The sequence below is a fragment of the Priestia sp. USM5 genome (genome assembly GCF_058323215.1).
On sequence record NZ_JBSGKN010000001.1, the window covers coordinates 4,045,001 to 4,102,671 of the forward strand.

Annotated in this window: 57 protein-coding genes and 1 rRNA gene (2 of these 58 running past the window's edge); 23 read left to right on the forward strand and 35 right to left on the reverse strand. The window is 38.0% G+C overall.

Annotation, left to right across the window (positions count from 1 at the left end; genetic code table 11):
- The 5 genes from ACWATA_RS21295 to ACWATA_RS21315 form a co-directional block, all read right to left on the reverse strand.
- Positions 1-590, reverse strand: a 16S ribosomal RNA gene (locus tag ACWATA_RS21295); it reaches 962 nt to the left of the window's first position.
- 411 nt (positions 591-1,001) lie between these two features.
- A complete protein-coding gene (locus tag ACWATA_RS21300; protein ID WP_028412535.1) occupies positions 1,002-1,778 on the reverse strand; it encodes an enoyl-CoA hydratase-related protein in 777 nt (258 codons plus the stop codon).
- 34 nt (positions 1,779-1,812) lie between these two features.
- Positions 1,813-3,345 carry a fatty acid--CoA ligase family protein gene (locus ACWATA_RS21305; RefSeq protein ID WP_028412536.1) on the reverse strand — a complete coding sequence of 511 codons (1,533 nt, stop codon included), beginning with the start codon at positions 3,343-3,345 and terminating at the stop codon, positions 1,813-1,815.
- 169 nt (positions 3,346-3,514) lie between these two features.
- Positions 3,515-4,504: a lipoate--protein ligase gene (gene lplA, locus ACWATA_RS21310; RefSeq protein ID WP_098112859.1), complete on the reverse strand. Its 990-nt coding sequence runs from the start codon at positions 4,502-4,504 to the stop codon at positions 3,515-3,517.
- 15 nt (positions 4,505-4,519) lie between these two features.
- Positions 4,520-5,251 carry an MBL fold metallo-hydrolase gene (locus tag ACWATA_RS21315; protein WP_028412538.1) on the reverse strand — a complete coding sequence of 244 codons (732 nt, stop codon included), beginning with the start codon at positions 5,249-5,251 and terminating at the stop codon, positions 4,520-4,522.
- Positions 5,252-5,478: 227 nt separating this feature from the next.
- Here ACWATA_RS21315 and yhfH point away from each other — a divergent pair, with 227 nt between their 5' ends.
- Positions 5,479-5,610 carry a protein YhfH gene (gene yhfH / locus ACWATA_RS21320; protein WP_013055337.1) on the forward strand — a complete coding sequence of 44 codons (132 nt, stop codon included), beginning with the start codon at positions 5,479-5,481 and terminating at the stop codon, positions 5,608-5,610.
- Between the two features lie 39 nt (positions 5,611-5,649).
- Here yhfH and ACWATA_RS21325 read toward each other — a convergent pair whose 3' ends face one another.
- The 3 genes from ACWATA_RS21325 to ACWATA_RS21335 form a co-directional block, all read right to left on the reverse strand.
- The gene (locus ACWATA_RS21325; RefSeq protein ID WP_098112858.1) at positions 5,650-7,233 is read right to left on the reverse strand and encodes a response regulator; all 1,584 of its coding nucleotides are present in this window, start codon (positions 7,231-7,233) and stop codon (positions 5,650-5,652) included.
- A complete protein-coding gene (locus tag ACWATA_RS21330; protein WP_098112857.1) occupies positions 7,211-9,031 on the reverse strand; it encodes a cache domain-containing sensor histidine kinase in 1,821 nt (606 codons plus the stop codon). The genes ACWATA_RS21325 and ACWATA_RS21330 overlap by 23 nt, the downstream gene beginning before the upstream one ends.
- Before the next feature lie 149 nt (positions 9,032-9,180).
- On the reverse strand, positions 9,181-10,470 hold the full coding sequence (locus ACWATA_RS21335; protein ID WP_013081692.1) for an ABC transporter substrate-binding protein: 1,290 nt from the start codon (positions 10,468-10,470) through the stop codon (positions 9,181-9,183).
- Positions 10,471-10,751: 281 nt separating this feature from the next.
- On the opposite strand from ACWATA_RS21335, the gene ACWATA_RS21340 reads away from it, so the two are divergent.
- Positions 10,752-12,929 carry a peptidoglycan D,D-transpeptidase FtsI family protein gene (locus ACWATA_RS21340; RefSeq protein WP_033580639.1) on the forward strand — a complete coding sequence of 726 codons (2,178 nt, stop codon included), beginning with the start codon at positions 10,752-10,754 and terminating at the stop codon, positions 12,927-12,929.
- Positions 12,930-12,981: 52 nt separating this feature from the next.
- Here ACWATA_RS21340 and ACWATA_RS21345 read toward each other — a convergent pair whose 3' ends face one another.
- The 5 genes from ACWATA_RS21345 to ACWATA_RS21365 all read right to left on the reverse strand — a co-directional run bounded on the left by ACWATA_RS21345 (position 12,982) and on the right by ACWATA_RS21365 (position 19,672).
- Complete coding sequence (locus ACWATA_RS21345; RefSeq protein WP_028412542.1) at positions 12,982-13,551, reverse strand: TetR/AcrR family transcriptional regulator; 570 nt, start codon at positions 13,549-13,551, stop codon at positions 12,982-12,984.
- A gap of 162 nt (positions 13,552-13,713) precedes the next feature.
- Entirely contained in the window at positions 13,714-15,135 is a 1,422-nt protein-coding gene (gene hemY, locus ACWATA_RS21350; protein ID WP_013055331.1) for a protoporphyrinogen oxidase, read from the reverse strand.
- Between the two features lie 137 nt (positions 15,136-15,272).
- Complete coding sequence (gene hemH / locus ACWATA_RS21355; RefSeq protein WP_028412544.1) at positions 15,273-16,205, reverse strand: ferrochelatase; 933 nt, start codon at positions 16,203-16,205, stop codon at positions 15,273-15,275.
- 97 nt (positions 16,206-16,302) lie between these two features.
- Positions 16,303-17,346: a uroporphyrinogen decarboxylase gene (gene hemE, locus ACWATA_RS21360; protein WP_098112856.1), complete on the reverse strand. Its 1,044-nt coding sequence runs from the start codon at positions 17,344-17,346 to the stop codon at positions 16,303-16,305.
- A gap of 196 nt (positions 17,347-17,542) precedes the next feature.
- Positions 17,543-19,672: a transglycosylase domain-containing protein gene (locus tag ACWATA_RS21365; protein WP_473050167.1), complete on the reverse strand. Its 2,130-nt coding sequence runs from the start codon at positions 19,670-19,672 to the stop codon at positions 17,543-17,545.
- 185 nt (positions 19,673-19,857) lie between these two features.
- On the opposite strand from ACWATA_RS21365, the gene ACWATA_RS21370 reads away from it, so the two are divergent.
- The gene (locus ACWATA_RS21370) at positions 19,858-20,364 is read left to right on the forward strand and encodes an antibiotic biosynthesis monooxygenase family protein (RefSeq protein WP_013055327.1); all 507 of its coding nucleotides are present in this window, start codon (positions 19,858-19,860) and stop codon (positions 20,362-20,364) included.
- 83 nt (positions 20,365-20,447) lie between these two features.
- The gene (locus ACWATA_RS21375; RefSeq protein ID WP_047751678.1) at positions 20,448-21,836 is read left to right on the forward strand and encodes a hypothetical protein; all 1,389 of its coding nucleotides are present in this window, start codon (positions 20,448-20,450) and stop codon (positions 21,834-21,836) included.
- 47 nt (positions 21,837-21,883) lie between these two features.
- Here the strand turns inward: ACWATA_RS21375 and ACWATA_RS21380 are convergent, their stop codons facing one another.
- Positions 21,884-22,549, reverse strand: a complete 666-nt coding sequence (locus ACWATA_RS21380; protein WP_028412547.1) for a phosphatase PAP2 family protein — start codon at positions 22,547-22,549, stop codon at positions 21,884-21,886.
- A 225-nt stretch (positions 22,550-22,774) separates the two neighbouring features.
- Here ACWATA_RS21380 and ACWATA_RS21385 point away from each other — a divergent pair, with 225 nt between their 5' ends.
- Together ACWATA_RS21385 and ACWATA_RS21390 are read left to right on the forward strand one after the other, a co-directional pair.
- Complete coding sequence (locus ACWATA_RS21385) at positions 22,775-23,983, forward strand: M20 family metallopeptidase (protein WP_028412548.1); 1,209 nt, start codon at positions 22,775-22,777, stop codon at positions 23,981-23,983.
- A 113-nt stretch (positions 23,984-24,096) separates the two neighbouring features.
- A complete protein-coding gene (locus ACWATA_RS21390; protein WP_165635908.1) occupies positions 24,097-24,816 on the forward strand; it encodes an EcsC family protein in 720 nt (239 codons plus the stop codon).
- A gap of 37 nt (positions 24,817-24,853) precedes the next feature.
- Here ACWATA_RS21390 and ACWATA_RS21395 read toward each other — a convergent pair whose 3' ends face one another.
- A complete protein-coding gene (locus ACWATA_RS21395; RefSeq protein ID WP_154992349.1) occupies positions 24,854-26,059 on the reverse strand; it encodes an ABC transporter permease in 1,206 nt (401 codons plus the stop codon).
- Entirely contained in the window at positions 26,052-26,795 is a 744-nt protein-coding gene (locus ACWATA_RS21400; RefSeq protein ID WP_034267986.1) for an ABC transporter ATP-binding protein, read from the reverse strand. The genes ACWATA_RS21395 and ACWATA_RS21400 overlap by 8 nt, the downstream gene beginning before the upstream one ends.
- A gap of 691 nt (positions 26,796-27,486) precedes the next feature.
- Between ACWATA_RS21400 and ACWATA_RS21405 the strand changes: the two genes are divergently transcribed.
- On the forward strand, positions 27,487-27,921 hold the full coding sequence (locus tag ACWATA_RS21405; RefSeq protein ID WP_014461670.1) for an HIT family protein: 435 nt from the start codon (positions 27,487-27,489) through the stop codon (positions 27,919-27,921).
- Between the two features lie 85 nt (positions 27,922-28,006).
- Here ACWATA_RS21405 and ACWATA_RS21410 read toward each other — a convergent pair whose 3' ends face one another.
- The 3 genes from ACWATA_RS21410 to ACWATA_RS21420 all read right to left on the reverse strand — a co-directional run bounded on the left by ACWATA_RS21410 (position 28,007) and on the right by ACWATA_RS21420 (position 31,220).
- Entirely contained in the window at positions 28,007-29,902 is a 1,896-nt protein-coding gene (locus ACWATA_RS21410; protein WP_049162858.1) for an acyltransferase family protein, read from the reverse strand.
- Positions 29,903-30,204: 302 nt separating this feature from the next.
- Positions 30,205-30,648, reverse strand: a complete 444-nt coding sequence (locus ACWATA_RS21415) for a GNAT family N-acetyltransferase (RefSeq protein ID WP_098999424.1) — start codon at positions 30,646-30,648, stop codon at positions 30,205-30,207.
- Between the two features lie 17 nt (positions 30,649-30,665).
- Positions 30,666-31,220: a PadR family transcriptional regulator gene (locus tag ACWATA_RS21420; protein WP_028412553.1), complete on the reverse strand. Its 555-nt coding sequence runs from the start codon at positions 31,218-31,220 to the stop codon at positions 30,666-30,668.
- Between the two features lie 253 nt (positions 31,221-31,473).
- Here ACWATA_RS21420 and serC point away from each other — a divergent pair, with 253 nt between their 5' ends.
- Both serC and ACWATA_RS21430 read left to right on the forward strand, forming a co-directional pair.
- Positions 31,474-32,571 (forward strand): 3-phosphoserine/phosphohydroxythreonine transaminase, encoded by a 1,098-nt coding sequence (serC, locus tag ACWATA_RS21425; protein ID WP_165635910.1) that lies wholly within the window; start codon positions 31,474-31,476, stop codon positions 32,569-32,571.
- A 124-nt stretch (positions 32,572-32,695) separates the two neighbouring features.
- Positions 32,696-33,226 (forward strand): tryptophan transporter, encoded by a 531-nt coding sequence (locus tag ACWATA_RS21430; protein ID WP_028412555.1) that lies wholly within the window; start codon positions 32,696-32,698, stop codon positions 33,224-33,226.
- 257 nt (positions 33,227-33,483) lie between these two features.
- On the opposite strand, the gene yhzF is transcribed toward ACWATA_RS21430, so the two are convergent.
- Positions 33,484-33,702: a membrane protein YhzF gene (gene yhzF / locus ACWATA_RS21435; RefSeq protein ID WP_465245805.1), complete on the reverse strand. Its 219-nt coding sequence runs from the start codon at positions 33,700-33,702 to the stop codon at positions 33,484-33,486.
- A gap of 73 nt (positions 33,703-33,775) precedes the next feature.
- On the opposite strand from yhzF, the gene ACWATA_RS21440 reads away from it, so the two are divergent.
- Together ACWATA_RS21440 and ACWATA_RS21445 are read left to right on the forward strand one after the other, a co-directional pair.
- Positions 33,776-34,171: a YtxH domain-containing protein gene (locus tag ACWATA_RS21440; protein ID WP_325077412.1), complete on the forward strand. Its 396-nt coding sequence runs from the start codon at positions 33,776-33,778 to the stop codon at positions 34,169-34,171.
- 113 nt (positions 34,172-34,284) lie between these two features.
- Positions 34,285-34,881, forward strand: a complete 597-nt coding sequence (locus ACWATA_RS21445; RefSeq protein WP_014461677.1) for an HTH-type transcriptional regulator Hpr — start codon at positions 34,285-34,287, stop codon at positions 34,879-34,881.
- A gap of 3 nt (positions 34,882-34,884) precedes the next feature.
- Here ACWATA_RS21445 and ACWATA_RS21450 read toward each other — a convergent pair whose 3' ends face one another.
- On the reverse strand, positions 34,885-35,229 hold the full coding sequence (locus ACWATA_RS21450) for a DUF1878 family protein (RefSeq protein WP_033580648.1): 345 nt from the start codon (positions 35,227-35,229) through the stop codon (positions 34,885-34,887).
- A gap of 476 nt (positions 35,230-35,705) precedes the next feature.
- Here ACWATA_RS21450 and ACWATA_RS21455 point away from each other — a divergent pair, with 476 nt between their 5' ends.
- Positions 35,706-35,885 (forward strand): hypothetical protein, encoded by a 180-nt coding sequence (locus tag ACWATA_RS21455; protein ID WP_013055312.1) that lies wholly within the window; start codon positions 35,706-35,708, stop codon positions 35,883-35,885.
- A gap of 35 nt (positions 35,886-35,920) precedes the next feature.
- On the opposite strand, the gene ACWATA_RS21460 is transcribed toward ACWATA_RS21455, so the two are convergent.
- The gene (locus ACWATA_RS21460) at positions 35,921-36,016 is read right to left on the reverse strand and encodes a YjcZ family sporulation protein (protein ID WP_016762974.1); all 96 of its coding nucleotides are present in this window, start codon (positions 36,014-36,016) and stop codon (positions 35,921-35,923) included.
- 36 nt (positions 36,017-36,052) lie between these two features.
- On the reverse strand, positions 36,053-36,142 hold the full coding sequence (locus tag ACWATA_RS21465; RefSeq protein WP_074682953.1) for a YjcZ family sporulation protein: 90 nt from the start codon (positions 36,140-36,142) through the stop codon (positions 36,053-36,055).
- A 307-nt stretch (positions 36,143-36,449) separates the two neighbouring features.
- Here ACWATA_RS21465 and ACWATA_RS21470 point away from each other — a divergent pair, with 307 nt between their 5' ends.
- The gene (locus ACWATA_RS21470) at positions 36,450-37,373 is read left to right on the forward strand and encodes a peptidylprolyl isomerase (RefSeq protein ID WP_013055311.1); all 924 of its coding nucleotides are present in this window, start codon (positions 36,450-36,452) and stop codon (positions 37,371-37,373) included.
- A gap of 42 nt (positions 37,374-37,415) precedes the next feature.
- Here the strand turns inward: ACWATA_RS21470 and ACWATA_RS21475 are convergent, their stop codons facing one another.
- The 4 genes from ACWATA_RS21475 to ACWATA_RS21490 all read right to left on the reverse strand — a co-directional run bounded on the left by ACWATA_RS21475 (position 37,416) and on the right by ACWATA_RS21490 (position 41,220).
- Positions 37,416-37,598: a sporulation YhaL family protein gene (locus ACWATA_RS21475; protein WP_013055310.1), complete on the reverse strand. Its 183-nt coding sequence runs from the start codon at positions 37,596-37,598 to the stop codon at positions 37,416-37,418.
- Positions 37,599-37,663: 65 nt separating this feature from the next.
- A complete protein-coding gene (yhaM, locus tag ACWATA_RS21480) occupies positions 37,664-38,605 on the reverse strand; it encodes a 3'-5' exoribonuclease YhaM (protein WP_013055309.1) in 942 nt (313 codons plus the stop codon).
- A 469-nt stretch (positions 38,606-39,074) separates the two neighbouring features.
- On the reverse strand, positions 39,075-40,328 hold the full coding sequence (locus ACWATA_RS21485) for an ABC transporter permease (RefSeq protein ID WP_048020592.1): 1,254 nt from the start codon (positions 40,326-40,328) through the stop codon (positions 39,075-39,077).
- Complete coding sequence (locus ACWATA_RS21490) at positions 40,321-41,220, reverse strand: ABC transporter ATP-binding protein (RefSeq protein ID WP_325077413.1); 900 nt, start codon at positions 41,218-41,220, stop codon at positions 40,321-40,323. Before ACWATA_RS21490 ends, ACWATA_RS21485 begins: the two co-directional genes overlap by 8 nt.
- 141 nt (positions 41,221-41,361) lie before the next feature.
- Between ACWATA_RS21490 and ACWATA_RS21495 the strand changes: the two genes are divergently transcribed.
- On the forward strand, positions 41,362-41,547 hold the full coding sequence (locus ACWATA_RS21495) for a YhzD family protein (RefSeq protein WP_034267998.1): 186 nt from the start codon (positions 41,362-41,364) through the stop codon (positions 41,545-41,547).
- Positions 41,548-41,587: 40 nt separating this feature from the next.
- Here ACWATA_RS21495 and ACWATA_RS21500 read toward each other — a convergent pair whose 3' ends face one another.
- The 6 genes from ACWATA_RS21500 to ACWATA_RS21525 form a co-directional block, all read right to left on the reverse strand.
- The gene (locus ACWATA_RS21500; RefSeq protein ID WP_013055305.1) at positions 41,588-41,860 is read right to left on the reverse strand and encodes an HU family DNA-binding protein; all 273 of its coding nucleotides are present in this window, start codon (positions 41,858-41,860) and stop codon (positions 41,588-41,590) included.
- Positions 41,861-41,972: 112 nt separating this feature from the next.
- The gene (locus ACWATA_RS21505; protein WP_028412561.1) at positions 41,973-42,776 is read right to left on the reverse strand and encodes an enoyl-CoA hydratase; all 804 of its coding nucleotides are present in this window, start codon (positions 42,774-42,776) and stop codon (positions 41,973-41,975) included.
- Between the two features lie 6 nt (positions 42,777-42,782).
- Entirely contained in the window at positions 42,783-44,396 is a 1,614-nt protein-coding gene (locus tag ACWATA_RS21510) for a long-chain fatty acid--CoA ligase (RefSeq protein ID WP_367078759.1), read from the reverse strand.
- 114 nt (positions 44,397-44,510) lie between these two features.
- On the reverse strand, positions 44,511-46,013 hold the full coding sequence (locus ACWATA_RS21515; RefSeq protein ID WP_182029536.1) for a coproporphyrinogen III oxidase: 1,503 nt from the start codon (positions 46,011-46,013) through the stop codon (positions 44,511-44,513).
- Between the two features lie 344 nt (positions 46,014-46,357).
- Positions 46,358-47,236, reverse strand: a complete 879-nt coding sequence (locus tag ACWATA_RS21520) for a Cof-type HAD-IIB family hydrolase (protein WP_028412564.1) — start codon at positions 47,234-47,236, stop codon at positions 46,358-46,360.
- 179 nt (positions 47,237-47,415) lie between these two features.
- Positions 47,416-47,766 carry a YlbF/YmcA family competence regulator gene (locus ACWATA_RS21525; RefSeq protein ID WP_013055299.1) on the reverse strand — a complete coding sequence of 117 codons (351 nt, stop codon included), beginning with the start codon at positions 47,764-47,766 and terminating at the stop codon, positions 47,416-47,418.
- Between the two features lie 187 nt (positions 47,767-47,953).
- Between ACWATA_RS21525 and ACWATA_RS21530 the strand changes: the two genes are divergently transcribed.
- From ACWATA_RS21530 to ACWATA_RS21560, 7 genes are all read left to right on the forward strand, one after another.
- Positions 47,954-49,300, forward strand: a complete 1,347-nt coding sequence (locus tag ACWATA_RS21530; RefSeq protein ID WP_033580651.1) for a YheC/YheD family endospore coat-associated protein — start codon at positions 47,954-47,956, stop codon at positions 49,298-49,300.
- Entirely contained in the window at positions 49,297-50,376 is a 1,080-nt protein-coding gene (locus ACWATA_RS21535; RefSeq protein ID WP_049162846.1) for a YheC/YheD family endospore coat-associated protein, read from the forward strand. Before ACWATA_RS21530 ends, ACWATA_RS21535 begins: the two co-directional genes overlap by 4 nt.
- Positions 50,377-50,380: 4 nt before the next feature.
- Positions 50,381-51,730, forward strand: coding sequence for a YheC/YheD family endospore coat-associated protein (locus tag ACWATA_RS21540; protein WP_047751686.1), 1,350 nt, complete (start codon positions 50,381-50,383; stop codon positions 51,728-51,730).
- Positions 51,727-52,887, forward strand: coding sequence for a YheC/YheD family endospore coat-associated protein (locus ACWATA_RS21545; protein WP_165635914.1), 1,161 nt, complete (start codon positions 51,727-51,729; stop codon positions 52,885-52,887). Before ACWATA_RS21540 ends, ACWATA_RS21545 begins: the two co-directional genes overlap by 4 nt.
- 66 nt (positions 52,888-52,953) lie before the next feature.
- Complete coding sequence (locus tag ACWATA_RS21550) at positions 52,954-53,163, forward strand: YheE family protein (protein WP_028412569.1); 210 nt, start codon at positions 52,954-52,956, stop codon at positions 53,161-53,163.
- 29 nt (positions 53,164-53,192) lie between these two features.
- Positions 53,193-54,095 carry a PucR family transcriptional regulator gene (locus ACWATA_RS21555; protein WP_033580652.1) on the forward strand — a complete coding sequence of 301 codons (903 nt, stop codon included), beginning with the start codon at positions 53,193-53,195 and terminating at the stop codon, positions 54,093-54,095.
- Positions 54,096-54,234: 139 nt separating this feature from the next.
- Positions 54,235-55,344, forward strand: a complete 1,110-nt coding sequence (locus ACWATA_RS21560) for an ABC transporter ATP-binding protein (protein ID WP_025752961.1) — start codon at positions 54,235-54,237, stop codon at positions 55,342-55,344.
- Between the two features lie 23 nt (positions 55,345-55,367).
- Here the strand turns inward: ACWATA_RS21560 and ACWATA_RS21565 are convergent, their stop codons facing one another.
- Entirely contained in the window at positions 55,368-55,610 is a 243-nt protein-coding gene (locus tag ACWATA_RS21565) for a hypothetical protein (protein WP_473050168.1), read from the reverse strand.
- Positions 55,611-55,902: 292 nt separating this feature from the next.
- On the opposite strand from ACWATA_RS21565, the gene ACWATA_RS21570 reads away from it, so the two are divergent.
- The gene (locus tag ACWATA_RS21570) at positions 55,903-56,121 is read left to right on the forward strand and encodes an alpha/beta-type small acid-soluble spore protein (protein ID WP_013055290.1); all 219 of its coding nucleotides are present in this window, start codon (positions 55,903-55,905) and stop codon (positions 56,119-56,121) included.
- Between the two features lie 65 nt (positions 56,122-56,186).
- Here ACWATA_RS21570 and ACWATA_RS21575 read toward each other — a convergent pair whose 3' ends face one another.
- On the reverse strand, positions 56,187-57,452 hold the full coding sequence (locus ACWATA_RS21575; RefSeq protein WP_028412572.1) for a hemolysin family protein: 1,266 nt from the start codon (positions 57,450-57,452) through the stop codon (positions 56,187-56,189).
- 185 nt (positions 57,453-57,637) lie between these two features.
- On the opposite strand from ACWATA_RS21575, the gene ACWATA_RS21580 reads away from it, so the two are divergent.
- Positions 57,638-57,671, forward strand: partial view of an NAD(P)-dependent oxidoreductase gene (locus ACWATA_RS21580; protein ID WP_473050169.1) — the beginning only. The gene runs 587 nt beyond the window's last position; only the first 34 of its 621 coding nucleotides appear in the window; the start codon lies at positions 57,638-57,640; the stop codon falls past the right edge of the window.

A 57,671-nucleotide genomic window follows, 5' to 3' on the forward strand; every position in this document is an offset into this window, starting at 1 on the left:
GCGCGCGCTTTACGCCCAATAATTCCGGATAACGCTTGCCACCTACGTATTACCGCGGCTGCTGGCACGTAGTTAGCCGTGGCTTTCTGGTTAGGTACCGTCAAGGTACGAGCAGTTACTCTCGTACTTGTTCTTCCCTAACAACAGAGTTTTACGACCCGAAAGCCTTCATCACTCACGCGGCGTTGCTCCGTCAGACTTTCGTCCATTGCGGAAGATTCCCTACTGCTGCCTCCCGTAGGAGTCTGGGCCGTGTCTCAGTCCCAGTGTGGCCGATCACCCTCTCAGGTCGGCTATGCATCGTTGCCTTGGTGAGCCGTTACCTCACCAACTAGCTAATGCACCGCGGGCCCATCTGTAAGTGATAGCCGAAACCATCTTTCAATCATCTCCCATGAAGGAGAAGATCCTATCCGGTATTAGCTTCGGTTTCCCGAAGTTATCCCAGTCTTACAGGCAGGTTGCCCACGTGTTACTCACCCGTCCGCCGCTAACGTCATAGAAGCAAGCTTCTAATCAGTTCGCTCGACTTGCATGTATTAGGCACGCCGCCAGCGTTCATCCTGAGCCAGGATCAAACTCTCCGAAGAAATGTTTGACTTGCTCATTTAAAAAATAAAAATTAACGTTGACGTTTGTCGCTTTGTTCAGTTTTCAAAGTTCAACCGCCGCTCTTAAGCGACTTTATTATCTTATCAAGTTACCGACGTAATGTCAACAACTTTTTGAAATTCTTTTTTCAGCTTCGTTGTTACTGTTATGTCTCAACGACGCTTTATAATAATAAAATATATCTTTATTAAAGTCAACAGTTTTTAACAAAAAAATTCGAAATCATTACTTTTTGATTCAGATAGCTGTTTTATCTAGATCATATCATCATATTATAGGCAAAAGCTAGGTTTAAACTTTTCCTTCTCTATTCTTGAACCCTTTACTTTTTTTAATTTCTTCATTATACGAAGAAATTAAAAAAGAGCTGTCCATTAGACAGCCCCTTCTTATTTCCCTTTAAAACTAGGTCTTCTCTTCTCAGCAAATGCTTGAAGCGCCTCTAGACGATCTTCTGTCGGAATCGTTAACTCATATGCTTTTCGTTCAATTTGCAAGCCAGTCTGCAAATCGGCCTTCATTCCTTCTTTGATAGCAAATTTTGCTTGCTGAAGTGCAATTGGCCCATTTTTTAATAAAAGCGAGATAAAAATATCTATTGTTTCTTCTATTTGATATCCAGGAGCTACCTTCGTTACTAGACCACATTCTTTTGCTTCTGATGCCGTGAGGCGCTGAGCTGTTAAAATTAGTTCCATTGCTTTTGCTTCACCAACTAGGCGAGGGAGACGCTGTGTTCCTCCTGCGCCTGGTATAATCGCTAAGCTTGTTTCCGTTAAACCCATAAGCGCTTCTGTTGAAGCAATCCGGAAATCACATGCTAAAGCCAGCTCCATTCCTCCTCCAAATGCATATCCGTTGATGATTGCTATCGTTGGCTGAGGAAGCTGCTCTATCTTAGAAAACACTTCTCCTATTTTGTAAATATTGCGCTTTACCTCTTGATCAGAGAGGGTTTTACGTTCTTTTAAATCCGCACCTACACTAAAAGATTTTTCACCTGCCCCTTTAAACGTCACAACTCGAATATCTTTTTGAATACGAATTCCTTCAATTGCTTCTTCCAATTCTTTAAGCATATCGTAATTAAAAGCATTCATCGCTTCCGGACGGTTCAGTATCACATGGGCGACGTGTCCCTTTATTTCATAAGAAATAGATGACATTTTTTACCACCTCCAAATTGGAATCGCTTTCATTTTATCGCTCCTGAGATACCTGCTGCTTCAGTGCACGCCTTAAAATTTTTCCCGTTGTATTTTTAGGAAGTTCTTTTAAAAATTCAATTTCACTTGGCACTTTATATTTAGCAAGGTGCTCTTTGCAGTAGGCAATAAGCTTCTCTTCCGTTATCTCTTGATTATTGCAAACCACGTAACACTTCACACATTCACCTAAAGAAGGATCAGGAACTCCGATAACAGCCACTTCTACAATATCCCGATGCGCATATAGCACTTCTTCTACTTCGCGAGGATAAACATTATATCCTCCTACAATAATTAAATCTTTTTTACGGTCAACGATATAAAAATAACCTTCCTTATCCATTCTTGCTAAGTCACCTGTATACAGCCAACCATCTCGGAGAGCATATTCCGTATCTTCAGGAAGCTTATAATACCCTTTCATCACATTAGGGCCTTTGACGATAAGTTCGCCAACTTGTCCTACTTCTACTTCTTTTCCTAGTTCGTTTACCACTTTATTTTCAACATTCATAATAGATGTGCCTATAGAACCTGCTTTTCTCTCTCGATCAATCGGATTGAAACACGTCACAGGAGAAGCCTCAGATAATCCATAGCCTTCTGCTACCATGACCCCAAACTTACGTTCAAAATGGGTTAGAAGTGCCACCGGCATTGATGCCCCGCCTGATATACAAAGCCTTACCGTGTGAAAGTGCTCTTTTTTCCCTTTGTCATGCTGAAGTAAAAAATTATACATTGTCGGAACGCCAGCAAAAATAGTCGCTTGTCGATTTTGAATTAATTCAAATATAGAAGATGGACTGAATTTTGGTTCAATTAATATCGTTCCTCCATTCATTAAAGGCGCATTCAATGAAACAGTTAAACAAAATACGTGAAACATCGGCAAAGCAGCTACGACTCGGTCATTCCCATTTATACTTAAATAATCTGCTACGTCTTGAGCGTTTGAATAAATATTCTTATGCGTAAGCATAGCTCCTTTTGGTTTTCCAGTCGTTCCTGACGTATACAGAATGATGGCCACATCTTCTTCTTTTAACTCGAGAAAATCATATGTAGCTTCCCCTCTGTTTACAACTTGCGAAAACGTGTGAAAATAAGAAGGTATACTTTCCACTGTATCTGTCGTTTCACATAAGATAACGTGTTCCAAAAATGGAGTGTGTCCAATGATTTTTTTTAAAACAGGGAGAAGTAAATCAACCGCAATAACTGCTTTTACATCTCCATCCTGAAGCATGTAGCTAATTTCATCCGCTGTGTAAATAGGATTAATGGGTATAACAGTAGCTCCTACTCGAAGAGCACCGTACAATCCAATAACAAAATGAGGCGAGTTGCCGACAATTAAAGCGATATGATCTCCTTTTTTTACACCTAATTGCTTCAGACCATTAGCAAACTTAGATACCGATGCATCAAGATCTGCATAAGATGTTTCCTGATCCATAAAAACATATGCCGATTTTTGCGGAAATTGCTCAGCTGTTTTATGAAGCTGTGCTGACAAATTCATCTCATAACTTCCTCCTTTTAATAACGAATGAATGAACAACCATTCATTATTAAGTCATAATAATGGAAAAATTCTTACTTCTTCTATTCTATTATAATGTTACTGCTGTTCTATTGACAAGACTCATCTGTTTAAAAAGAAAAAAAGCCTGATGTGGCAGACTTTTTTCTTAATAGATTAATTCAACAAACTCTTCTTTTGTAATATTACCAAAATAATGTGGAATATTGATGTCCTCCAAGGCTTGTTCAATAGAAGCTTTTTCATAACGAACACCTGTTAATTTTTCCTGTACTTCCTGGACATCTCCCACTCCAAAGAAATCTCCATAGATGGTGCAAGCATCGATTTTCCCTTTATTCACTTCCAAACGAACGTCAATTTGTCCCACAGGAAAGCGGTGAGAGTGCTGTAAGTTAAATTTAGGTGATTTTCCATAGTTCCAATCCCATGACTGATAGCGCTCTTTAGAAATTTGATGAATCGTTTCCCAATCTTTTTCCGTTAGTTTATATTCTGTTATATTTTCTTCTCCCTCAAAGATATACCGAAGCAGCATTTCTCTAAATTCTTCCACCGTTACTTTCTGTTCTAAAAATTCACTGATATTCGCTACTCTATTTCGAATAGACTTAATGCCTTTGGATTCAATTTTATCTTTTTTTACTTTTAACGCTGATACCACGTTTTCAATCTCTGAATCAAAAAGAAGAGTTCCATGGCTGAACATCCTTCCTTTCGTCGAAAACTGAGCATTTCCAGAAATTTTACGTCCTTCCGCCATTAAATCATTTCGTCCGCTTAACTCAGCATTGACTCCTAATTTCTTTAACGCTTCCACGACTGGCTCGGTAAACTTTTTAAAATTATGAAAGCTATTTCCATCGTCTTTCGTAATAAAGCTGAAGTTTAAATTTCCTTTATCATGATAAACGGCACCGCCTCCAGATAGACGTCTCACTACATGAATATGCTGATCTTCAACATATTTTGTATTAATCTCCTCAATGGTGTTCTGGTTTTTTCCAATAATAATAGAAGGTTCATTAATATAAAACAGCAGATATGTCTCATTAATATCTAGATGCTTGAGCGCATATTCTTCAATTGCTAAGTTAATTCGGGGATCATAATTTTTTTGATTATCAATAAATAACATTCATTTTCCTCCTTGTTATTCCCATACGTATCCTGATTCAGCTAACGTAAGCGTACCTCCATAACGAGCAGCAGCTTCCTCTACTAGCTGTTGGTGTTCTCCGTAGTGTGGAAGGTGAGTAAGCATGAGTTGTTTGACACTTGCTTTAGAAGCAAGTGTACCGGCTTCTGTACTCGTCATGTGTCCAGCACCGCTTCCATCTTGGCTAGCATAAAAATTACATTCACAAATAAGAAGATCTGCATTTTCGGAGAAAGAAACAAATTCTTCTAAATAGCTCGAGTCCGCTGTGTACACGACGGTTTGATTGCCAGCACTTATTCTCATGGCATAACAAACGACTGGATGTTTCGTTTTCATAAATTCGATTGTAAAAGGCCCAACGTCAAGTTTTTGACTCGGATCGTACTCTACTCCTTTGGTAATTCCTTTATGAGTAAGTTTGTTGAAGCTTTCCTGATCATATGTATGTCCGTAAATAGAAAGTTCCTTAACAGCGTTCCCTAGATGAGTCTGAATGAGGCGAGCATATTGAAATACTCCGACATCAGCCACGTGGTCATGATGATAATGAGATAAAATCATCGCATCTATTTCTTCTGGTTTTGCATATTTTTGCAGCTGAGCCAATGCACCGCTTCCACAATCAACAAGCAGCTGAAATCCATCGTGCTCAACTAAATAGCTAGAAGTAGCTTCTGAAACAGCAGGATATCCTCCCCAAAAACCAATAACAGTTACTTTCATTTCAATCACCCTTTCGTACTATTTTTATTACGTTCAGTATACCCTACTTTTTTTTGAAAACTAACTGAAAGATACTCGTTTTGCCTATTTTATCGAAATAACTCATTGTTATATAACAAATAACCACTTAGAATAGCAAAATAGGCTAGATTGTTATAAAACATAATTGACATTTCACCATCTGTTATAATACAATGTTAGTAACAAAAACAACGGAGGGGATTTAAATGTTAGAAAAAATGACTGAATTTTTCAAAAGATTACCCAATAAAAAGTGCGTAGAATGCGGAAACGACATCGAGGAACAGCATGAGTGCTACGGAAACAAATGCGATCACTGCCTAGATATCATGAAATAAAAAAAGTTGAAACTGTTTTATAACAGTTTCAACTTTTTTTTATACGGTCAAACTGCGATACTCGTTTGGCGTAATGCCTTCTACTTTTTTAAACACTTTTCGAAAGTATTTATCATCATGATATCCTATCATATTCGCAATTTCATAGATTTTTAGTTCTTCATTTAGTAAAAGTGATTTGGCTTTATTCATTCTGACTTTCACCATATAATCTGAAATATTTTCTTGAAATTCTTGCTTAAACTTTCTCGAAATGTATTCACGGCTTAAATAGAAACGTTCCGATATTTCTTGAAGCTTCACATCTCGATGAAAATTTTGCTGCAAATATTGTTCGATCTCATAAATAACGTCGCGATTGTTTTGCTTGCTATACCTTTTTACTACTTTTAAAAAGCGCTTTACTTCACGCTTCTTTCTCTCTACATACTTTGCTAGCTGAAACTGCCCATCTTGGTTATAGAAAAAAGAAAGAACATATTCAGGACCGTTATTTATCGTATAAGGAATGTGATATCTTTTTAACCAATGCTGGCTTAACAGCTGATATTCCTGCTCAAAATGCAGAATTTGCTTTAATGATAGATAATTTTGTGCTTCAAAAGCTGTGATAATTTCGTTGAATACCGGCAAAAAGGCTTCAAACCTCCCTACTTGCAGCGCTTCTTCAATTTTACTGTTATAATCCATCATATTTATTAATAAAGCACTTGCTAAAACGTCTTGCTCGCCGTAGACCTTCACTTTATTTTGATCAAGAACATTGCTTAATAAAAGCGAATTTTTCGCATGTTCATAGGATTTCATTAGCTGATCAATAGAAGAGACTTTGCATCCTCTTGCAATCCGACAGCTCACCTCTAACGTACGGCGAATTGCTGTATGTAAAGTCGTCAGCAAAGAGGTGATGCGTTCAAAATCATTCCAAAATATAATGATAATTTCCCACTTATTTGATAAGTAACGGAAGGCTACCCCATTTTCTCCTGCCATCAGCATTTCATTGATTACATTTAAAATTGAAAAATAGGCTAAATCCCGATCACCTCCAAAAGAACGAATAATGGATTCATCTACACGTACAATCCCCACTTCATATTCTCTAGTCAGATGGAAACCAAACTCTTCATAGATTGATTGATTTAGCAAATAATTGTTCATTAACTGCGTCAGTTTTCGATCTCGATAAATCGGCTTCATTTCATTGATTAAACGATAGCTGCTATTATGGACTTTTCTGGACTCTTCTTCTTTCTTCCATTGAGTTACAGCTCGTACAAGCGTATCGTTTAAAATCGAAGGATCCACTGGCTTTAGAATATAATCCGTACTTCCAAAATGAATAGCTTTACGCATATAGTGGTAGTCATCATACCCTGTTACCACAATCGTTTTGCTAGAAGGTGAATTCTCTTTAATCCACTCCAACAAAGCAATTCCATCGATATTAGGCATCTTCATATCAGTAAAAATGATTTCAGGTCCGTGATCCTCAATAAGCGCAATCGCTTGCTCACCGCTATCAGCTTCTATCACATCTGTAATTTCATGCTCTTCCCACTGTCCAAGCAGCTTTATTCCTTCTCTTACATGCTCTTCATCATCCACGATTAATACTTTCATCACTATCCCTCTTTTCTTCAATTGTTGTTAGCTTTATGACAACGGTAAAATCGTGATTTTCTTGACTGCTAATTTGCATTGAAGCATGATCTCCATAGTAGATGCGAAGTCGTTCATAAATATTTTGCAACCCAATATGCTCATCTGTTTGATTATACGATTGCTGAAGTCTCGCTTTTAATTGATTCAACTCTTTCTCTCCTATCCCTTTTCCGTTATCAGAAACAGTTAGAATCAGTTCTTCTCCGTTTAACTTCGCTGAAATCAACAGCTTTCCGCTTCCTGTGCGGGTTTCGAATCCATGCTTAAAAGAATTCTCAACAAGAGGCTGCAAGATCATTTTCGGTATTCGCATAAGCTCTGCCTCTTTTTCGATATTTAACTCATACTCAAACTTTGAACCAAACCGCTGCTTCTGCAGACTCAAGAAAGCTTTTACGTGATCGACTTCTTGCTTTAAGCTAACGATATCCTCTTTCATATTCATGCTGTAACGCATAATGTGAGAAAGTGAGGTTAATAAAGAATATACTTCAACTGCTTTATGCTTAAGGGCAAGAGTTCCAATCGATTGAAATGCGTTGTATAAAAAATGCGGATTAATTTGTGACTGCAGCACTTTTAGCTGCGTTGATTTATTTTCTAACTCCAATCGGAATTTACGTTCAATTAAGTCATTAATTGTTTCCACCATAGAGGTAAAGTGCCTTCCTAAAACACCAAATTCATCGTTTCCAAGCGATTTAAACCGGACTTCAAATGATCCTTTTTCCACTTCTTTCATATTGCGAATTAATACGTTAATCGGCTGTGTAAAACGGACCGATATAAAAAGCGTCGCGATAACGAGCATACACAAAAATGGCAGGCCAATTAATACATTCATAAGTGCTGTCTTTCTCGCATCTTCATATAAAACACTGTAAGGAATTCGCTTCACAATGTATAAGTCCTCAAAAGGCTGTTTAAGCTTTTCATACATTAATACGCCTGAGAAGCTTTTATCTTCCCATTCCATGCTGTGATCCTCTTGAGACGTAAGCGCCTTTAGCCACGGGTAGTTTTCGTTTTTTCCAATAACCTTTGAATCCGAAGAATACAAAACCTTCCCTTTATTGTTCATTAAATAAAAATCTTCTGACTCTTCATTATATAAGCGCTGCGATATAGATTGAATTTGTGTCATGTTAATGTCTAAAGATAGATAAGCTAACAACTTGTCTGATGGAATTTCATCAATCCGCTGATGAAAGCTAATAACTTGATTCGGCAGTGAGTCAATTAATGTTGATAAATTATTGTAGCTATAAATTTCATGGGTAGGCTCAATGGCAAGAAATTTATGATGTTTATTTAAATAAGAATAGTAAGGCTGGGTGTAAATATCATCGTACTTCCCTCTGCTGCTCACTTTCGAATTATAAGCTGTATACGAGTCATGCCCGTTCTCAATATAAAGATGGAGCTGTTCAATCTCTGGACGAGTATTATATAAATAAAGAAGAGTGCGTGATATTTCTAGTTGATTGGCTCCTAAGTCACTTGATACGCCTTCATCTAACACTTTAATAAATGGGTGGTAGCCGTACAGCCTTTTTGTAATATTAGCAATTTCATTTAAGTAATCACTCAAATCATTGCTTCCATTTTTAATAACTTGATAGTTGGTAGAAATAAATCGATTCTTAACCGTTTCTTTTGTGTATTGATACGTAAAAATCGTTGAAATTAAAAAGGGAATAACGGTTGCGAATAAGAAAAACAAAATTAATTTCTTGCGTATGCTCCAGCCTTTCACAACTAACCTCCTTTGACTAATGTCATACATTATGACTATTATTATACATTAAAAGCGCTTTCAATTAACTATTATTTTTTCATAACTATGAATCTAACCAGCTATTTTTTCACACCAAAAAGTCCGCGTTTTCCACGCGGACTTTTTGGTTATTTTTTCATTTTTGCCCAAATTGTATCTAATTTCTTCATAAACTCTTCTTCCGTCATTTGTTTGCCTGCGTAAGACTGCATTGCTGCGCCTACTTCTTGAACCGTTCCTTCTGGATACTTAAACCAGTTCCAAGATAATGTTTTGCCTTCTTCAGAGTATTTTAAGATATCATCAGATAAAGAATCGATTCCTTTTCCATCGATGTTTTTGAACGCTGGAATGAACTTGAACTTTTCAACTAAGAATTTTTGACCTTCTTTAGAAGAAACCATCCAATTTAAGAATTCCTTCGCTGCTTTTTTATCTGCATCTGGTGCATTTTTGTTCACTACCCAGTTATTTGGAACTCCGATTGCTAATTTATCATTTTTCTTCGCATCGTTGCTGATCGGCATTGGTATAAAGCCCATTTTCATGTCCGGATTGATTTTCGTGATCATATTTACCGTCCAGTTACCTTGTTGCATCATCGCTGTTTCACCAGAAGCAAATTGAGTAACTTGTGTATTGTAATCTGTCGTTAATGGATTTTTATTTCCATACTTTAACGTTAAATCGAACAGATTCATAAATTGCTTAAACGTTTCATTGCCTTCAAATTTTGCTTTTCCTTCGTTTAGACCTTTAATAAACGCATCTGGATCATCTTGCTGCGCCATTGGAATATTAAATAAGTGGTTACCTAGCACCCACCACTCGCCGTATCCGTTAGAAAATGGCGTAATGCCTTTTGCTTTAAGCTTTTTAGAAGCTGCTTCTAATTCCGACAGCGTCTTAGGCAATTCTTTAATGCCTGCTTTTTCAAATAAATCTTTATTATAAATAAAACCATAACCTTCTAAGTTTAGCGGCTGACCATAGATTTTCCCGTCCATTGTCATCGGTTCTTTAGCGATATCATACAGATTATCTACCCACGGCTGATCAGACAAATCTTCTAATTTATCCTTCCACGTTTGCGCTTCTTGGAACCCTCCATTATTAAAGATATCAGGTTCATTTCCAGAGGCAAACTGTGCTTTTAATGCTGCACCATAGTCCGCTCCTCCGCCGACTGTTTGGATGTTAAACTTTACGTTTGGATGTTCTTTTGTATATTCATCCGTTAATTCTTTCAGCTGATCTGCAATTTCCACTTTGAACTGGAACATATCAATAACAACTTGATCACCTGAGCCTGTTGATTTACTTGCTTTTGAATCCGTACCTGAGTTTGAACATGCTGTCGCAAATAAAAGTGATGTTGCTAACACGCCAGACATTATTGAAAGCCTTTTCATTTTCATTCGTTTTGCCCCCCTTGATATCTATCTCTCTTTATTTTACCGATTCTAGGACATTTGAACAGGTAACAATATTGAACAACCGAGTGGAAAATATTGAACACCCCCCTTCAGCACCCTTCGACAGGTCTCTCTTCTTTCGCAAAAATTTCTATAAAATTTTTATCTGTTTTATTCCACCTAATAACATTTATAGACAAAATTATGTTAATATGTAGAGTGATAGATTCATAAGAAAATTTATGAATTTTTTTAACTTGTATAAACAAAGTGAAGGGGTTTACATGAAAACTAAAAAGCGCAAAAAAACACATGTCTCATTTCGAATTAACTGGCTGTTTATTGTGGTTTTCCTGCTTTTTTCTGCACTCATTTTACGATTAGGCTTCGTACAGATTGTGTACGGAGAGAACTATAAACGAGAAGTTGAAAAAACAGAAGATGAAACGGTAGATTCACCGGTTCCTCGCGGAAAGATGCTAGACCGCTATGACCGCGTTATCGTGGATAATAAACCGTTGAACGCTGTCACGTACACGCGTTTGAAGGGCGTCACTCAAGAAGACAAGCTAAAAGTAGCTAAAAAGCTTGCCACTCTTATTGATGTTCCTGTTACAACAGACGTGTTTGGCAAATCGGATAAAAAGAAAGATAAAAATACGATTAAGCTAACAGAACGCGACTTAAAAGATTATTGGATTGCAACTCATCCAAAAGCAGCAGCGAAAAAAATTACCGCAGCAGATAAGCAAAAAGTAAAAGAAGAAAAAATTTCTGAAGATGATTTGTATCCTCTTCAGCTGAAGCGCATCACTAAAAATGAACTTTTATCGGTGAAAGACGACCTTGAAGTGATTGCCATTAAAAGCAAGATGGAAGGCGGGTATGCGTTAACTGCTCAAATTATTAAAAGCGGCTTAACTGATAAAGAGCTTGCCGTTATTAGTGAGCAGCTGAGTGACTTGCCTGGCGTCGATACGACAACTTACTGGGACCGTATGTATACATACGATGACTTACTTAGCACGCTGCTTGGTAAAATCACATCGGCAGACGAAGGGTTACCAAGCGAAAACTTACAGTACTACTTGTCCCACGGCTACAGCCGAAATGACCGAGTAGGAAAAAGTTATTTAGAAAAGCAGTACGAAGACGTTCTTCGTGGTCAAAAAGCGCGCATACAAAACGTAACCGATCGCTCCGGCAACTTAGTGAGTCAAGAGACCGTTACTGAAGGTCAGCGCGGCAGTGACTTAATTTTAACGATTGATATGGAACTGCAAAAACAAGTCGAAGATGTTTTAACGAAAGCTGTACTTGAAGGCTCTGCGAGGAACCGCTTAATGGACCGAGCGTTTGCTATTATGATGGACCCACATACGGGAGACATTTTAGCAATGGGAGGAAAACAGCTTGTTACTGACAAACAAACAGGAGCACGCAAAGTTCAAGACTTCGCGCTTGGAAATCTTACAACTTCTTATGAAGTAGGTTCCGCGGTTAAAGGAGCGACCGTTCTAGCCGGACTTGACTCAGGTGCAATTCAGCCTGGTACTGTTTTTTATGACGCACCAATGAAGTTTGCTGGTACTAAACCGAAGAAATCTTCTCACAATATGGGAGCTACAGGTATCGAAAAAGCTCTCGAGCAATCTTCTAACGTTTTTATGTATAGAACAATTCTAAACATGGCTGGTGAAACTTATCGACCTGGCGGATCATTGCATATCTCGCCTTCTATTTTTAATAAAATGCGTTCATACTACAGTCAGTTTGGCCTTGGAATTCCAACGGGAATTGATTTAGAAAACGAATCAACCGGTATTCGTAACACCGTGACAAACGAACCTGGTAAAGCTCTCGACTTTGCAATTGGTCAATACGATACGTATACACCGCTTCAGCTTGTTCAATACATTTCAACAATTGCCAATGGTGGATACAGAATGAAACCTCACCTTGTGAAAGAAATTCGTGAGCCTGAACTTGACAGTGAGCTAAAAGGAAGTATACAAAGTTCCGTGGAACCACAAGTATTAAACCGTATTACAATGAATCAGTCGCAAATTGACATTGTAAAACGTGGTTTTCGTCGTGTTGTTACTGCTCAAGGTGGTACTGGACACGCCTTGTATACAAATCCAAAATACAGAAAATATAATATAGCAGGCAAGTCAGGAACAGCTGAAACCTATAATCAAGGCGTAAGCGTACGTAACTCCACTTTTGTCTCTTATGCACCTTATGACAATCCTGAAGTAGCTGTAGCAGTTGTTATTCCTTCTGCGTATGTTGCTGGAGCGAATTCTGGCGGACAAAGTAAAACTATTACAGGTGATGTTATTGATGCCTACTTCAAACTTAAAAAGCAAGGAAATACAGAAGTAGAACAAAAAGAAGAAGATGCAAAAACAGGAAATACAGAATTAAACGGCGTAAAAAAAGATGATAATGAACAATAAAAAAGGTCTCGTCATGAGACCTTTTTTGTTTTTTCTATGAAAAAAGCCTATCTCACTGAGACAGACCGCGTAAAAAGTATAGTTCAATTAATTCAGCAATTTTTTCTTCTGAAAGCGGCTCATGCCGTTTTTCCCAATCATAGACGAGTGCAATGTACATTTTAAATAGTAAAAAAGCTGTGAGCTCCGGGTTGCACGGTTTGATTTCTTTTTTAGAAATCGCAATTTCGATTTTGTTTTTTATATAAGTCAAAATCTCTTCTTCTACTCGCACAAGCACTTCTTGCACTGCTGTAGTGCCTAACTGCTGTTCCTGTACCAGCTTCAGCATGAGCTGATGCTCAGTGCGGAATTCTAAGATTCGAAAAATGGCTGCTTGGGCATTTTCAAAAAAAGGACGGCTGCTGTCAATGACAGTTTCAGCTGCATCTGTCATTTCTCGAATCATTCGTGTCACAATTTCATCGAATAACTCTTCTTTGTTTTTAAAAAAAGTATAAATCGTTCCTTTTCCGACATTTGCAAGCTTCGCCACTTGCTCCATAGTCGTTGCTTTATATCCAAACAGCGCAAATGATTTTGACGCTGCATCAACAACTGATTGCTTTCGGTCTATCGCCACGTTATCCCCTTCTTTCTGACCAAATGAATATTTCAGTCAACAAGTACGGTTTTACTATAGCATAAGTTTCTTTTGCTTTTCAACCACAATCTCTTCTCTTAGTATAACCTTTCTCTACGGGTAGTAGACAAAAAAGCGGAGCATTGATTCACCGCTCCACTTCTACAGTTGCTGCACATATTTAACCGCTTTTTTAGCCACATCTTCTCCTTGCTCTACACATTCTGGTATACCCAGACCTTCGTATGAACTTCCCGCTACATAAAGACCGGCAAGCTCTTTTTCAAGCTGTTCGTTCATCGTATCTAGCATATCGTGATGTCCGACCGTATACTGAGGCATTGACTGCTTCCATCTCGTTACCGCGTAAAATTCAGGCTCAGCAGAAATGGTAATGAGCTTCTTCAAATCCTCCAGGACAATTTTAAAAATTTCATCGTCAGGCTGATCCACCACAGCTTCATCCCCGGTTCGTCCAACTAAACATCTTAGCAGCACTTTTCCTTCCGGAACCGCATGCGGCCACTTTTTATTTAGCCACGTGCATGCCGTAATCGTGTAATCGCTATTTCTGGAAACGGCGATGTTCATTGCATCTAGATTGTCTTGCAGCGCTTCTTGTGCAAAGGCTATCACAACAGTAGCTACTGAAGTGGAAGGCATATGCTTTAACGGTTCGAATATTTTATATTCCGAGAGCATAGACTGAGCAGCTGCATGAGGAGAAGTTACAATAACGCTGTCTGCTTTTATTACTTTCCCGCTATTTAAGGATAATTCATATGTGGTATCTTCTTTATAAATTTTCTCTACCTTTATTCCTTTTGTAATAATATCAGGATCTATTGCTTTTTCTACCCCATCTACTAGCGATTGAAGACCTTCTTTTAATGTTAAAAAGACGCTATTTTTTTTAAACTCCGAATCATCACCGTGCTGTGGGTGAATTTCTTTTAGCTTTTTCATTCCAACAATTAAGCTTCTGTACTTATGTTCAGCATGCAAAAACTGTGGAAATGTTGATCTTAAACTCAAACGATCAACGTCTCCTGCGTAAATTCCTGATAATAGAGGCTCAATTAAATTTTCAACAACTTCATCACCAAACCGTCTTCTAAAAAATACGCCTAGCGAACGGTCATCCTGATTTTTTGTCTTCGGTATAAAAAAATCAGCTGCTGCGCGCAGCTTGCCAACAGGCGAAAATAGCCCTGTTGTGATAAAAGGAGATAACTTGGTTGGTATCCCCATTACAGCACCATCAGGCAGCGCATGCGGTGTATCTTTTACCAGAATATAGGATTTTCCCTTTTCATTTCCGACTAGCTCCCGACCTAGCCCCACTTCTTTTGCCAGTTTTGTAGCAGCTAGCTTACGCGCTAAAAATGAATCAGGACCTTTTTCAAATAAATAACCGTCTCGTTTGACCGTTTGAATTTTCCCGCCAAGCCGATGCGTCGCTTCTATTAGTTGAAGATCAATAGGCAGCTGATGATCCTTTATTTTTTTTTGCAAATAATAGGCAGCTGAAAGACCTGTTATTCCTCCACCGATGATGACAACCTTTTTTCGTCTATCCGTCATGTTATCATCGCCTTTTCTGTAAAATTCAATATAAAGAGAAGCGATTATGGAAACCCATAGCTCGCTTCTTACTTTTCTTTATATTGATTATAAGTTACTTTTCGTCCCTGTTCAACGTACAAAGAATCTATATTGACTTAACGGGCAATTCGTTTTAACACAACTGTAGCTAACCCATCGATAAATTCAGGCTGTGCATTCGGCATTTCAGGACGGTAATAATCAGCCCCAATTTCATCTGTCACCACTTTGCATTCGTAGTCGTTATCATAAAGTACTTCTAAGTGGTCCGCGATAAATCCAACCGGGGTATAGACGAACGACGTATAGCCTTTTTCTTCATGCAGTTCTCTTGTTAAATCTTGGACATCAGGACCTATCCATGGCTCAGGCGTATTTCCAGCACTTTGCCAGCCAATTTCGTAATGTTCAATACCAGCTGCTTGTGCAATTAAATCCGCTGTTTCTTGAAGCTGATTTGGATATGGATCTCCTGCTGCAATAATTTTTTCTGGCAAGCTATGCGCAGAAACAATCAATACGGCTTTTTGGCGTTTCTCTTCGTCTATTAAATCAAACGTTTGTTTAACACGTGTAGCCCAGTACTGAATGAACTTTGGCTCACTGTACCAGCTTTCTACGGAATGAATGATTGGTCCTCCTAATTTTTCAGCTGTTTCTTTGGCGCGTCCATTATAGGATTTTACGCTAAACGTTGAAAAGTGAGGTGCAAGCACAATGCTGACCGCTTCTTTAATTCCGTCTTTATGCATGGCTTCTACTGCATCTTCAACAAACGGTTCAATATGCTTTAAGCCAAGATACGCTTTAAATTCAATTTCATCCTGTACTTCATTCAAGCGCTTTTCTAGACTTTCCATTTGCTGCTGCGTAATTTTTGCAAGAGGTGAAATGCCCCCAATTGCTTCGTAGCGGTTTTGTAAATCTTCCAAGGCTTCCGGTGAAGGTTTACGTCCGCGGCGGATATGTGTATAGTAACGTTCAATATCTTCTTCTTTATATGGTGTTCCATATGCCATTACAAGTAATCCCATTACTTTTTTACTCATGTGTTCGACACCTCTTTGTTAGATTCAATACTTGTCTTCATTTTGCCATGAATAAAAAGAAAAATTCAAAGTTTAGCGCTCCAAATTATTTGACAATTTATTGTCTATTTGCAGAATATTCATGAATAAAGGTTGTTAAACGCTTCAACGTTTCCGGCTGAACCTGTGGAAAGACGCCGTGCCCCAAGTTGAAGATGTAACCAGGACTGGCCATCCCTTTATCTAATATTTCTGTTACACGTTCTTCAATAACTTCCCATGGAGCTAACAAAATAGCAGGATCTAAGTTTCCTTGCAGTGTTTTTGTTAAGCCTAGTGCACGTGCTTCATCCAGCTGTGTTCTCCAATCTAATCCCACTACATCCAGCGGCAGATCATGCCATTCTTTTGCCAAATGACTTGCTCCTACTCCAAACATAATGAGAGGTACATTTTTTTCGCGCAAAGAGGTAAAAATCCGCTCCATAACAGGCTTTATAAAATAACGATAATCCGCTACATTTAAAGCCCCCACCCATGAATCAAAGATTTGAATGGCTTTTGCTCCAGCGTCAATTTGCGCTTTTACATATGTAATCGTCATATCTGCTAACTTATCCATTAGCGCAAACCATGCTTTAGGTTCCGTGTACATAAATGCTTTTGTTTTATTATAGTTTTTTGAAGGTCCTCCTTCAATCATATAGCTTGCTACTGTGAAAGGAGCACCGGCAAAACCAATTAGAGGTACTTTTAACTGTTCTGTTGTTAACAGCTTAATCGTATCTAATACATACGGAACATCTTCTTCCGGGGTAATTTCTCCTAGCTTTTCTACATCGCTTAAAGATTGAATTGGATTAGAAATGACAGGACCAATTCCTGACTTGATTTCAACATCCACTCCAATTGAAGGAAGCGGTGACATTATATCTTTATATAAAATAGCTGCATCCACTCCGTACTGTTCAACGGGCAGGCGTGTTACGTATGCCCCAAGCTCCGGCTGATGAGTGATTTCAAATAGAGAGTACTTCTCTTTTAGCTTTCGGTATTCCGGCTGTGAACGCCCTGCTTGGCGCATATACCAAACCGGAACATGATCCGTTTTTTCCCCTCTACAGGCTTTTAAAAAAGTATCGTTAAACGTTCCTTGACTCATAATTTCCACCTTTCTCGATTGTCTTCCATCCGTATTTTCTTCGATTAGACAGACAATAATCAGCAAAGGAACATACCGGTTCCTCTACTGATTAAAGTTTCACGTTATATTCTCTACTTGTCACTATACCCATTTCTTTACGACTTGTATAGCCACCTGCTAAAAATGTCAAAAAATCGCCCTACTCTTCCTTTTTTTATTGAAAAAGAGCAGGTGTTACTTCGTTGGATTTTTTTCCTTTTTGTTGTGTTTGGGAATTGTAAGGAACTACATAATAAGTAGGACTGTCGAGCAGATTCACACGCTCTTTTTCAAATGCTCCTTTTCCCTTCACTTTGCCAATCAATTCGGCTTTATCCCCTTTTTTCTCATAAACATAATAAACAGCTCTTTTATCAGGTGAAGGTGTCCACGATAAACTTACCGTTAGCAAACCAAATGGATGGAATGTTAATTCTTGTTTTAAGTCTTTAACTTGCTCTAAACGTATTGGTTTTGGCAGATCTTTAACGCCTGCTGGCTTTTGAAATGCACCTTCGTCGTAACCAGCTCTTGTTAGAATGTCTTTAAATAATAGAGTTGGATAAGAACTTCCCTTTGTTAAATAGTGCTGGTCATTTGTAGAATCATATCCCATCCACACGCTTCCTACAACATCTGGGGTATATCCAACAAACCAAGCATCTCTTGTGGCTCCTTTAACATTCGTATACGAAGTAGACCCTGTTTTTCCTGCTAACTCTCCTTTAAACTCTCCATTTTTTGCCGTTCCTTCTTTAACAACTCCTTGAAGCATTTTTGTCACATACCAAGCCGTCTGTTTTGAAAATGCTTTGTGAGTGTCGGGAACAGCTTTTGCAATCACTTTTCCATCTTGATCTTTTATCTCTTGAATAAAGTACGGTTGGATGTTTTCTCCATTTTCAGCAAATGCCCGGTACGCTCCTGCTAATTGAAGCGGTGTAATTCCTTCTTTTAATCCTCCAAGAGCAATCGCAAGCCCTTTATCTTCTAACGGAATTCCTAGCTTTGTGAGATACTGCTTGCTTGTTTCAACTCCTAGCTGATTCAATGTCCAGACGGCAGCTGCGTTTTTAGAATCTTTTAGGGCATCGTACATCGTTACCTTTTTAGCATATTGCCCGTCTACGTTTTTAGGTGTGTATCCCCCGTAGCTTCTAAGCTTGTCTTGCAGCAACGAATAAGGCTTGAATTGACCTTCTTCTAACGCAGGGCCATATACCGCAATAGGTTTCATCGTAGAACCTGGCTGTCTTTTGACATTTACGCGGTTGAGCGATTTTTGTACATAATCTCGTCCTCCCATAACAGATAAAACTCCTCCGCTTTTGTTATCGACTAATACAAAAGCACCTTGGGCACTGTTATCTGTACCTGGAAAATAACGATTTTCTTTCATCAGCTCGTAGGCGGCTTCTTGTACTTTTATATTCATCGGTACTTTGACCGTATAACCTCCGCGCAGAAGCTCATTGCCCGAAATGCTGTATTTCTTCTCTGCTTCTTGGATAACCATATCGATATAGGTTAAATACGCTGGATTTTTAGCCTGCTCCTTTATGTTCAACCCCAGCGTTCTTCCTTGCAAACGGACATTTTTTTCAGCTGATAAATAACCTGCTTTTTGCATGGCATTTAACACAACATTTCTACGTTCTATACTTTTTTCTGGATGTAAAATAGGAGAATAGGAATTCGGTGCTTTTGGCAGTGCAGCGAGAAGTGCACCTTCTTCTACCGTTAATTCGGAGACATCTTTATTGAAGTAAAGCTTGGATGCAGCTTGGATTCCATAGGCTCCGTGTCCAAAGTATATTTGATTCAAATACATTTCAAGCAGTTTTTGCTTACTGTAACGCTGCTCCAGGTTAATAGCCACCACTACTTCTTTTGTTTTTCTAAGCAGCGTTTTATCATTCGATAAAAACACATTTTTAGCCAGCTGCTGTGTTAAAGTACTTCCTCCTTCAACACTTCCTCCAGCCAATATATCTCGGTATAATGCTCGGCCAATAGATTTAAAATCGATTCCGTGGTGTTCATAAAAACGAACATCTTCAATTGAAATAAATGCTTGTTGCACATGCTTTGGAATCTTGTCAATTGAAACCAAGTCCCGATTTTTCACATAGAGCTTTGTTAATTCGTCTCCATTTTCATCGACTAATCTCGTAGCCGAGTCCATGACGATTTTTTTCTCATCAATTACATAGTTTCCAAGAAACAAGATGATAATATATCCAATCAATCCTAATAGAAAAATTCCAACTAAGGCAGCAATTGCGTATAAGCCTTTTTTGTACATCGTGCCACCCCTTTTCTTCCGCTAAACTTTTGATAATATGGAAAACAACTTCATCAATGTTTTACTTTACCATCTTCATTAGAAGTTCACAATTTTTGAATTTTTGTGTGTAAAATTTTATAATTTTAGTATGATTTACAATTGTAAATTGTATGCAATTCCCAATTAGAAAGGAAGTATAATCCATGAAGATCTTTATTACTTACGGAACAGGCCCTTACCTTCAAAAGTTGATCGACGAACATCCGAGTGAACGTTTATTACTGCTTCACAAAGATGACGATCAATTTGCACTAGTCCACGAAACAGATGGAGATACAATTTTTAAAGAAGGACATGCTTATGAAGTATTAGATGCTTCTGGAGATCTTGCAGATAGCGGATTTGCTGTACTAAATAATATTTCAGTTACAGATGAAGGCCGTCCTTTGTTTGAACAGCGATTTAGCCAACGCGCTCGTTTAATTGAAAATGAAGCAGGCTTTTCAGCTATTCGTGTGCTTCGTCCACTGCAAAATGACACATACATTATCTTTACAGGATGGAAAGATGAAAGTTCATTTAGCGATTGGCAGTCTTCAAAAGCCTATAATGAAGCACACAAAAAACGCGGTACGTCAGAAGGCGTGGATCAGCAGCCATCGATTTTCTCTCGCCCTTCTTATGTCACCTCATACCACGTAGTTAAATAAGTAAACATCCTCCTAGTAGGCGAGTATCACAATAGGCACAAACGTCATATTGTATACTACATCACCTATTGGGAGGAATTTTTATGGGCATAGAGCTTGGAGCTCTTCATTGGATGTATGTCCTTTTTATCGCCTTCATTATCGGCTTTATGATTATGCGGCGAGATACGAGTATCCTTTGTATACTCGGGATTTTTTTGCTTTCCTTAACGGCTACCTCTTCGTTAAGCCACTCCGTCAGCGCTGTTTTTTCCAGCTTCATTTATGCCATTACAGAACTGCTTCCTACCATTTTAATTATTTCAATTATTGTATCCATGAGTAAAGTCTTAATGGCTACAGGAATAAATGAATCGATGATTTCACCTTTTGCTCGCCTCATTAAAACACCTACTCTTGCCTATTGGGTTATTGGATTAGTTATGATGACCATCTCCTATTTTTTCTGGCCTTCTCCAGCCGTTGCTTTACTTGGAGCCGTGCTTTTACCAGTTGCCATCCGCGTAGGGCTTCCAGCTATAGGCGTAGCTGTAGCGATGAATTTATTCGGCCACGGCGTTGCGCTTTCAGGAGACTTTGTTATTCAAGCTGCCCCTAAGATAACCGCTGACGCAGCAGGTCTTCCGGTTCACGAGGTTGTTCAAGCAAGTGTCCCTCTTGTCATTGTGATGGGAGTCGTTACCACACTCTCTGCTTTTTACTTTCTAAAACAAGATATGAAGCACAATAAAATTCAGGCGCAACCGACAATTTTAACAAGCAGCTCTTCTAACCAATCCACACCTCTTTCTCCTTCATTACGCCGGGCTTTAGCCATTATAGTTCCTCTTTTCTTTGCTATAGACGTATGGGCAATGTTCGCCCTTCATTTACAGGGAGGAGATGCCACTGCTCTCGTTGGAGGTACAGCTCTATTTATTTTAGTAGTGGTGTCGCTTATTGCTCACAAAGGAAAAGGTCTCGAACAAACAACTTCCTACTTGATTGAAGGCTTGCAGTTTGGGTTTAAAGTATTCGGTCCCGTTATTCCGATTGCCGCTTTTTTCTATTTAGGAGATGCTGGATTCAAAACAATCATTGGTGACTTTCTTCCGAAAGGATCACATGGACTTGTCAATGACCTAGGCGTTGCGCTTGCTTCGACTGTACCGTTAACTGCACAGGTCGCTACTGTGACGATAACTGCGCTAGGAGCTATTACAGGGTTAGACGGTTCAGGCTTTTCAGGTATTTCACTCGTAGGCTCTGTCTCTCATTTATTTGCATCTGCTTTAGGATCGGGCGCTGCCACGCTAACTGCTTTGGGGCAAATTGCTGCGATTTGGGTTGGAGGGGGAACGTTGATTCCATGGGCGCTCATTCCAGCTGCTGCGATTTGTGGAGTCAGTCCGTTTGAACTCGCTAGACGCAATTTAAAACCTGTAGCGATTGGATTAGTTGTTACAACGATTGTCGCAATGTTCCTAGTTTAAACAAAAGCCCCCTTCTTTTGATGAAGGGGGTCATATGTATATATTTGTTACATACCTTTTGGAAACTCTTTTTCCGCTGACGGCCTTACATACGCATAAACAAGCGTATAGAAGAAAATGCCTACAATTAGCCACATAAGCCCTAAGCTGTAGCCAGCTAATACATCTGTTAAAAAGTGTTCTCTTAACAGAATACGGCTCACGCCGATTAACAAAACAATTAAAGTAATTGCCCGCTGATACCACTTGGCCACCTTTTGATTGTTTATATGCTTGATCAGAAAAAAGAAAATCAGACCGTAGATAAGAATTCCCATCATTGCATGGCCGCTTGGAAAACTGTAGCCTTCGATGCCTTCAAGAGGACGGGCTCGTTCTACCGCATCTTTAACTGCTTTATTAATAATATCGCCGCTTAAAATAAGTAAAAATGAGGATATCATGCCAATATAGTCTTTTTTTAAAAATAAAAAAACAATAAGTACAGCTAAAAGAACCATAATCATCACTTTTGAAGCTAAAAAAGACAGGCCGTGAAAAACAGATGACGCTGACTGAAGAATAGTGCTGTCATCTATAGCTGAAACAAGCCAGCGGTCTCCTTGAAAAGAATCTGTCGACACAGCAAACAACACTCCTAAAAAAACGAGACCCGCAATCCCAAACGCCCACATCAATTTTTTGTACAGAGATACAGTTTGTGAATCTACCATATCGTTACCTCCTATTATCTCACGAGAAAATTGGTAAAAAACTCATTCTTTGTCCCTATTTCTCATCTTATGTATCTATTATGTATATAAAATATTTCATGATTCAATTACTTTTTTTCAATAACAACGCTTACATTCTTTTCTTTTTTATAGATAATGATATAATGATTAAAATGTCAAAAAATTCAAAACTTTATTCAACTTACACAGAAAGGATATGGTTATGTGAACTCCAAGCTACATACTTTACTTGAAGAAAAATTTGATGAAATGGTTCAAATTCGCCGATATCTGCATCAGTATCCAGAACCGTCTTTTAAAGAATTTCAAACTGCTGCCTACATTCGGTCTTTTTATGACAAGATCGGTATTTCTTACCGAGCAAATGTAGGAGGAAACGGCATTGTAGCAAGCATTCAAGGAGGAAAACCTGGTCCTACTGTAGCTTTGAGAGCCGACTTTGATGCCCTTCCTATTCAAGATGAAAAAGATGTACCCTATCAATCAACTGTTCCGGGCGTGATGCATGCATGTGGCCACGATGGTCATACGGCTACTCTTTTAGTCCTTGCTAAAGCGCTTTTTGAAATAAGAGATTCTCTCCCCGGTAAAATCGTCTTCATTCATCAGCACGCCGAAGAGTATGCTCCCGGAGGCGCCAAGTCCATGATTGAAGACGGATGCTTAGACGGTGTAGACGCGATATTCGGAACGCATTTATGGTCATTAACTCCCACTGGTGTGGTTCAATATCGAACGGGCCCTATTATGGCTGCTGCTGATCGCTTTGAAATTACGATCAAAGGAGCAGGCGGACACGGTGCACAGCCCCACAAAACAAAAGACTCAATCGTCATCGCCTCTCAGCTTGTTGTTAATTTACAGCAAATTGTAAGCAGACGTGTAAATCCAATTGATTCAGCGGTTGTAAGCATAGGTTCTTTTGTAGCGGAAAATGCATTTAATATTATCGCTGATTCTGCTCGACTAATTGGAACGGTACGAACATTTAATGAAGATGTACGAAATGATGTCGAAAAAGAAATCGAACGAATTGTCCAAGGTACATGCTTAACGGCTGATGCTTCTTATGAGCTGAGTTATACGCGCGGCTATCCTTCCGTCGTAAACCACCCGGAAGAAACGGCCTTTCTTGCTTCTGCTGCTTCTCAAATCGATGAAGTTCATACAGTCGAAGAAACGGAGCCTCACATGACTGGAGAAGATTTCTCTTATTATTTGCAGCATATTAAAGGAACGTTCTTCTTTACAGGAGCTCAGCCAGAAGGTGTAGATGCTCCTTATCCTCATCATCATCCTAAATTTGATTTTAACGAAAAAGCAATGCTTATCGCAGCGAAAACGCTTGGTACGGCTGCTGTTGAGTATTTAAGAGAACAAGCTCATTCTAAAAACGCAATAAAAGCGAATTAATCATTCAGCAAGCATTCGTACAGATAAACAGACGATTGCTTGCTGTTTTATTTTAGGAAACTTTTTCTCACTTAAAACGTAGTATTTATATCGACTGAAAAGAGGTGACTTTTTTGAATATGTATGAAGAAAAAGTGTTACGAGAAGCTGAACATTGGAAATTTAGCATGTTGAAACGACCTTCTAAATTTCAGCGTACCGCAAAATCCTTACAGCTTAAACTAAATGAAAAAATCCCTGCTAAAGTCCATAGAATTATAACTGAAAGTATAAAAAAAATGGTTGAAACCACGCTTGTTGGGTCCGATTTCACGACTAAAAAAAGAGATGTCAGCGGTCTTTCGTTTGAAGAAAAAGAGAAAAGAATTTTGGAGCTCATACCTAAGTACAAAAAAACAGCTGCTGTAGAAGGAGCTGGTACTGGTGCAGGTGGTCTCCTTTTAGGCGCAGCAGATTTCCCACTTCTTCTTTCCATAAAAATGAAGTGCTTATTTGACATTGCCGCGACGTATGGTTTTGATGTAAAAGAAAAAGAAGAACGCATTTATATGCTGTATATTTTTCATCTTGCCTTTTGCAGCGACGACCATAGAACGAAGCTGCTCGAAGTAGTAGAAAGCTGGGAGGAAAAGAAAGAGGAACTTCTTGAGCTTGATTGGAAAGCTTTTCAACAAGAATATCGCGATTACATTGATGTTGTGAAAATGTTTCAGCTGATGCCGGGAATTGGAGCTGTTGTAGGTGCGTATGCGAATTATCAGCTTCTTGATCATCTCACAAAAGTAGCGATGAACGTCTATCGCTTTCGGATATTATCTTCGTCTCAAAAGTAGTCTAAAAACGTAAAAAAAGCTCCATTCGGAGCTTTTTTTACGTTAATTTTTTATTTACATATGCATTTACAAATAAGTGAATAAATATAGCACCTGCTGCCAAGGAAAGCAGTGCAGCAACTATATTAGAAAAAGCCACCACTATGGCGAGCACAAGAATTTGTACATACAGCGCTTTTTTCCATACGTCCAAAAATGCCCTTTTTCGTTCTTTAGCTTCGACTGGATAAAGAGAAAGCCATAAAATTTGCTTGTGCTGCTTCCAAAGCGGGAGTAATTGAAAACCCGTCATGTATACAACAAATAAAACAACCACTATATTGCCGTATTGAAACGGCGCAGCTACAATTAAAAATCCGCCAATGACAGTTAAGCGAACGAGCAAACTTAAATAATCTCCTGATCGCAAAAATGTTCTGGTGTACAAGTAATGGTAAGTGGCATTTTGACGAAATGGAATACGTGTTACTAGCCAATCTAAATATCTACGGCGTTTGATTCGTTCTTTGACTTGTGGAACATCCGTAAATAAATTAGCTAATCGATAAAAATAGCCCATGCGCTTTTCTTCTAAGTCAATTAGCTTTTCCCATTTAATCGGCTTCCTTTTTGTAAGAGAGCGATAATAAACGGCTAGCGCAATCATAATTACCGCTACAATTCCTGTGAAAAATACGTATGCATGCGAAAATAAGAAATAAGTAAAAACTGCGTTTAAGAAAAATCTGACGATATAATCTGTCCACTTCGCCCACTTTTCTTCAAACCATACGGCCCACCAAGACATGCCTAAGTTTACAACTTTCAGAATGAGTAATAGCAGAAAAAACACAAAAATATTTGAGTAAGAATCATGCATTACTTTTACGTGAAGAGGCGCTGCTGCACCCGTTGCAAATAATAAAATATAAAGCTGAATCGTAAAGGTAAACCAAAAAGATTTTTTGAAATAAGGCTGCAGCTTCGTCTCCAAAGGAAGCAAAAAGACTAAATCAGGTCGTTTTAAAAACGTTTGAATTTGGCCCATTGTTAAAATCAATCCCATAAGGACCGCAATCACTACAGCCGAAGGAAACGCAGGTGTTAATGTACTCAACCACTGTTGATAATAGTAGGCTAAACCGCCAATCGCAAAAATTAACACTAATTTAATGTGATCATTTAAGATATATTTTGTATATCTTCTTACATCCACTAAATACTGCTGAAATCGTTGCTTCCATAATGCGTCAATCTTACTCATAGCCTTCTTCCTTTGTTAATTCAATATAAATTTCATCAAGAGTAGCATTGCGCATCTGAAATTCTTCTTGAAGATCTTTAAGCGTTCCTTGCGCTCTTACTTCTCCGTTATGTAAAATAACAAATTTATCACAGTAGCGCTCCGCGGTCGCCAAAATGTGTGTGGACATTAAAATGCCTGCACCTTGCTTTTTCATATCCGTCATCAAATCAAGTAAAGATTGAATACCAAGCGGGTCTAAACCTAAAAAAGGTTCATCAATAATATAAAGAGACGGCTGAACCAAAAAAGCGCACATAATCATAACCTTCTGCTTCATCCCTTTTGAAAAATGCGCGGGAAACCATTTTAACTTCCGGTCTAAACGAAATTCTTTTAAAAGCGGCTGCAGACGTGCTTCATATGCTTGAGGCTCAAGTCCATAAGCCATAGCTGTCATATCCAAATGTTCTTTTAATGTTAATTCATCGTAGAGCACAGGAGTTTCTGGAATAAACGTAAACTGACTTCGATAGCCTGTTGGGTCTTGTTGAAAGGTTTTATTATTAATGGATACACTTCCTTTTTTTGCTTCCATTAATCCAATGATATGTTTAATCGTTGTACTTTTTCCGGCTCCGTTTAAGCCGATTAACCCAACTAATTCACCTGCATTTACATCAAACGATACATCTTTTAAGACGGGAGTTTTCGTATATCCCCCTGTAATATTGTTAATTTGCAATAAAGAACCCATCACGATCTCCTTTTATTTGTTCTTTTTTGTCTACAAGCGCAAGCGCTATTTGCTCTATTGTACCAAATCTTTTTCGTCCTCACATCGTTTTCAATTCTTTTCGGTTAATTTTTCCAGAATATAATCGAAATATCGGGACATTCTATATAGGGAAGAAGGAAAACAAGTTATTGATTACAACTAATCATTACAAAGCTTCTTACATTTGGGATGAGGTGTCTACAGCAGGCATATTTCAGAAAACCTTATTGTAAATCGATGTATGTTTGATTCATAAGGGGATGGTAGTCATGAACGTAGTAAGAATATATATAATGGGTAGACAATAATGTTCATTTATTACTGTGTAAATGAGGTGTTTGTCAAAGACCAAGAACGATTTCGTTCACATTGTATATTTTTTTAGCTCAATGCTTAAATGAGGTGTTTGTTAAAGAGAATATACTTTTTCAAGTTACTGTTTCATTAGGCAATGTAATTACGTAAATGAGGTGTTCCTTAAAGATCATATGCTGCATTAAAAGCTATTTTTTCCTTCTTCACATGACGGGATGCATAATCGTTTGCATCCCGTTTTTGTGTATAAAATATGAGTGGCTATTTCTTGCCTGCTGATTGCATTTCTACTTTGTGGTAAAATAAACGTACATGTATACCCATACATTTATATTAGTAACGGAAGGTGAACATAATGAGCACACATGATGAAAACTGTATTTTTTGCAAAATTATTCGCGGTGAAATTCCAGGTGCAAAAGTATTTGAAAACGAACATGTATTAGCTTTTTTAGACATTAGTCAAGTAACAAAAGGTCATACGCTGGTGATTCCAAAAGTACATAAAAAAGACATTCACGAACTAACACCGGAAATTGCGCGCAATTTATTTGAAGTGGTTCCTCAAATCGCAAATGCAATTAAAGAAACATACAGCCCAATCGGCTTAAACATCTTAAATAATAATGGTGAAAAAGCTGGTCAATCCGTGTTTCATTATCATATGCACATTATTCCACGCTACGGGGAAGGCGATGGATTCGGTGCTGTATGGAAAGAGCATACAAGCGAATACACGCCTGAAAAACTTCAAGAAATCGCTGGCAATATTTCTTCTCGCCTTTCTTGAAACAAAAAAAGCTTACACATGTAAGCTTTTTTTGTTTTATCTATTAATCAGTTTATGATGTAAAACTTAATACGTCTCTCGCTCATTATGAACCATTTTCTGCCTTAACTTCTAAATTCATACGCTCTTCAATCAATTTTGTTAATGCTCTTGATCCTTCAGGTACCAAGTGGACACCATCTGATGTAAAGTATTCAGGGTGCTTAGAAGCCTCAGAGTACCAATCTACAAGCGTGACGTGATCAAACTTTTCAGAAGCAGCTTTCAAGTTCTTGTTCACGGTGCTTTCCCAGGAACGAGGAACGCGCGTATTCACTAAGTAAACGTCCGCTTGTGAAAAAGCTTTTAACAGTTGTTCAAGTTCTTCATTGGTAAAATAACCGTTCGTTCCTAACTCAATAATCACTGCGCTGTTCGGATTATTAAATGCTTGATAACTAGGAGTTAGCTGCAGTGCTTCATTGAGCTGCCTTCCTACTTTTCCGTCAATCGTAATACTAAGCGGCATCTCTTTAAGATTAGGAGCAATATCCAGCATGACCGAATCTCCAATCGCAAGAACATCTCTGTAAGAATTCGGCTGCTGTTCTTCTTTTGCATCAGATTTTTCTTCTGCGGAGTTCTTTTCCGCGTTCTTTGTTTTTTCATCCTCCGCTTTGTTCTTGTCTTTGACAGAAGTTGAAGCATTTTCTTTATGATTCGTTTGAATTTTAACCTCTGTTTGTTTTGCTTCGGTCTCATCCTTTTGCTGCGTACTAATAGCAAAGCTTGTCATATCCGCTGTAAACAACGCCAAAAAGAAAATGAGACTGCCCAAAACCGCTTGTCTCGAACGAGAGAGATTACGCCATTTAAAAAGCTCTCTCGGATGGTAATGCCGGAAATAATAGCGAAAACCGCGTGTGCGAATAGGCACCTCGATGTAACGGTACGAAAGTTCAGCAATGATAAATGTAATTCCTACTTGTAACAGCGCATGCCAATAGACCGGGCGTCCAATCTCGGCTACAGGTGTTGTAAGAACAATAACCGGATAATGCCACAAATAGATACCGTATGATCTAGTACCAAGCCAGCGAAGCGGTTTAAACGACAAAGCTTTTCCTAAAAAGCTACTAGGGTGACTAATCGTTGCAACCAGCACAGCAGCGTTTAAACAAATCAGCAGCATGCCACCTTGATAAAGAAAAGATGCATGCGTATACTCATCAACGCTCCATACGCAGAGAATAAATACAAAGAAGCTTACCATACTTACTGCGTTTAATACTTGCTTGCCCACAGCTGGAAGATTTTTTGATGATAAACGATACATCGGCCAGACAAATGCAAGTAAACAACCGATTAAAAGGGCAAACAGCCGAGTATCGGTTCCATAATAAATGCGGCTAGGATCTCCTCCTGGCTCATATAAAAAAGACATCAGAATGGCTGAGGCCATTACTCCAGCTAAAATAAATAGAGAAAGAATTCCTCTCTTTTTAATAAATTTCAAACCCAACAATAAAACAAGTGGCCATACAATATAAAACTGCTCTTCAATAGCAAGTGACCATAAGTTCTTTAAGGGTGACGGTGATCCAAAACTATCAAAATATGAAACTTTATGAAAAATAAACCACCAGTTACTCATATAAAAAATAGACGATAATGCATCGCCTCGTAGCGTTGTTAACAATGGTCGGTTAAATAAAATAACCCACGCTGCAGTTAATACGACCATCACATACACAGCTGGAAGAAGTCTTCTCGTACGGCTAATCCAAAAATGCTTCAAATTCTTTAAAGGATTTTCCCAAGATTGCACCAGTAAAATTGAGGTAATTAAATACCCAGATAATACAAAGAAAACGTCAACTCCTAAAAATCCTCCAGACGCCCATCCAAAGCCTAAGTGATAAGCAATCACAGCCATGACAGCAAAGGCCCGAAGTCCGTCCAAACTATATATATACCTATTTTTCTTTTCTTTTGCACTCATAAAAATGCCTCCAAGCAATATGTACAACAAATTTCTTTTCCAATAAATATTAAGAATATTACGTAATTGTTACATTTTTGTTACAAAAATCATTATATACAATATTATTACTTTCTTCAATATATCACTTACTGAAAATCAAAGAATAAGTAAAAAGAAACAAATTCACTATCTATCTTATTCATAAATTACTAATTTAGTAGTAGTCATATCGATTCTATCTGCATGCCACTAAACCCTACACGTTTCTTTCACCTTACCCGTTTTAAAAATAGAAAAACTTCACACAAATGGTGAAGTTTCTAAGGTGTCTTTAGCATATCGACGTGTGGGAGTCCTTCATCTGAATAAATATCGGAAATAGGTCTAAAACCAAACGATTCATAAAATGTTTGAAGTCTGCTTTGAGCTTGAATTTTAATTGTCTTCTCGTGCCATTCATTCTCTAGAAAAGCAATTCCTCTTGCTACTAGTTCTCTTCCGAGACCTGTACCGCGCTGTGCTTGTTTTACAATAATACGTCCAAGAGAAGCTTCCTTATAGCTAATTCCTTTTGGTAAAACTCTAAGGTATGCGATAATTTTCTCATCTTCTTTTTTGAACAAATGATAAGCAAATTTGTCTTTTCCATCTACTTCTAAGTAAGCACACTTCTGTTCCACAACAAAAATAGAGGTGCGAAGCTGTAGAATTTCATAAAGCTCATCGTTTGTCAGCTCTTGAAATGATTTTATGCACCAACTCATGATCTGCTCACCTTTTCTTATTGTTCTTTTTCAATTAAATTCAGCGTACGTTCAAGCCAATTGATATAGCTTGTCTCCCGGTCTTGAGCGCGAGATAGCACCAAGTAATGACCAAATTGAGGAGAAGAAACGGTAATGTGGTGATTAACTTCTTCTAAAAGATCATCCATTCGTTTCTTTAAAAAAGTCAGCTTCATTTTCCTGCTTGATAATTGGTTATCTATTTGTTGCTTTAACTCTTCTATTGACATGGATGAAGCAAAATAAGCTTTTAACATAAATTCATCTTTAGTTGTTTCAGGAATAGGATCAATCGTAGTGAGCCACTTGCTTAGCTCGACTCTTCCTTCTTCCGTTATCGAATACATCTTTTTTTCTAATTTTTTGCCTTGAATCACCGTTTCATAGCGAATAAATCCCTCTTCTGTTAATCGCTTGAGCTCGGGATAAATCTGGCTGTGTTTAGCACTCCAAAAATTACCAACCTCTTCTTTAAAAAGTCTGGTAATGTCATACCCGCTGAGCTCCTCCTGATTTAAGAGCCCTAATATTGCATATTTTAATACTCTCATTCTGTTCCTCCACATTATTTCTTCCATCAGTATAGCATATAAACATTTCATTTACATGTTTGCCAAAACATGTTTACGTATACTTTTTATTTATCTTTTTTCTATTATTTTCTCTTTACAGATTAATTTAAATTTTTGAAAAGTTACCTCCACAACCAAGAGTTTTCATGATAGTATAATGATATTCTTTCTGACATCAGTCATTAGCCATTTTGTATGATGAGTGTTCGAACTAATTTGAGGAGGAATTAATGTGATTACGTTAAACAGAGCTTATAATTTTAATGCAGGTCCATCTGCGCTTCCCCTACCTGTCTTACAACTTGCTCAAGAGGAGCTAGTTAACTTCAAAAATACAGGTATGTCTGTGATGGAATTATCACATCGCAGCAAAGAGTTTGAAGATGTATTAACACATGCTAAAGAAACACTAACGGAATTGCTTAATATTCCAGATACACATGAAATTTTATTCCTGCAGGGCGGAGCAAGCCTGCAATTCTCTATGATTCCAATGAACTTTTTAGCTCCTGATCAAGTCGGGGCATATGTGCTAACGGGATCATGGTCAGAAAAAGCGTTAAAAGAAGCAAAGAAACTTGGAAAAACTGCAGTGGTTGCTTCTACTAAAGAAGAGAACTACAGCTCTATTCCAACTTTAGATGATGTAAAGCTTCCAAAAGAAGAGATTGGATACTTGCATATTACGTCCAATAATACCATTTTTGGTACACAATGGGCTGACTACCCTTCTATTGAAGGAGTAGACTTAATTGCTGACATGTCAAGCGACATTCTTTGCCGTCAAATTGATGTATCTAAGTTCTCACTCATTTATGCTGGTGCTCAGAAAAACCTCGGACCATCTGGTGTAACAGTTGTCATTTTGAAGAAAGAATTGCTTAAACGTATCCCTGAAGGTTTACCAACAATGCTGAACTATGAGACTCACGTAAAGAGCAATTCTCTTTACAACACTCCTCCAACGTTTGGTATTTATATGCTTTCACTTGTTTTAGATTGGATTAAAGAACAAGGGGGCGTTAAAGCCATTGAAGCTCAAAATCATAAAAAAGCTAAGTTACTCTACGCAAGCATGGAACGTTCAAACGGTTTCTATACTCCTCACGCTACAGAGGAAAGCCGTTCAATTATGAATGTCACGTTTACTTTACCAAACGATGAGCTAACGGCTGAGTTTTTACAGCAAGCAAAAGAAAAAGGCTTTGTAGGATTAGCTGGACACCGTTCAATCGGCGGATGCCGCGCTTCTATTTACAATGCTGTGCCGCTTGAAGCGTGTGAAGCTCTTGCCGTCTTTATGGATGAATTTGCGCAGGCAAACGCGTAATTGGCAGAATTAGCTGATTCTTTTTTCACATAAATATGTTATAATCAGTATGTAAATATATGCAATGGGCATAGACGCACTATTGGTATATTTCGAGCTTAGCTTAGAAGAGGAGAGATGAGAAATGAATACAAAAGTTTTAGTTTCTTTAGCGTTATTAGTCGGAATTGGAGCGGTTCTCCACACGGTGGTACCTCCTATTTTATTTGGAATGAAGCCAGATATGATGTTAACAATGATGTTTTTAGCAATTCTGTTGTTTCCTAGCGTGAAAAATGTTGCATTGGTTAGCTTAACCACAGCGGTTATTTCCGCTTTAACAACAAGCTTTCCTGGCGGACAAATTGCAAACTTGATTGATAAACCAATTACAGCATTTGTTTTCTTTGCATTATTTATGCTTGTAAAAAAAGCAATAGGCATGAAAACACCAGTTGCTGCTGCTTTAACAGCTGTTGGCACGCTCGTATCAGGAACCGTATTCTTGTCAGCTGCCGCGCTAATCGTCGGCTTACCGGGTGGAAATAGCGTCATGGCACTTGTTGCTGCGGTTGTATTACCTGCAACAGTAGTAAATACAATCGTTATGGTCGTTATTTATCCAATTGTTCAATCCGTTCTAAAACGCACAAGTATCAAAGCAAAATTATCGTAACGTCAAGAGCCTGATTTAATTAAGAATCAGGCTCTTTTTTTACACCAAAAGCTAAGGCCCGCCAAAGCGTGGCGGACCTTTAGATAAAACGGTTCATTTATAGTAGTTTGCTGATCTTTTAGAGACAGTCTACAGTCCGGCTCTTAACTTTTTGTTTAAAAAGAAATGGTACAGGATGCTTTTCACTTAAATTTCATTTGCAGCTCATACAATAGGTATGAAGACTTACTATGTAATAAAGGTTTAAGTTCCCCATCCTAGGTTACATAATAAAGTATAAGCGCCAATAAAAAACTCGCAAAAGCCACTGTCGCACATGTAAGAGACTTTTGTTTAAGCACATGTTTAGGTGGATATGATGCCGTTCTAGTCGTAAGGCTAAACCATTTAAAGGCAGCCAGAAAAAAACTCAGGCTAATCATCAAAAGAATGAATAAAGCTATCCCATGTTGATAACCTCCTTCTTTTGTATAAATCTATGCTATTTTTTTATGATTATGTCAGAAGGAAGTGTTAGCAATTACTTTACTACATAGGAGGAAATAAATAATGAGTAGAATGAAAAAACTAGCAGCTGGAGCAGCAATCGGAAGCACCGTAGCCGCTATTACAACGCTTCTTATTACTCCATATTCAGGACGAGAACTTAAACAGCGTGTCAGTTCTCGAAAAGACCGAGTTAACGCTTCACAACAAGAGCTCTCAACAAAAATAAAAGCTGTTTCTCAACAAGTACAAATGACCGCCAGAGAAGGAAATACTATAGTGAAAAATATCGCAAGTGACCTTTCTACTACCCTTGGTCAGTTTAAAGAAGAAATTGTCCCTCATAAGGAATCCATTCAGCATCATTTGAAAGAAATCCAAAATTCTTTGTCAAACCTAGAGGAACATGTACAGACAACTAAAAATACCAATGAAAAAATTGACAAAAAAGAAGGTTAAAGCGCCTTCTTTTTTAATTTTTTAAAATTTTGTAAATTTACATCTTTATAATTTTTTATTTTATTGGCATAATAGAAGATAAATAAAAAAAGAGACTAAGTAGGTGGGAGAAGATGAAAAAGACTAGTGATCAGGATTACAGTTTGAAAGAAGCACTTCTATTTAGCCAACGTATTGCCCAATTAAGTAAAGCCCTTTGGAAAACCGTAGAGAAGGATTGGCAGCAATGGATTAAGCCTTATGACCTTAATATTAACGAGCATCATATTTTGTGGATTTCATATCATTTAAACGGGGCTTCCATTTCCGAAATTGCCAAGTTTGGAGTTATGCATGTTTCTACTGCATTTAACTTCTCCAAAAAACTAGAAGAACGAGGTTTACTTGAGTTTTCTAAAAAAGAAAGCGACAAGCGAAATACGTACATTCAGCTGACAGATAAAGGCGAGGCCATTTTACTGGATTTAATGGAACATTACGAACCTTCTAATAATTCAGTATTCAGCGGCGCACTTCCGTTGCGCGACTTGTACGGCAAATTCCCTGAGTTTATGGAACTAATGACCGTCATCCGCAAAATTTACGGTGAAGATTTTATGGATATCTTCGAGCGATCTTTCCATCATATCGAAGAAGAATTCACTGAAGAAGATGGCAAGCTTGTCAAGAAAGATAAAGAGAACCACCAGGAGACTATTTCAAACTCTTAATGGTTAGTCCCTTATCCATTGAATAATTTCAAAAAATTCATTCATCACATCTTGATAAGAAGGTTGATAACGAAGCGATTCGACCGTCTCTCTGGGAGTTAATTTATAATTCAGCATACCAACAAATTGTGTAAGAAGCGGAACAAAGTCTGTTAGGCCTTCCGCTTTTTGCTCAATATATTCGCTTTTTGTATCTTCACACAGAATTAAAATTTCCTCTACTTCCTTCTTTGTAAGCTGATTTCTTACCACTAAATCAATAAATGGTTTAGCTTCTTGTTCAGATGTCCCAGATAACAGTTTTATGTAATATTCTAAACGTGATACTCGAGATTCTAAAGTTTCCATCCGCTTCCCCTACTCCTTCAACGTTCATATATCTCTACTCCATATTGTACATGATTCATTCATGTTCTTCCAAATAATTCTTTCTTCGTCAATCACATTTCCTGTTTGAGTAGCACAGTATAAAGATTTTCATATACTGATTATGTACTCACTGCATATATTAATATAAATCCCTCTGTCCTTTTTAACAATCCTTTTGCACAATGGCTGATTGTTACTCATTTCTTATCCATTCACTTTGCTATTTCGTTGAAAACCTATTTCTCAACTTCTTAACTACCCTTTATAAAATAAAAACCGCATTTCTGTGTAAATACCTTTTGAAATTCTTTGTTCAACTGTATATATAACTATCTATTTTACCGCTTTTTTGGTAATGTTAATATAGATATTTGTAAATTCATACAAAGCTGTACTATATAAATGACTATAAGACTTTTTGTCTTCGTCACACTGATTTTGTTAGGGGGATTTTTATGTACATATTCTTTATTGTATTTGCACTATTCATTTTATTCTACATCAATGCACTAACAAATACATTGTGTATTCAAAAAGAAATTCCAGCTGAAAAACAGCCTAAAGTTTTTCGTACGATTAATGTATTAATTACCATTTTATTAGTTTCATCTTATATTGAAGTATCATTTACATAAAAAACGGTGAGATGTCTCACCGCTTTTTTATAGGCTTAGCAAAAACAGCTAGCGCCGATGATAACTAATAAGATGAATAATACGACTAATAGAGCAAATCCACTGCCGTATCCGCATCCGTAAGAACCCATATCTATCGCCCCTTTCCTTTTATATTCATCTGTTTCCTAGTGGTAACATGCACAACCAACAATGACTAATAAGATAAACAGTACAACTAATAGTGCAAAACCGCCTCCATATCCGCATCCGCTCATTTGAGCACCCCCTTTGTTTACTAATACTGCATCTTATGCATCAGCTCAAAAAACGTCTAGGCTTTTAGCCCAAACTCCATAATTTATTTCTCTTGCTTCTCGTTTGGAGATTACTCTGTGAGTTTGCCCACCATTTTGAAAACGCTTTATAAAAAAGCCATCATAAGCGTATAATCACTCCATGCTTAGTGGAAAATAAATGTAAATTTACGTGGTTTTAACTTCATTTGCTAACATCAGGAAATGTGATATAGTAAATCTTGAGTCAAGCTACATAAGTAAAAATGATGAGTAGGAGTGTTTACGTATGAAAAAAAGCTTAGTTGCACTAACAACGGCAGCCAGCCTCGTTGCTTTATCAGCATGCAGTGGGGGAAATGATGCTTCAAATGCAAACGATTCTTCAAAAGTAATTGTAGAAACAAAAGCAGGCAATATCACTCAAGGTGATTTGTATAAGCAAATGAAAGATACAATCGGACAAGACCAATTTAATACACTCGTACGAAGCGTTACCGAAGAAAAAGTATTGAGTAAAAAATATAAAGTAACGGATAAAGAGCTTGATCAGCAGCTGAACATTCTAAGAGAACAATACGGTGATCAGGTGGATTCAGTTATTAAGCAAAAAGGCGAAAAAGAAGTCAAAGATATGCTAAAAGTTGATATTCTCCGTGAAAAAGCTGCTACGGCAGGCATTAAGGTATCGGACAAAGAACTGAAAAAAGCTTATGATGAATATAAAGCTCAAAAACCTCAAATTCGCGCAAGTCATATTTTAGTAAAAGACGAAAAGACAGCAAACGAAGTAGAAGCGAAAATCAAAAAAGGCGAGGATTTTGCTAGTCTAGCAAAAGAATATTCAACGGATCAGCAGTCTGCAGCTAACGGCGGCGATTTAGGCTACTTCGGTGAAGGCCAAATGGTTAAAGAATTTGAAGAAGCGGCTTACAAGCTGAAAAAAGGTGAAGTAAGTAAACCAATCAAAACAGAGTACGGCTACCATATCATTAAACTAGTCGATAAAAAGAAAGTAGAATCGTTTGAGAAAAAGAAACCCGAACTTGAGCAGCAAATCAAACGTTCAAAAGTAGATCAAGCAGAAGCGAACAAGAAGATTCAAAAAGAGCTTGATAAAGCAAAAGTGGAAGTCAAAGATAAAAATGTAAAACCAATTTTCGAAGAAGGTGCGACAGATAGTCAATCTGGCGTAGAAACTCCTCAGCAGTAATGCTAAGAGCCTGTCACTCATGTGACAGGCTCTTTTATATAATCAGATAGAATCGCTGTTGCGTCTTTCTTTTTCCACTTGCATTCTTTCGATGAAGACTTGTCCCTCTTTTTCAATAAACGAATCATCCACTTGCTTATCATGTTGTGCAGCACGAATTGCCATAAATCCACTAAAGAAAATGCCTGCTACAACTAAATAAATCCAAATTGGTAGTGTCACCATATATTGATCCCCCATCACAGTTATTTACAACCACTATATGCGAAGGAAGAAAGACTTATACCTTTTTAATCAATCGTTGGTTTATAAAATGAACGATTATCAAGTGCAAAAATACGCTCTGTAAATTCACCAGGCTTCACTTTTGTTAATGCTCGGTCCAGCATATTCATTTTAGCGTCTACATTGTCAATCAAATGAAGCATCTCAGCCTCTTTAATTAACGGCTTTTTCGGACTTCCCCACTCTTCCTTACCGTGATGCGATAATACAAGGTGCTGAAGAAGCATGACCTCTTCTCCTTCAATCGCTAATTCTTCCGCCGCTTTTCCAATTTCATTCACCATAATCGAGATATGGCCAAGCAAGTTCCCTTCGACTGTGTATATCGTCGAAACAGGACCTGAAAGTTCAAATACTTTGCCAAGGTCATGAAGAATAACTCCAGCGTACAGCAAGTCGCGGTTTAAGCTTGGATAAAGGGTTGAAAATGACTCAGCCAGCTTCAGCATAGACACCACATGGTAGGCAAGCCCCGATACAAACTCATGGTGATTTTTAGTTGCTGCCGGATATTCTAAAAATTCCGTTTGATATTTTTTAAACAAATGGCGAGTAATGCGCTGGACATTTGAATTTTTCATTTCAAATATACTCTTTGTAATATGTTCCACCATTTCTTCTTGAGATAAAGGCGCCACTTCTAAAAAGTCAGATGTGCGCACTCCGTCTTGGGGCTGTGCAGGACGAATGTTGCGTATTTTCAGCTGGTTGCGCCCGCGGTAATTCATTACTTCTCCAGCAGCTCGCACAATCTTTTGAGCAGCATAATTTTCCTCGTCATCTGGGGATGCATCCCACAGCTTGGCTTCAATATCACCTGTTTTATCCTGTAGGATTACCGTTAAAAATGGTTTTCCATTGCTTGCAATTCCTCTCGTTGAGGATTTAATTAAAAAATAAAGATCAACTTGCTCTCCTACTTCGTATTGAGCAATTCCTTTTGTCATGCCCTTTTCCTCCTTACCACTTCATTCTATGTATTTGATAGCAAAGCTCTTATCGCTTCGTCCGCTTATTTACAGCTCTTTACATTTCATTTTACCATCGCTTGGCACCGAATGCACGGGTAGACGCTTTTTCATAAGAGATGAGATTATGACACAACAAAATCAATACAATCTAAAGACAAACAGATTGGATAAAGGAGCGAGTATGAATCGCTTGAGGCACCGCTGTTGATTTCCGTGCAAGACTTCTCTTTCCGGCAGCCGCTGAGCCTCCTCGTCGCTTCCGCTTTCTCCGCAGGAGTCTTCGTCTTGCTCTCCAATACACAGCTAGAAACAACTACATACATGCAAACTATGGTCACCATACCAATAAAAAAATCCGGACGAGTTGGATTCTCCATCAAGAATCTAGATTGTTCGTCCGGACCTCCCTTCAACTAATCTACTTTTGTCTCAGCCTCTCACTTCTTTATGTTTCTTTTTTCGTTAACTGCAGCGCCTTTTTAATATCTTTAAAAGAGGTAGATTGACCATACATAAGGACTCCTCCTTTATACACACGGGCACCAAATATAGCTAAAGCAGTAATCGTCACAACCAAAATTCCTATCGATACACTCACTTCCCACATAGGAACATTTAACATACCTACACGCAAAAACATAATCATCGGAGCAAAAAACGGGATAAAAGATGTGACCGTAATGATTGTGGTTTCAGGATCACCAAGTCCAAACATAGCAATTAAAAAAGCGGCCACAATCACAAGGGTCATGGGCGTAATCATTTGCTGTACATCTTCAATACGGCTCACAAGAGAACCTAAAAAAGCCGCGAGCGTAGCAAAAAGAAAGTACCCTAATATGAAAAAGACAAATGCATACACGAATGTAGTCAGCGGAACATCATTAAATCCGAGATAAGAAAAGATGCCGTTATGATTTGTTTCCACACTGGCTTTTAACGATGTGTAGCCCACGCTCAGTATCACTGCAAGCTGTGTTAAGCTGAGCAGTGCAATTCCAATGATTTTAGCAAACATTTGTGTAATAGGTGATACGCTCGATACGAGGATCTCCATAACGCGGGATGATTTTTCAGTAGCTACTTCCATCGCAATCATGCTCCCATACATGATAACGGCAAAATAAATAACAAACAGCAGAACATACACAAGACCTCTTGCTTGATTTAGCTCTTGTTCTGTTTTAGCATTTTCAACTAACGCTTCTTTTTTAAATGAAACAGGGCTGTAAAGCTGATCAATTTGCTTTTCTTCTAAACCAATTTTCACTGTAGCCATAGCCACTTTTGTTTGCTGTACCGCCTGTTCTAAGGTAGATGAAAGATTTGATTCGGCCAAAGAGTTAGCTTTGTACACAGCTTGAGGCAGCTGCTTATCGTTTAAAGATAAAAGTAAATAGCTATCGAGCTGCCCGCTTTTTACCGCTTGCTTTGCCTTAGCCTCAGACGTAAATTCTTTTAAATGAATGTCTGAATCCATAGCATTTACATTTTGTTTGAACAACGTATATACGCTTTCCACTTCATAGATGACACCCACATTTGTGCCATTATCGTCTGAATTAAAAACGTCGATAATTTTCTCCATATTTGTAAGAGCAACTAGAATAAGAGCAGTAATAATCGTCGTAATAATAAAAGATTTTGTTTTTAATTTATTAAGATATGTATGAAAAACGATGACCCAAAATTTATTCATAGGAAGCACCTACCTTTTCAATGAAAATATCATTTAATGAAGGCTCTTCCACTGCAAATTTAGATACAAATGAAAAATGTTTAAGTTCTTGAAAAATGAGTTGCGATACGGATTCATGCTGAATTTGAACAATCATGCCTTCAACCGTTTTTTTCACCTTTACAACACCTTCAAGCTCCCTAATTCTCTCAAACGGACCTTTCCCATGTATAATGACGTTTTTCTTGCCAAATGAACGCTTGATCTCCGGCAGTCTTCCATATACAACAGGCGTACCATGATGCATAATACATAAATATTCACAAAGTTCTTCCACATGTTCCATTCGATGACTTGAAAAAACAATCGTCGTCCCGCGTTTTTTCAAATCAAGTACCGCTTCTTTTAGTACCTCTACGTTTACAGGATCCAAGCCGCTAAAAGGTTCATCTAAAATAAGCAGCTCGGGACGATGAATAACGGAAGCGATAAATTGAATTTTTTGCTGATTTCCTTTGGATAGCTCTTCTACTTTTTTTGAAGCATATTGAGGAATATTAAATCGAGATAACCAGCGCTCCATTTCTTGCAGCACGTTAGCTTTTTTCATCCCGCGCAGCCGTCCTAGATAAACAAGCTGATCTTTGACTTTTAATTTCGGATATAATCCCCTTTCTTCTGGAAGGTAACCAACTAGATGGCTTCTACTGTAAGTTAAAGATTTATCATTCCATTGGATGTGACCTGAGGTTGGTTCAATGAGCCCTAAAATCATTCGAAACGTCGTTGTTTTGCCAGCACCGTTTGCACCTAAAAAACCAAACACTTCACCCTTTGGAATTTGCAAGGATAGTTCATTTACAGCTGTAAATTCACCGTACCTTTTTGAAACTTCACGGATAGAAAGAGACATTTAATTCCTCCTTTGTAAATAAACCTATGTTTATTGTATGGAAAAAAATGATATCTGTAAACCTTAGCAGGATTTAGAGGAATAAGACGAGAAATATGTTGAATACGCTTACAATTATACTATAAGAGGAGAGTAGATTTTATGAGTACTTATACATTAACCGCTTTTGAAAAGACTGGAGAAAAATTAATAGATGAAAGCTTCGAAGCAGCTTCTGAAACAGAAGCAAAGACAATCGGCACCAAAAAGTTAGAAGGGCTTGCCTACTTAGAAAAAACACATCGATGCGTTAGCTCTAGCGGAAAACTTGTATTATTTCATCGTTAATACAAAACGCCGGAAAGGTTTAGCTTTCCGGCGTTTTATATTACTTTACAGCTTCTTTTAGTTCTTTACCAGCTTTAAATGCCGGTACTTTTGATGCTGGAATTTGCATTTCTTCACCCGTTTGAGGGTTACGGCCTGTACGAGCAGCACGCTCGCGTACTTCAAATGTACCGAAGCCGATTAACTGAATTTTTTCACCTTCACCTAGCGTTGATGAAATTGTTTCTAGTAATGCGTCAACTGCTTTAGATGCATCTGCTTTTGTTAACTCTGATTTTGTTGCCACTGCGTTTACTAAATCTGTTTTGTTCATTTCCAATCACCTCATTAGTTTCTACATTATCTTGTGTTACCACTGTTTTGCAACTTTTAAACATGCTCTATCAATATGATAGACAAAAATATTGGCTTTTAAACTAGTTCACTTAATTTTCGGAAATATCTTTTTCACTTTGATTAAAAACAGGCGCTCGCTTTTCCAGAAACGCACGTACACCTTCCTTATGATCCGAACTTTGGCTCATAGCAAACTGACTTCTTTTCTCAAGCGCAAGCACTTGCTTTAATTGTGAAATAGATGTCTCCACATAAATTCGCTTTGTTTCCTTCAAAGCACGTGAAGGTTTTTTTAGCCAATATGAGAGATAATCTTCTACACGCTTCGCCAAATCTCCTTCTTTTATTTCATCAATTATGCCAAATTGATGAGCTTCCTCTGCTTTTAATGTCTTTCCTTCCCAAATTAGCTGTTTCGCACGATGAGAACCGATGCGCTTTTCTAGTAAAAAGTGACCGCCTCCGTCTGGAATTAGAGCAATGCCGATAAAGTTCATCGCAATTTTCGTGTGTCTTTCTGCAATAATATAATCAGAAGCAAGCGCAATGCTGAGCCCTAGCCCTGCTGCCGCACCGTGCAGTACACTTATCGTCATTTGAGGCAGGCTGTATAAAGTCAGCACGGCTTCATTAATTAAATCCATCACCTGCTCAAAACGTTCTGATTGTGAAGGTGACATCATCATATTAATATCTCCCCCTGCTGAAAACACTTTTCCGTTTCCTTTTACTACTAAGAAGTCCACTTCACTTTCTTCCACAACTTTTAAACATTGAATAAACTGCTCTAGCACTTCTTCGTTTAATGCATTTAACGCATCCGGCCTGTTAAACGAAATTGTGGCGACACGCTCTTGCAAAACTAGTTCTACTACTTTTAATTCGACGGTCATATTTACTCACCCTTTCTGATAATGATTGAGGACTTGTTCACGAAGCGTACGTTTTAAAAACTTTCCGACCGTTGTCTTTGGGATTTCATCCATAAATAAAATGTCATCTGGAAGCCACCATTTTGCGAACTGCGGCGCTAAAAATTTGAGCAGCTCTTCTGACGAAACGACACCTTTATATGCATCTTTTAACACGACACAAGCAACTGGACGCTCTTGCCACACCTTATGAGGGACTGCTATGACACAGGCTTCGAAAACAGATTCATGGGCAATCAGCGCGTTTTCTAGATCAACCGATGAAATCCATTCTCCTCCGCTTTTAATTAAATCTTTTGTTCGGTCTACAATTTTGATCGTTCCCTCTTCGTCAACCGTCACAATATCTCCCGTATACAGCCAGCCGTCTTTAAACGTATCTTCTGTTCTTTTATCCTTGTAATATTCAGAAGCTACCCATGGCCCCTTTAGTAATAGCTCACCCATTTCCACTCCATCCCAAGCAACTTCTCCATTTTGACCTATTACTTTCATTTCAACGCCAGGAACTAAGAAACCTTGCTTCGCTTTTACGCTGAGCTGATACTCAGGGTCTTCGCTGTACTGATAGCTTTTTAAGCGGGAGACGGTTACAACAGGGCTTGTTTCCGTCATTCCGTATGCATGCATAAATTCAATTTGATATTTTTCCTGAAATTCTCGAATGACGCTTTTTGGGGCCGCTGATCCGCCGCATAAAATAGCCCGCAAACTATCAACTGCGTAAGGCTTTTTTTCTAACTCTTGTAAAAAATTTAACCAAACGGTAGGTACTGCTGCAGCAAGAGTTACTTTCTCTTGTTCAATGAGAGAGGCAATCGTCTCTGAGGTACAAAAAGCGCCCGGCAGCACGAGCTTTGTCCCAAACCAGACCGCAGCAAAAGGAATTCCCCATGCATTTACATGAAACATTGGAACGATAGGCATAGCGGTATCACCTTCTGATAATCCAGCACTATCAGCAAGTCCTAGCGCCATACAGTGTAAATAAATAGCGCGATGAGAATATACAACGCCCTTTGGCTCTCCTGTAGTAGCAGAGGTATAACAAAGGCCTGCTGGTTCTTCTTCGCTTAAACCTTGAACAAAGGAATGCGATGCATCCCCTTGCTGAATCCAATTTTCGTAATGATACACTGGCAACTCTGTTTCTGGCAGCTCACCTTCATCTGACATAAGGATATAGGCTTCAACATGTGGAAGCCTTTGATGAATGCTTTCAAATAAAGGTAAAAAGCATTCATCAAGTAAAATGACTTTATCGTGTGCATGGTTAATGATGTATACAATTTGCTCAGAATCTAACCGGATATTAATTGTGTGAAGCACAGCGCCTATTCCCGGTACAGCAAAATAAGCCTCTAGATGTCTATGATGATTCCATGCAAACGTTCCGACTCTTTCTCCTCGCTTCACTCCAATTCGTTCTAGCATACTAGAGAGCTGCCGAGTCCGTTTTATTAACTGATTATAAGTTAAACGTTGAATCCCTTTTGAAGATTTAGAAACCACTTCTTTTTTACCAAACAGCTTTTCAGCTCTTTCCATCATAGATGGTACGGTTAACTGTACATTCATCATTAAGCGGCACCTCGCATCGTCATAATAAGAAAACGCTTACAACTTTCTTATATATTCAACAGATTCCGACATTTCCCTGCTGAAAATAAAAAAGATCACTAAAAAGTGACCTTTTTATTTCCTAAACAATTCATCTAAAATCTTGAGTTTCTCTTGCGTATAGTGCTCGAATCCATCGTTGTACGATTTTGGGTCTTTTGGATTCGCAAACCTTGTAATAATGCCTGTTTCTGGATGCACGAACTTACTGGATGCCCCGCACCCAAGGCCAATAATCGTCTGCTTTTCTTCCATGATCATAATATTGTACAGGCTCTCTTGACCAGGGAATGAATATCCAACGTTCTCTAAATTACCTAAAATATTTTTTTGGCGATATAAATAATAAGGTTCATATCCTTGTTCTTGAGTCCACTCAGTCGCTAAATCCATCATTTTACCAATTTCATAGCGATCTGCTACTTTGTATTTCCGTTTATTTTGAGTCATTTCAGACGCGCGTTTAAACGATAGCGTATGAACAGTTAAAGATTCAGGAAGCAATTTTTTAGATTCGTCTAGCGTATGCTGAAATTCTTCTACACCTTCATTTGGAAGCCCAATAATTAAGTCCATGTTAATGTTATTCATCCCCATTTTTCGAGAAAGATGAAATTTATCAATCGTTTCTTCAACTGTATGATGACGTCCAATAGCTTTTAAGGTTTCTTGAATATAAGACTGCGGATTTACACTAATCCGGTCAATATTCCATTTGTTCAAAACAGCTAGCTTTTCTTCCGTAATCGTATCGGGTCTTCCTGCTTCTACCGTAATTTCACGGATATTTTGTACATCAGGGAACGATTCATACATCTCTTCATACAGCATGTCCATTTCTTCAGCCGTAATGCTCGTTGGTGTGCCTCCGCCATAATAGACGGTTGTAATCTTGACGTCATTGTCTTTTAACCATTTCCCTACTTCACGCATCTCATAATGCAAGCCGCCTAAAAATGACGTAACAGATCCTTGACGTCCGTTAATCGCATAGGCTGGGAATGTACAGTATGCACACTTCGTCGGACAAAACGGAATGCCTATATAAATGCTTACCTCGTTCTTTAACTCATGTAAATCGGGAATAGCTGCTAGTTGACGATCCACAATATGCTGCATTAAATTAATTTTGTCATCAGTGATTAAATATTCTTCCTTTAGCTCACGATGTGCTTGTTCTTTACTTTTGCCTGACTGCAGTTTCATATGAAGCAACTTCGTTGGACGTATACCGGTTAAAATACCCCATTTTTGAACAATGTTTGTATACTCCTGTAACACAGATAAGTAGACGCGAAGCACCACATTTTTTATTTGCTTAAATTTTTCTTTTTCTGTTTCATACGGCGTAAACGATTTAGAAAGCTCTTCTGTAAACACCTTGTCCGTTGCAGCATCATGCAGCACTGCTTTCGCATAAATTTCTTCATGAACTTTTAGCTCTACTTCAACCTTCAGCTGAGCTTCGTTATCATCCTCAAAGGAGACGTTGCTTTCTTCAAAAAACAAATCTGAAATTCGGTGAAGCGGACGTAAAAAACGCTCATCTTCTATACCTTTTATATAAATGTTCAATATAATCACCTTTCAAATCAATTCTATCTAAGTAATCAGTTTACAAAACCTACGTATGTCCGGTCAAGGTGCTCAGCTCAAGGGAATACGCGGACAGGAAACAAACGGAAAAAGAGATTGAGCCATAATTACATTAATTCAACCTACAGACGAACAAATGGGATAAATAAGCTCATATGAATTGCTTGTTACACTTCTGTTGATTTACGCAGGAGTCTTCGCCTTGCCCTTCAATCAACAGTTAGAAACAGCTACATACGTGAAGCTGACGTTTATCCTACCAATGAAAAAAATCCGAACGAGTTGGATTCTTCGTTCGGATTTCCCTTCAACTAACATACTTTTATTTATTTTAAACGAAAGCTGTCAATTTGATGAAGATAACCAAGACGCTGCTGCTTTCTAAATAATTCTTTCACCATATAGGCTACACCATTTTCATTATTAGAACGAGTAACCCAATCCGCAAGCATTTTTAATTCCGTTGGTGAATTGCCCATGGCCACACCCATTCCCGCGTGTTCAATCGTTTCTACATCATCATAGCAATTTCCAATGGCTACTACGTCTTCCATCGGTATCCCTAGACGATTTGCTACATAACGAACGCCGGCAGCTTTTGTGGCTCCTTTTGGCGTAATATAGCATCTATTTTCATTTGGATACGAAAACCATTCAATATCCGGAACTGCACTGGCAATTGTTTGCTCAGCGTATTCTTTTTCTCTACGATCTGCAAAATACACTTCTATTTTTGGAGTAGAAACAGGTTCATCACGAAGCGTATCCCCTAATGAATCTACGAACTGCACGGGATAAAAGAGCGGTTCTCCCGTTTTTAACACGCTTTTAGCTACAATATTATTAGGAAGCTTTACACGATTTCCAATTGAAAACCTTTCATGCAAAATGCGGACATGACAATTAAAATTTTCAAAAAGCTGAATGAGATTAAATGTTTTTTCCTCGCTAATTCTCTTATCTAGTATCGGTTTGTCTATCGATGTTCCGATAAAGGCACCGCTATGAGTAATGAGCATTGCTGGATGAACTTTAAGTGATCGAGCAATTTTTTTAGCAGACGGAAAATGCCTGTTTGTTACTAACGTAACGTAAACCCCTTTATTTTTCACAAATTGAATTGCGTCTTTCGTTTCTTTTGTAACGCGCCCTTGGCTATTTAAAATGGTTCCATCAATATTCAACGCTAGCAATCGATAAGCCATATGAGAACCCCTTCTTTCATAGATGTCTAATCCGTTAGGATACGGTTATAAATGACCTTTTCATGATAGTCGGCATGTGTAGCCTTGTTACTAAGCTTATGAGCAGAACTGCACAATTAGAAGGAATTTCCGCATAAAAAAAGAGGAAAAGATTTCTCTTTTCCTCTTTTCTCTATCTCTTATTCAGCCGCACCGTAAAGTTCTTCAAGTGGCTTCATGATAATTTTGTTTAATTCACCAATTACCATGCTCATACGTTGCTCAGCTTCCATTAGCTTCGCGATATTTTGATCTTGTTGAACGATTGCAACTGTTTGTTGAGCTTGCTGAACTTCTTCTTCAGTGATCTCTTGGCCCATCATTTGCTTTTGTTGCAGCTCCATTTGCATTGTACGGAAACGCTCAAATAATTGTTTTGAACCTTGATCAGCGTTTACTGCTGCATATAAGTTTTTTAAGTTTGTGTAATCGTCGCTTTGACGAATTGCTTTTTCTAAATCATTTGCTACATCATGTAAGTTTACAGACACGTTAAGTTCCTCCTAATTCAGTTCTATAATTTCTTGACTTCCCTAACTATAACAAATTATTATATAAAATTCAGCTTAAGACCTTTATTTTCTCAGAAAACGATAAATTCTCTTCACAGATTGGGCTAATTCCTCATAGTATATATCAGCATTCGCCTACTAAAGGAAAGAAAAAGAGGATTCGTTTATGAATACTTTTACCATTTCTCTAAAACCACTAGAGAACCATATGAGCGACGACATTTACATTAGTTCTGCTCTGTTCTCACGCGTGAAATGCAAGCACGAGTTTACGTTAACAGTAGGCTCCATCACGAAAGAAGTCAAAGCCACTGTTTTTCAGCATCGAGAATGCTGCTTCATGATGTCGGAAGCTCTATTTGCAGACTTTTGCTTTCCGTATGAAACGCATCAGCTGAGAGGCATTTACGAAGAGAACACGTTTAGGATGGGACCCGTGATTAGCATCGTAACAGAAGTTCGAGAAGATGAAGAACCCTTTGGCTCCATTTCTGTATTTTGTAAGGAATTTGTTCAAGCTTGCAAGGAGTTAGGGTGTTTTTGCTATGTGAGCAAATTGAGCGACGTGAAGTCATTGTCCCCTAAAGGATATGTTTATCGCGGTGATCGATGGGTTTATTCAGACGTTCCCTTTCCGGGAATCGTACACAACCGGATTCATGCCAGGAAAACCGAGCAAAGCGCTGATTTTCAAACCTTTAAAACATTTTTGAAAGAGCATGACGTTCCTTTCTTTAACGCACGCTACTTAAATAAATGGACGGTTTTTCAACAGCTTAAAGATGTTGTACACTTGCTTCCATATTTGCCAAAAACGTATCAGCTTCGTTCACGTCAAGATCTTCTTGACGCTTTGGAACTTCATGACGATGTTTTTCTGAAGCCTGTTCATGGTAGCCAAGGAAAAAATATTTTTAAAATTTCAAAGAAAGAGAAGTATATTTTAGACTATACAACGTTTACACAGACGTATGAAAAAGAATATGAATCTCTCTATGACTTATTTGAAACGCTTTATAGTCAATTAAAAAGGCAAGGATTTCTTATCCAAGAAGGAATTTCACTGCAGACATACAAACAGTGCCCTTTTGATTTCCGCATTCTCTGTCATAAAAAAGACGACTTGACGTGGAAAATCACGTCCATTGTCACACGTGTATCAAAACCCGGCAATTTCGTCTCAAATCTTGCTCGTGGAGGGGATATTCATCCTCCTCAGCAAGTTTTAACTCAGCTCTATGATTCAAAAACGACGCGCCATATCCTTTCACTTTTAAAAGAGATTGCGATTGAAATTTGCACACAGCTTTCTCACCCGTCTGAACTTTATGCAGAATTTGGTATTGATTTAGCGATTGATCAAGAAGGAAAGCCTTGGATTATTGAAGTAAATGTCAAACCTTCCAAACAATTAGATTCAAGCGCTTTCTCTGTTCGTCCCTCAACAAAAGCACTGCTTGATTATTGTCTGCATGCAACGAATTTTCAATTTGCCAAGGAGGATTTACGATGATTTCATTAGGCTTTTTAACGATTCACCCACAGCAAGAAGTGGAGTATGTGACCGAAATTGCTAAACATGCTTCTGAGTTTTCAATTGAAATATACCGTTTTACTCCTTTTAACATTCATCCTAACACCGAAAATATTGAAGGCTTCCGCTACGATTTACAACAAAAGAAATGGATAGAAGATTCCTTTTTACTTCCTTCGTTTATTTACGATCGCTGCTTTTATCGAAAAGACTCGCTGTCTAATAAGGCTCGCCCTATTGTAAACTGGCTTAAACAGCGGGAAGATGTTACATTTTTAGGCCATGGATTGCCCAATAAGCTAGATGTCTATGAAGCCATTAAAAAAGATAGCTATTTATCTTCATATATTCCTCCTACCACTCCAATCGAAAGTGTAGAGCAGCTTGTTCAGCTGCTTCGAACAAACGATAGCCTAATGATTAAGCCTGCCAACGGCTCACAAGGTAAAGGAATTGTGAAATTAAGACAGCGTGGACGTGAAATTGAAGCTTCTTATCAACAAAATGACATTGTAAACACCATTCTATTTTCCTCTTTTCAGGAGTTTAAGAACTGGTTTACGAAAACGGCCCGTGATGTATTGTATATTGCTCAGCCCCATATTTCATTTTTCCCTTATGAGCGCACTCCTTTTGATATAAGACTGCTATTACAAAAAGGAAACGATGGTGCTTGGAAAGAAATTGGAAGAGGAATTAGACAAGGTGAACGAGACTCCATCGTAACAAATGTAAGTTCAGGAGCCTCTATTGTACCTTTTGAGAACTTGCTGCCTCGCATCCCTCGCGTTCACCGTCAATATGTAATGGATGAAATCAACACCATTTGTAAAACGATTCCGTCCGTGCTGGAAAATCATTTTCCTTCTCTTTTTGAATTAGGTATTGATTTATGTATCTCGAGAGACTTCAGCATCTGGATTCTAGATTTAAATTCGAAACCAGGAAGAAAAATCGTAATGGAGACAGCTCCTGAACAAAAAGAAGTCATGTATAAAAATGTCCTGTCTTACTGCATCTATTTAGCTAACACACTATCGTATCGTAAGGAGTAATGCTATGAAAAAAACTCTTACTCGCCTTGTTGTAGTAGAGCAGCTAGGATGCGATCTTTCTGTTCCTGCATCTCTTTACAAAGACTCCTTGAAACAAGCAGCTTTTGGAACAATGACAGCTCCATGCCTTATACAATCTTCAGAATGTGAAGAAATTCAGATTTCAGCTGAGCTAATGACAAAACTGCAAATTCCTTTCGCTCATATGATGCACCCTATTATTGTGAATGAGACCATTCACTTAGGACCTTTAATTGGTGTGTTATCAGCTGGTTTTACTGGTTCTCTGCTGCGGCCAATTGGAAAGCGTTCCCTTCACTTAGCTAAACTTCTTTCTACTGCAAGTATAACAGGGGGACTTCCTTTTATTTTTGGAACTCATCATATCAACTGGGAAACCGGGACCATAAACGGCTATTTTTACGAGGAAAGCGGCTGGACACAGCATGAAGTCCCGCTTCCTAACGTTGTATATAACCGTTTGCCAAATCGAAAAACAGAGGGGTTAGCTCCTTTTAAGTTCATTAAAGAAAAGATGATGACTGATTACGGCATTCCATTTTTTAATCCTGATTTTTTCAACAAGTGGGAAATTCATGAGCTTTTAAAACTGAACGAGCAGACAGCCTATTTGTTACCTTACACGGTTGAAAGTCCTTCGTGTGAGCAAATAAAAAAACTTCTGCTTCTTCATCAAACCGTTTATTTAAAGCCGAAAAACGGAAGCTTAGGCCGCGGCATTTATACCCTATCTTTTAAGGATTCCATGTACACGCTGACTTACAAAGGAGAAAAAGGTCTTCATGTTCAAGAAAAAGAAACCTTGGAGGAACTATTATCAGAATTTGAATATTTACTTACTAATCCTTCATACATTGCTCAGCAAGGTATTTCATTAATCAAAAAAGAAAAGCGCTGTGTAGACTTTCGCGTGCATACGAATAAAGACGGGAATAACCAATGGGTGCTTACTGCTCTAGCTGCTAAAGTAGCCGGTCCCAACAGCATCACTACGCATCTTGATTACGGCGGAGAAATTGAAGCTACAGCCAAAATATTCACTAACCCTTCTTACAAAAAAGAAATTGAAAATAAGCTAAAAGATGCCGCTATCTCAATTAGTCATATACTTGAACAGGAGTTGAACGGATTAATTGGAGAGCTTGGATTCGATTTTGGAGTGGATTATCAAGGAAACGTGTGGCTGTTTGAAGCTAACTCTAAGCCCGGTCGCTCTATTTTTTCACACCCTGCCTTACGAAAAGCAGATCAACAAACTAGAAAACTTTCTCTAGAATATGCGATTTACTTATCTGGATACTATCTAAATACACCTGAAGGCATCAGCATATGATTACAATTTACTATCACAAAGAAAAGCAGCAGTGGTTTCATAATAATCCTTCAGCATCTTACACATGGGGAGTTCAAGAAATTGAACTTCCCTTTACTCAAAGCATTTCTTCTACTCAAGCTTTTCTTCGTTTAAAAGGAGAAAAAGCAGGTCCTATTGTGGGAGTTTTAACGAACAAAGCTGTTTTGGAAAAACTGAATGTAAAACAGCGTCCTTTATTAGAACTCTTACATCATACCCTGCAAGAGAAAGGCGGGCTTCTTGCTTTATTCGCTGAAGAAACAATGTCTCATCACTTCTTTGAAGGGTATTGCTTTGACGGGGCAAAAAAGCAGTGGATCAAAACAACTTTGCCGCTGCCAAACGTTATATATAATCGTTATCCAGGAAGAAAATCAGAAACCAAAAAGCTGAAATCTTTACACAAAAAAATAAAAAGCAGGCACATCCCCCTTTTTAATTCCGCTTTTTTTTCAAAATGGAAAGTGTATCAGTTATTTTCAAAACATCCACTATTATCTTCTCACCTTCCTAAAACCTATCGTTTAACACCAGAAATTGATATTGCTAAGCTTCTGCAAAAACACTCTTCTCTTTATTTTAAGCCTATTAACAGCAGTAAAGGCGCTGGAATTTTCCGATTATCTTCCGATAAGCATACGATTATTTATCAAGATCATAAGCGCAAAGAAGAATTTTCTTCTTTACAAGCAATTGACCTTCCCAGGTCTGCTTATCTCATTCAAGAAGCAATTGAGACGCAGCCATTCAAAGACCGGCGCTATGACTTACGTATTTTAGCGCATCACAAAGATAGCCGGTATGTTATTAGCGGCGTCGGTATTCGACATAGTCCCTATCACTCCATTACAACACATACGTTAAACGGCGGAAGCATTTCACCTTCTCAAGATCTTGAAGATGAAGTAGATACTTCCTTTCTTTCGTCTTTTGTAAATACGTGCGGGCAAGTCCTTCAAAAGTCCTTCCCTCTCATTGAAGAATTTTCTCTTGATATGGCAAAGTCAGTCCAAGGTCATTATTATCTGTTTGAAGTGAATGCAAAACCGATGATTTTTGATGAAACAGACATTCAAACGCAAGGTGCTAAACACATATGCAACATATTTTACAAATTAACAAAATTTTTAGATTAAATGATTTTTCATCTCCTTTTCTCATGGTAAGCTTATAATAACTACTTGAGAAAGGAGATTTTCTTTATGGTTGCACATTTTCAGGTTAAACCACTGTATCAAAATAATCGAATGCCGGGCTGGCACATCTCGTTTTATATGAATCGGGTTTATTACGAGGCTGATTATTTAAAAGATGGACAAATTGTATGGAAAACTGCGCTTTCTAATCAAATAGATGAAACACAATTAATTGATTATATTCATGAGCTTATGCTTTTTCACGTTTATGAATAGTAAGCTTTCACCGAAGGGAACGAGCACAGATGAAACAGCTGCACACACTATTTGGGGATAAAATGATTAAGGCTAAAATCCCTTCTCAATTTGAACGATACAAATGGTTTTCATGTGATGAAGGCTTCATTGGAATTGAACACACGGCTTTGTCTCAAAAAGAGCAGGCATTACTTTCTGCTTTTTTAACGCCTTATGATGAGGAAGTTTCTTTCCTGACGCCAGAACAATTGTATTGGTCAAACCTGTTATTTAAAGCACCTGAAAAAGTCATTCACTCTCATCATACGCACCATTCTTTTCGCTTTACCCAGTTTTTAATTAAACGTTTGTTTGAACAAAAAATAGAGTTTGAAAATGCGCTTCACGCCTTGTATTCTACCTCGATTACTGTGTTGTGGATTGATAAACAATCAGGTATCGTTATCGAAACCTTTGATGATCCTAATGACTTAACTGAAAATTTATCAGATTCTATCGAGGTGCTATGTCATGATTTTGAAACTTCAATTCAGTTCTTTGAAGGACAAATTCACTTTTTTCCGTCTTCACCGCGATTAATTTTTGAGCGTGAAAAGAAATGGTTTTATCAAATTAAGCATACAGTCGAACAAAACCATGTTATCCATTTTACCGACGTTTTACCCCATTTGGTTCTGCAAGAGTCTTCAGAGGCAATCCAAAATCATATGATACATTTACTTGACTTAGTAAAAGATGATGGAGATCTTTTAGAAACGATTAAAGTTTATTTAGAATGTAATTTAAACGTATCTCTTGCTGCTAAGAATTTGTACATGCATCGCAACAGCTTGCAGTATAGAATTGAGAAATTTATTGATCGCACACACCTTGATATCAAACACTTCACAGGAGCTGTGTCTGCTTACTTAGCTATTCTTGCGTTAAAAAATTCGCAGGATAAAAAATAAAATGAAAGGGTTTTCGTAAATAGTGCACGAAAACTCTTTCTTTTTTTTGTGCATGTTTGCCATTTACCGTTTCATTAAAAAAAATTACACTAGAGTTAAGAAAACGGTTTCACAGAGTACATACAAGGGGGAAATGGAAATGGCTGAATTACGTTTAGAACATATTTATAAAATGTATGATAAAGATGTGACGGCGGTAAAAGATTTTAACCTTCACATTCAAGATAAAGAATTTATTGTATTTGTTGGGCCTTCAGGCTGCGGGAAATCGACAACGCTTCGTATGGTTGCAGGGCTAGAGGAAATTTCCAAAGGTGATTTTTATATTGACAGCAAGCGTGTAAATGACGTTGCTCCAAAAGATCGCGATATTGCAATGGTATTCCAAAACTACGCATTGTATCCGCATATGAGCGTATATGACAACATGGCTTTCGGCTTAAAACTTCGTAAATTACCAAAAGATGAAATCGAACGCCGCGTAAAAGATGCCGCTCGTATTTTAGGACTTGAGCAATACTTAGAGCGCAAGCCAAAAGCATTATCCGGCGGACAGCGTCAGCGTGTAGCTCTAGGTCGTGCAATCGTTCGTGATGCTAAGGTCTTCTTAATGGACGAACCTTTATCAAACTTAGACGCGAAATTACGTGTGCAAATGCGTTCTGAAATTGCGAAGCTTCACCAGCGTTTGGGTACAACGACAATTTACGTAACACATGACCAAACCGAAGCAATGACAATGGCTTCTCGTCTGGTTGTTATGAAAGATGGGATTATCCAGCAGGTTGGTACACCAAAAGAAGTATATGAAAAACCTGAAAATGTATTTGTAGGCGGGTTTATTGGTTCTCCTGCTATGAACTTCTTAACCGGAACGTTAAAAGACGGAAAGGTTCAAGTAGGCGATTCTCTTCTTGCAGTTCCGGAAGGTAAAATGAAAATACTTCGCGAGCAAGGATATTTAAATAAACAAATTATTTTAGGCATCCGTCCTGAAGATTTCCATGATGAGCCTGTATTTATTGAATCTTCACCCGGCACAAAAGTTACCATTAAAGTCGATGTATCCGAGTTAATGGGAGCTGAAACCATGCTTTATTCTAAACTTGGCGGACAAGATTTTGTAGCACGCGTAGATTCAAGAACAGATATTAAACCGCTTCAGTCTCTAGACTTAGCATTAGATATGAACAAAGCGCATTTCTTTGATGCAGAATCCGAACAGCGCATCCGTGCTGAACACGAATAAAAAAGACCCTTAGGGGTCTTTTTTTATTCCTGTATTTGCTTCAATTCCTCACTGTGACAAGTAGAGCAGTAAAAGAGATGAATACATTGGTGATTTGCTAAATCACTAAGATACCCATTTTCTACTTTTAACTGATCGATTTCCATGTAAGCACTGTAATCATCAAAATAATCGCTGACTTTTCCCATATCCCCTAGCACTTCTCCACATGCTTTGCACATCATTTGTACATCACTAAACCCATTACATAAAGAACAAATCGACATCCGCACACCTCGCTTTACCTGATCAATATGTACCTATAATATGCACGGAATAAAACTCTCTTACTCTTTATCAAACTCCACACAAAATTTTCTATAAATTACCAATAAAATTCTATGTATATGTTTTTTTCCCTTTCGCCATAATACTAGTAACAACCGAGCACAACAGCTCGCAAACATTGAGTTACGCCGCGGTAGGCAAGCAGATCTAATCGATGCATCTGCTCGGCTGGTTCAACTCCAGCTAACTCAACCATTAAATCTATTTTATCTAACGAGGAGATGAATACACATGGCAAATTATCAAAACGCATCAAACAGAAATTCATCAAACAAGTTAGTAGCGCCTGGTGCTCAAGCTGCTATCGATCAAATGAAGTTCGAAATCGCTAGTGAGTTTGGTGTAAACTTAGGACCAGATGCAACAGCTCGTGCGAACGGATCTGTTGGTGGCGAAATCACAAAACGTTTAGTACAATTAGCTGAGCAAAACTTAGGCGGCAAGTACTAATATTAACTAATTTCATATTATGGCTTTAGCGCTCCAAGATCTCTTGGAGCGCTTTCTAATTTCTTTTAATCAGCTTCCTCATTCTTATTCGCAAATGATTTTACAGAAACTTTGCGAATGCGTCGATTTTCTACTTCCTTAATGGTAAACAATATCTCTTCATATGAGAAAAAGTCTCCTTTAGCAGGAATATGATCAAACTGCTCATATATCCATCCCCCTAAGGTATGGCACGTACTGTCAGGAGAACTAACTGCTACATAGGTTAAAAATTCATCAATAGGGATGTCTGCGTTAAATTCGTACTCCTTTTCCCCTATCTGATGTACATACTTAACAGCTTCATCATGTTCATCCCAAATCTCTCCCACAATTTCTTCTAATATATCCTCTAAGGTCACAAGACCGGCCGTTCCACCAAACTCATCAACTACAATTGCCATGTGCACCTTACTTTTTTGAAGCTCTGGCAATAGTACAGATATTTTCATGGATTCTACTACAAAAATAGGTTGTCTCAACAAATCACGAATAAAAATCTCTTTTCTTTGGACTAAACAGGTTAAAAATTCTCTTTCTGATAAAATGCCAATAATGTTATCAATATGATCTTCGTATACAGGGACTCTCGAATATCTCTCTTCAAGAAACATTTGACAAACCGAATCAATATCAGCATTTACGTCAACTGCTGTGACATCTATTCTAGGTTTTAAAATTTGCCCCACCACAATGTCATTAAAATTGAGTGAACGATGAACTAGCTCTTTTTCAATATTATTAATCGTTCCTTCTTCTTCGCTTAAATCTACCATCACTTTAATTTCATCTTCTGTGATCGTTGGTGTGGGAGCAGACGCTAACAAGTGAGAAGCTCCTTTTCTCACCTGTAAAAATAAGAAGGAAATCGGGGTTAATAATTTAATAATAAGAAATAACAAGGAAGAAATCATCAGCGCAAAAGATTCGGCATGCTCTTTCGCTAACGATTTCGGTAAGACTTCACCAAAAATCAAAATGATGATGGTCATAACGATGATACTAATCACAAGTGCTAGGTTTCCTTTAAACACATCGAGGGCAATTTTAGCTGCCAAAGAGGACGCAGCAATGTTTACGACAACATTTCCTACTAAAATTGTCGATAGCGTCTGCTCAAAGTGTTCAGCAATATGCAGCGCTTTTTTACTTCCTCGATACTTTTTCTCAGCGTAATGTTTTAAACGAATTTTATTTACGCTTGAAAAGGCTGTCTCAGCAGATGAAAAGAAAGCTGATAACATAAGCAAAACGACTAATATCATCATTTGATTCAGAGGCAAGTCTCCCAAAAGACATTCACTCTCCTATTTTTTTGATTTTTCTGTCTTTTTATCATATCAAATTTTTTTGATGTTGAATATTTTCTTCATCAACTTTGTATTACTTTATGCTACGCATGCTTTTTATTATGAATAAGTATACAAATTGTATATTCTAAAGAATAGATACTATCTTTTATAGAGGGGTGCAACCAATGAAAATTTTACTATTAGGCTCAACAGGACGAG

What these genes read in the sequence shown, in the direction of transcription:
- ACWATA_RS21410 (WP_049162858.1), bottom strand. Translation starts at nt 29,902, where the DNA reads ATGAGTGCAAAAGAAAAGAAAAATAGGTATATATATAGTTTGGACGGA.
- ACWATA_RS21555 (WP_033580652.1), top strand. Translation starts at nt 53,193, where the DNA reads ATGAAACAGCTGCACACACTATTTGGGGATAAAATGATTAAGGCTAAA.
- ACWATA_RS21430 (WP_028412555.1), top strand. Translation starts at nt 32,696, where the DNA reads ATGAATACAAAAGTTTTAGTTTCTTTAGCGTTATTAGTCGGAATTGGA.
- ACWATA_RS21340 (WP_033580639.1), top strand. Translation starts at nt 10,752, where the DNA reads ATGAAAACTAAAAAGCGCAAAAAAACACATGTCTCATTTCGAATTAAC.
- ACWATA_RS21325 (WP_098112858.1), bottom strand. Translation starts at nt 7,233, where the DNA reads ATGAAAGTATTAATCGTGGATGATGAAGAGCATGTAAGAGAAGGAATA.
- ACWATA_RS21415 (WP_098999424.1), bottom strand. Translation starts at nt 30,648, where the DNA reads ATGAGTTGGTGCATAAAATCATTTCAAGAGCTGACAAACGATGAGCTT.
- ACWATA_RS21370 (WP_013055327.1), top strand. Translation starts at nt 19,858, where the DNA reads ATGAAGATCTTTATTACTTACGGAACAGGCCCTTACCTTCAAAAGTTG.
- ACWATA_RS21365 (WP_473050167.1), bottom strand. Translation starts at nt 19,672, where the DNA reads ATGTACAAAAAAGGCTTATACGCAATTGCTGCCTTAGTTGGAATTTTT.
- ACWATA_RS21530 (WP_033580651.1), top strand. Translation starts at nt 47,954, where the DNA reads ATGAATACTTTTACCATTTCTCTAAAACCACTAGAGAACCATATGAGC.
- ACWATA_RS21505 (WP_028412561.1), bottom strand. Translation starts at nt 42,776, where the DNA reads ATGACCGTCGAATTAAAAGTAGTAGAACTAGTTTTGCAAGAGCGTGTC.
- ACWATA_RS21405 (WP_014461670.1), top strand. Translation starts at nt 27,487, where the DNA reads ATGAGCACACATGATGAAAACTGTATTTTTTGCAAAATTATTCGCGGT.
- ACWATA_RS21375 (WP_047751678.1), top strand. Translation starts at nt 20,448, where the DNA reads ATGGGCATAGAGCTTGGAGCTCTTCATTGGATGTATGTCCTTTTTATC.
- lplA (WP_098112859.1), bottom strand. Translation starts at nt 4,504, where the DNA reads ATGTTATTTATTGATAATCAAAAAAATTATGATCCCCGAATTAACTTA.
- ACWATA_RS21455 (WP_013055312.1), top strand. Translation starts at nt 35,706, where the DNA reads ATGTACATATTCTTTATTGTATTTGCACTATTCATTTTATTCTACATC.
- ACWATA_RS21550 (WP_028412569.1), top strand. Translation starts at nt 52,954, where the DNA reads ATGGTTGCACATTTTCAGGTTAAACCACTGTATCAAAATAATCGAATG.
- ACWATA_RS21450 (WP_033580648.1), bottom strand. Translation starts at nt 35,229, where the DNA reads ATGGAAACTTTAGAATCTCGAGTATCACGTTTAGAATATTACATAAAA.
- ACWATA_RS21315 (WP_028412538.1), bottom strand. Translation starts at nt 5,251, where the DNA reads ATGAAAGTAACTGTTATTGGTTTTTGGGGAGGATATCCTGCTGTTTCA.
- ACWATA_RS21460 (WP_016762974.1), bottom strand. Translation starts at nt 36,016, where the DNA reads ATGGGTTCTTACGGATGCGGATACGGCAGTGGATTTGCTCTATTAGTC.
- ACWATA_RS21440 (WP_325077412.1), top strand. Translation starts at nt 33,776, where the DNA reads ATGAGTAGAATGAAAAAACTAGCAGCTGGAGCAGCAATCGGAAGCACC.
- ACWATA_RS21540 (WP_047751686.1), top strand. Translation starts at nt 50,381, where the DNA reads ATGAAAAAAACTCTTACTCGCCTTGTTGTAGTAGAGCAGCTAGGATGC.
- ACWATA_RS21500 (WP_013055305.1), bottom strand. Translation starts at nt 41,860, where the DNA reads ATGAACAAAACAGATTTAGTAAACGCAGTGGCAACAAAATCAGAGTTA.
- hemH (WP_028412544.1), bottom strand. Translation starts at nt 16,205, where the DNA reads ATGAGTAAAAAAGTAATGGGATTACTTGTAATGGCATATGGAACACCA.
- ACWATA_RS21510 (WP_367078759.1), bottom strand. Translation starts at nt 44,396, where the DNA reads ATGATGAATGTACAGTTAACCGTACCATCTATGATGGAAAGAGCTGAA.
- ACWATA_RS21545 (WP_165635914.1), top strand. Translation starts at nt 51,727, where the DNA reads ATGATTACAATTTACTATCACAAAGAAAAGCAGCAGTGGTTTCATAAT.
- hemY (WP_013055331.1), bottom strand. Translation starts at nt 15,135, where the DNA reads ATGACGGATAGACGAAAAAAGGTTGTCATCATCGGTGGAGGAATAACA.
- ACWATA_RS21490 (WP_325077413.1), bottom strand. Translation starts at nt 41,220, where the DNA reads ATGTCTCTTTCTATCCGTGAAGTTTCAAAAAGGTACGGTGAATTTACA.
- ACWATA_RS21560 (WP_025752961.1), top strand. Translation starts at nt 54,235, where the DNA reads ATGGCTGAATTACGTTTAGAACATATTTATAAAATGTATGATAAAGAT.
- ACWATA_RS21335 (WP_013081692.1), bottom strand. Translation starts at nt 10,470, where the DNA reads ATGAAAATGAAAAGGCTTTCAATAATGTCTGGCGTGTTAGCAACATCA.
- hemE (WP_098112856.1), bottom strand. Translation starts at nt 17,346, where the DNA reads ATGAGTCAAGGAACGTTTAACGATACTTTTTTAAAAGCCTGTAGAGGG.
- ACWATA_RS21445 (WP_014461677.1), top strand. Translation starts at nt 34,285, where the DNA reads ATGAAAAAGACTAGTGATCAGGATTACAGTTTGAAAGAAGCACTTCTA.
- ACWATA_RS21400 (WP_034267986.1), bottom strand. Translation starts at nt 26,795, where the DNA reads ATGGGTTCTTTATTGCAAATTAACAATATTACAGGGGGATATACGAAA.
- ACWATA_RS21475 (WP_013055310.1), bottom strand. Translation starts at nt 37,598, where the DNA reads ATGGTGACACTACCAATTTGGATTTATTTAGTTGTAGCAGGCATTTTC.
- ACWATA_RS21495 (WP_034267998.1), top strand. Translation starts at nt 41,362, where the DNA reads ATGAGTACTTATACATTAACCGCTTTTGAAAAGACTGGAGAAAAATTA.
- ACWATA_RS21380 (WP_028412547.1), bottom strand. Translation starts at nt 22,549, where the DNA reads ATGGTAGATTCACAAACTGTATCTCTGTACAAAAAATTGATGTGGGCG.
- yhaM (WP_013055309.1), bottom strand. Translation starts at nt 38,605, where the DNA reads ATGACAAAAGGAATTGCTCAATACGAAGTAGGAGAGCAAGTTGATCTT.
- ACWATA_RS21470 (WP_013055311.1), top strand. Translation starts at nt 36,450, where the DNA reads ATGAAAAAAAGCTTAGTTGCACTAACAACGGCAGCCAGCCTCGTTGCT.
- ACWATA_RS21420 (WP_028412553.1), bottom strand. Translation starts at nt 31,220, where the DNA reads ATGAGAGTATTAAAATATGCAATATTAGGGCTCTTAAATCAGGAGGAG.
- ACWATA_RS21465 (WP_074682953.1), bottom strand. Translation starts at nt 36,142, where the DNA reads ATGAGCGGATGCGGATATGGAGGCGGTTTTGCACTATTAGTTGTACTG.
- ACWATA_RS21395 (WP_154992349.1), bottom strand. Translation starts at nt 26,059, where the DNA reads ATGAGTAAGATTGACGCATTATGGAAGCAACGATTTCAGCAGTATTTA.
- ACWATA_RS21300 (WP_028412535.1), bottom strand. Translation starts at nt 1,778, where the DNA reads ATGTCATCTATTTCTTATGAAATAAAGGGACACGTCGCCCATGTGATA.
- ACWATA_RS21485 (WP_048020592.1), bottom strand. Translation starts at nt 40,328, where the DNA reads ATGAATAAATTTTGGGTCATCGTTTTTCATACATATCTTAATAAATTA.
- ACWATA_RS21535 (WP_049162846.1), top strand. Translation starts at nt 49,297, where the DNA reads ATGATTTCATTAGGCTTTTTAACGATTCACCCACAGCAAGAAGTGGAG.
- yhfH (WP_013055337.1), top strand. Translation starts at nt 5,479, where the DNA reads ATGTTAGAAAAAATGACTGAATTTTTCAAAAGATTACCCAATAAAAAG.
- ACWATA_RS21520 (WP_028412564.1), bottom strand. Translation starts at nt 47,236, where the DNA reads ATGGCTTATCGATTGCTAGCGTTGAATATTGATGGAACCATTTTAAAT.
- ACWATA_RS21305 (WP_028412536.1), bottom strand. Translation starts at nt 3,345, where the DNA reads ATGAATTTGTCAGCACAGCTTCATAAAACAGCTGAGCAATTTCCGCAA.
- ACWATA_RS21565 (WP_473050168.1), bottom strand. Translation starts at nt 55,610, where the DNA reads ATGTCGATTTGTTCTTTATGTAATGGGTTTAGTGATGTACAAATGATG.
- ACWATA_RS21570 (WP_013055290.1), top strand. Translation starts at nt 55,903, where the DNA reads ATGGCAAATTATCAAAACGCATCAAACAGAAATTCATCAAACAAGTTA.